Here is a 43,575-nt window from a genome sequence, read left to right on the forward strand (position 1 = left end):
ATCTACATAGACGGGGGGAGGGTGAGGCTTAGGGTGAGGGAGGTTAAGGATGAGCTGCTGAAGTGCGAGGTGATTCAGGGTGGGCTCGTGAGGGACAAGAGGTCAGTGCACGCATCGAAGCCCTTCGATATGAGGGGGCTCACTGAGGAGGACAAGGAGGCGATAAGGCTATCGGTGAGCAAGAAGGTGGATTTCATAGCCCTATCCTTCGTCAAGTCTGCGGATGATGTTCTGGAGGCTAGTAGGTTCATTGAATCCCTCACGGATGATCCACCAGCGATAATATCCAAAATAGAAACAAGAGAAGCCGTTGATAGAATAAAGGAGATACTGGAGGAATCATATGGGATAATGGTGGCGAGAGGTGATCTAGGGGTTGGAATATCGCTTCAGGAGGTCCCCACCGTTCAGAAGAAGCTGATAAGGCTCGCCAACATGCAAGCCAAGCCCGTGATAACTGCAACGGAGATGCTGGAGTCGATGGTCTCCAGCCCGGTTCCAACGAGGGCCGAGGTGACTGACGTCTATAACGCGATCCTTGACGGTAGCGATGCCGTCATGCTCTCAGCGGAGACAGCCATCGGGAAGTACCCCGTTCTGAGCGTGAGATGGATGAGGATGATATGCGAGGCAGCTGAGAGTTCCCTTGACATAAAGCTTGATTTCCCCGTCGATACGATGCCCTCCTTCATCGGAAGGGCCGCCGTAGAGGCCTCAGAGACCTTGAACTGTCCCCTCATCCTATGCTTCACTTACTCCGGCTACACGGCGAGGCACGTGGCCAGGCACAGACCTAGAGCTAGGATCATAGCCTTGAGCAGCGATCCGAGGACTAGCAGGATCTTAACGCTGACATGGGGAATCGAGATACTGGATGTGGGTCTAGATACGGAGGAGGCTATCGAGAAGGCTTTGAAGTACTGCCTGGATAATGAACTGATATCCGAGGAAGATTGCGTTGTCGTGACCTACGGCCATCCACACGGAAGGGCCAAGACCAACACTCTGAGGATACACAGGGTCAGGGAGCTGCTGGGCTTGGCTCCTAGCTAGCTTCTAAGAGGATTCAGAACAACAAGCGGGGCTCTAGCATCGATTTTTAGGGCTCATGGTGGCACCTCATTCTCCTCAGAGGGCAGGTTCGCCGAATCCAATCGGAACGATGGGCCCATCCTGGAAGGCGATCTCCCCCCTCAGGATGACCCTATCCACCCTCCACCTGAGCTCCCTACCGAGCAGGGGGCTCGTCCCAGCCCTGGTGTAGAGGTCATCAGCCCTGGGGACCCACCTCTCCCTCCTCAGGATGACCAAGTCAGCCAGGTTCCCGGGCGAGAGGGATCCCCTCCTCAGGCCCAAGTGCGAGGCCGGCTCCGAGCTGTACATGAGCAGGGCCCTGAAAGGGAGCGAGCCCTCCTCGACGCACTGAACCAGGAAGGGGGCGAAGGAGTCGAGCCATGGGATGCCGGGGGGCATTTCATCGTAGCCTCTCGACTTCTCCTCCAGGCTATGGGGCGCGTGATCCGTGACCAGGAAGTCTGCGTAACCAGCTTTAACCATCATGAGGAGCTCTCTCCTGATCTCCGGTCTTCTGATCGGCGGGTTCACCTTGAAGAGACTCCCCAGTCTTTCAGCATCCTCCGAGCTGAAGAGGAGGTGATGGGGGGTCACCTCGGCCCTCACCTCGAATCCCCTCACCCTAGCCTCCTTCACGGCCGCCAGCGTCGATGGGAGGGTTGCGTGGGCTATCCTCAGCCTGGTCCCATACCTCATGGCAAGTGAGATCACCCTGGTCACGGCGATCTCCTCAGCTATCTCGGGCCTGGCAATGGGATGTTCCATCAGGTCATGAGCCTCATCTGCCTCCATCAGGGCGATGGGGTCCTCCGCGTGCACCACTACCTCCTTACCCAGCTGAGCCGCTCTCCTGAACACCTCCCTCATGTCGTTCCCCATGTCCTCAGGGTAGACCTTCACGCCTATGACGAAGCTTTCCTCGGCCACGTATGGGTAGGCCGTGTAGAGCAAGAAATCAACGAGGCTCTCCCTCCTTGCCTCCTCCAACTTCATCGCGAGGGTCTCAGCGCTATCTATCCTGGGCGAGTTGTTAGGCATGTCTGCGACGACCGTAACACCCCCACTCAGAGCGGCTGAGGATTCGGACCTCCAATCCCCCTTGTGCCTCTGATTCAACCCCCTCATGTGTACGTGGAGGTCAACCATGCCCGGGAGTATCAGATCCACCTGCTCGCAGCCCCTCATCACCTTGGATATGCTGACTATCTCGCTGCCCTCCACCTCGATGCAGGCATCCAGAAAACCGGTGGGGAGCATCAGCTTACCGCAGAAGCATTTCATCTTATCACCTCATGCAAGTCCCTCAGGCTGATCTTTCTTCCATCGAAAACCCTCCAGTAATTCCCGAAGTCCCTGGTGGCGGCTAGTATTCTCCCATCGAAGACGGGGCCGTCCCTGCAGACCAGTATCCCGAGGGGATCCAGGGAGCAGGATCCGCATATCCCTATGGAACACCTTATCAGCCTCTCTAGGGAGACCTCAACCGCCTTTCCCCTCCAAAGGGACTCCCTCACAACCTCGACGAGCATAGGCTCGGGACCGGCCGCGTATATCCTGTCCGGCCAGTCGAAGTCGACGTGCTCCGTGATTCTTCCCCTAAGCCCCTTTGAGCCGTCCTCGGTGGCGAGTATAAGTCTATCGCTGATCGAACTGAGCAGATCATCCAAGATGACATCGCTCCCACTCCTGAAACCAGCGTAAAACCTCAGCTCGACTCTCCCAGATGCTCTCAGCCTCTCGGCCAGGAATATGAGTGGGGAGATGCCGTAGCCCCCGCCGATCAGGGAGATCCTGCCCTCCGCTGACGAGAATCCCCTTCCATAGGGCCCCCTCAGCCAGAGGAGGTCCCCCTCCCTCAGGGAGTGAAGGGCAGAGCTGACCCTGCCCACCTTAGCCACCAAGAGCCAGACCTCTTCTTCCAGCTCTCTGGCCACGCTTATCGGGATCTCTCCAACTCCCGGAACCCAAACCATGACGTACTGACCTGGAGAGGAGCCAAGATTCCCCCGCAAGACTATCTTCTTAACCTTGCCACTCAATTCCTCAGCTTCCATTACCTCCATCACTCTATATGCCTGAGAGCTGTTCAACGATCTCCTCCTCCGTCAGGTACTCACCGCAGTACTCGCAGACCATTCTGAGGGGATCTCTCGATATTAGGGTGAAGGTCGGCTTGACGGCCTCCCTAGGGGCATTAGTCACGCAGTTCGGGTTCATGCACCTCAGTATCCCGACTATCCTGCTAGGAAGCTCAACTCTCCTCTTCTCGACGACCTCATAGTTCCTGATTATGTTTATGGTCGCTCTGGGTGCGATGAGCGATATCTTATCCACCTCCTCCTTGCTCAGCTCCTTCCCCTCCACCTTGACTATGTCCTTCTTTCCCAGCTTGCGGCTCGGGACGTTCATCACGAGCGCAACAACCCCCTCCCTCTCCCCGGTTATGCCTAGGAGCTTGAGCACCCTGAGCGCCCTCCCGGCTGGTATGTGATCTATCACGCTGCCATCGGATATCCTCCTGACCACAAGCTCCTCCTTCAAGGTATCACCTCCGAAAGGAGCGCCATCCTCAGAGGGACCCCGTTGGCCGCCTGCTTGAAGTAGTAGGCGTAGGGCGTTGAATCGACCTCGATGGATATCTCATCCACCCTGGGAAGCGGATGCATTATCATCAGGGTCTCCTTGACCTCCTTGAGCAGTGATGCATCAACCCTGTAGCTGCCCTTGACCCTCTCGTACTCAGCAGGATCCGGGAACCTCTCCTTCTGCACCCTGGTCACGTAGAGCACGTCCAGCTCTGAGATGACCTCCTTGAGATCGGCGAACTCCCAAGGTATCCTCAGGGAGTCCAGCAGCTCCTGCCTCGGCCTGAGGCTCTCTGGGGATATAAGGTAGACCTTCCTCGGGGAGTAAAGGTTGAGGGCCCTGAGGAAGCTCGCGGCAGCCCTCCCGTATCTGAGATCTCCGAGAACCCCGTAAGTAAGGTTATCTATTCCCCCCCTCTCCCTCCATATGGTGTAGAGGTCTATCATCGCTTGGGTGGGGTGATTCTTCGTGCCGTCCCCCGCGTTTATAACGGGGACCTCCGCGAGCTCAGCTGCCAGCTTTGCGGCCCCCTCTATGCTGTGCCTCACCACTATTCCATCGGAGTAGGCATCTAGCATCCTTATAGTATCAGAAAAGCTCTCTCCTTTGGCCAGGGAGGTGGATTGCGCGGCCTCAAACCCTATATAACTCCCCCCAAGTCTTAAAGTGGCCGTCTCGAAGCTGAACCTGGTCCTAGTGCTCGGCTCGAAGAAGGCCATCGCTATGACCTTCCCCCTGAGCTCATCCCCCTGGAACCTGGATGAGGCCACCCTGAAGAGTCTCTCCAACTCGCTCCTCTTGAAATCGGATATGGAGATGACATCCCTACCCCTAAGGCTCATACCCCGACCTCCCTCAGGTACCTCAGGGCGTGCTCCCTATACCCATCCGGGAGGGAGTCCAGGAGCATCTCTACAATCTCCGGTAGAGTTGCTAAACTCCTCAGGATGATTCCCTCCTCCTTCAGGCTCTCAGAGGCCCCTTGCATCCTGTCAACAACGACCCAGGCTTCCTTAACATCGGCGCCCGCCTCCCTGATTACCCTGGCCGCGTGCATGATCGAGCCACCGGTGGTGGCGACGTCATCTATTATGACGTAGCTCCTCCTGTTCAAGAAGCCCTCGAGGAGGCCCTCGGTTCCGTGCTCCTTCCTCTCCCTTCTAACATATATCAGGGGTCTCCTCAAGTTTAATGAGACTGCCGTAGCCAGGGGAAGCCCTCCGACGGCCACTCCGCAAACACCGAAGTCCCCCTGTCCGATCCTCCTTGAGATCTCCTGGGCTATGAGGAGGAACTCCTCCGGGAAGGAGGGAAGCGGCCTGAGGTCCACGTATATGCTGCTCCTCCTCCCGGATGTGAGCGTGAATTCGCCGAACCTCAGCATCCCCCTGGATAGCAGGAGAACCCCCAGCTCATGCGCGTCCATGGATGACACCCCTCTGAGCCTCAACGATCCTCATCGCTTCCTCGATAGGATCCTCACTCCTGAGGATGCTCCTACCGACTATCTCGAGGTCCGCGCCCGCCTCTATCGCGGATCCCGGCTCCGCTCCCTGGGCCCCCACGCCGGGGGAGAATATCCTTACACCTGGCAGCCTCCTCCTGGCCTCCCTTATCATCTCCGGCCTGGTCGCACCAACCACGATTCCCTCAATTCCCAAGAGCTCGGCCTCCTCGAGCAGCCTGATGAAGTCCCTCCTGAAGAGCTTGGCCTCGGGATGACTCATGGCAGCTACCCCTATAAGATCCATAGCGGTCTCATAGTTCCTGTGCCCTGTGAATAGGTGCAATATTGTCGCATCAAATCCCATCCCCTCCAAGTGGCCGATTATGTGCTGGACGACCTCAGGGATGTCGGCCAGTTTGTAATCGGCTATCCAGTAGTATTCGGGGAACTCCCTCACGAGCTTCCCCACGCCATCGAACCCCATCGATAGTGTTATGGGGAAACCGACCTTCACCCCGACAGCTAGGTCCCTGAGAGCCACCAAAAGCTCCTTAACTCCCTTGGATGGGAAATCAAGTGCCAATATGAGTCTAGAATCGAGGGAAGAAATCCTCTCGGTGAGCTTGCTCCTTATCGGGACCCTTCAATCCCCTGCCGTGATCCCTATATAACTGTTGGCTCCCTCGCGCGAACTCCGGTCAGGGAGCCGATGAGCTCATCGAAAGCCGGCGTGGTGATGGTCATCTCCCTCTCCGGGCCCAGCCCAACTAGGACAGTCTTCACGTTCAACTCCCTCTCCAGAAACCTTATGTAGGCCTTCATCTCCTCGGGCAATCCCTCCCACCCCTCATCAATCACTCCCCTCCAGTCTCGGTCCTCCCAGCCCTCCAGTTCGACGTAGCCGGGCCTAGCCCTGCTCATCTCATCGACGTAGGGAGGGGCTACCCTGAGCTCCTCCCCATCCAGCTCATAGGCAACGGCTACCTTTATCCTCCTGATGCCGGAGAGCACATCCAGCTTCCTTATGGCCAGGTAGCCCACGCCGTTTATCAGGGCTGAGTACCTCAGCATGGGGATATCGAGCCAACCGACCCTCCTGGGCCTGCCGGTCGTCGTCCCGTACTCCCCTCCCCTCTCCCTTATGCGATCGGCCTCCTCACCGAAGAGCTCCGTTGGGAAGGGTCCTGCCCCCACCCTGGAAGTATAGGCCTTGCAGACCCCAAGAACGGCATCTATGACCAGGGGACTCACTCCGACGCCCGTGCAGGCCCCTCCGGCAATCGTGCTCGATGAGGTGACGAAGGGATATGTGCCATGGTCCACGTCGAGCAGGGTTCCCTGGGCCCCCTCGAATACGACCATCTTACCCCTCGCTATCGCATCGTTCACCTCTATGTGGTCGTCCCCGACGAAGGGTCCGAGGAACTCCCTCCAAACATTCGACCTGGCTAGGAGATCGCCGTAATAGCTCTCCATATCTCCTCTCAGGACATTGGCCCTCCTCAGCTCCGCCTCCTTGAGCTCAAGCACCCTCCTGAGCTTCTCAGGGAACTCGCGACTGAAGAGGTCCTTCACCCTCAGGCCCGTGACCCTGGCCATCTTATCCTGATAGGCGGGGCCGATCCCCCTCTTCGTCGTGCCCAGCGAGTCGCCCGCCAGGGAGGCGTCCAGCTCCCTGTGGTAGGGAAGCAGCAGGGTGGCCTTGAGGGACACCAGTATGTCGACCTTCTTCCCCCTCCTCCTGAGCTCCTCAACCTCCTCCATGAATACCTCGGGGTCGAATGCGACACCGGCTCCTATCACGCACCTCTTACCCCTGGCGGCGCCCGAGGGTATCAGGTGGAACTTGTACTTCGAGCCCTCCGCCACGACCGTGTGACCGGCGTTGCTTCCCCCATTGTACCTCACGACGAGATCCGCCCACCCGGCTAGGAAATCAACGACGGCGCCCTTGCTCTCGTCACCGAACTGCATGCCGACGACGACTATCGCTGGCATCCAGCATTACCTCAGCTGCGCGCCCGGTGAGAATTTAAGCGTTGCAGGGGGTTGTGAGGATACTGAAAATAAATACTAATTAGATTCGATAATTCTTTAAATTCTTTTAACAAAAAATTGAATTAACTGAAATGATTTTGGTTAAACGGATGAGAACGATCATGTTCATGACCCACTCATCGCGTTCTCCGGCCGCGCTCCCGCGATCCCATGAGCCTCACGGGTGCTAATCCTAGGCCTAGGCTAAGGAAAAACAGAGGGAGGTCATTCTAAAAGCTCAGAGATCTCTAGGACCCTGAGGTCCTCCGCTCCCATACCCTTGATGGCATCATTGATCATGGCATAGCAGAAGGGACAGGCAACCACCACGTTCTTAGCTCCGATCTCCTGGGCCTCCTTGACCCTCTCCTTCGCCATCGAGCTCTCGCCCTGGTACCAGTAGTTGGCTCCCCCAGCACCGCAGCAGAAGGTGTCCTTCCCGCTTCTCCTCATCTCCCTGTATCCCCTCAACCCCCTGAGCACCGACCTGGGCTCCTCAACTATGCCATTGTACCTCGATAGGTTGCATGGGTCATGGAAAGTCAGATCGTCGATCTGCCTCAGCTTGAGCCTGCCCTCCCCATGAAGCCTCGCCAGGAGCTCCACGTGCGAGACCACCTCCACGTCCCAGTCCCTCACGATCCTTGGATACTCCTTCCTGAAGACCGTGAGTCCATGGGGACAAACAACGAGCAGCTTCTTGACCCCTAGCTCCTTGAAGAGTTCCGAATTCGCCATGACGAACTCCTGGAACATTCCCTCCTCACCCAGCCTCCTCACGGGTTCCCCACAGCAGGTCTCCATCTCCCCGAAGGTCGCTATCCTCAGCCCAGAGCTCCTCAGGAGCTCCACCAGCCTGCTGACGATCCTCTTGCCGATCGGATCGAAGGAGTACTGGCATCCCACCCAGATGTAGTAATCAGGATCCTCATCGCTGCTCAGCCAGCTAAGCCTGCCTCTCTGCGGAACTGAGAGGGAGTTCCTGTACCTTCTGAGGCTGTTTACAAGCTCACCCATCTTCTTATCTATTCTGCCATCGAAAACAAGTCTGCGCCTCCTCTCCATCAGGAAATCTAGGGGCTTGACGTAATTGGGACAGGAGAGGGAGCAAGCGCCGCATGCCACGCAGGACCAAACAGTCTCATCCCTGAGCTCATAGTGAGCTCCCAGCAGGGATCCCCTCAGCCCTATGACCACGTCCCTAGGGGAGAGCGGTCTGCCGACCTGATTGGCTGGGCAGGAATCCGTGCATCTCCCGCACTTGACGCAAGCAGCCAATCTGTATTTCTCGTACCAGGGGAGCTCCTCCGGCCTCTCGAATCCCACCCTCAGCTCCTCCACGTTCTCAACATCCTGAAGGAGGAAGGGCTCCCTCGGGAACTCCACGCCATCCTCCTCAAGCGAGGAGGTCACCAGAGAGGTTAGGGAGTGAAGGAGATTGCTGTAGGGAAGGTAAGCTATCATGATGAAAGCCAAAATGGCGTGACTCCACCAAATAGCCTCATATAATCCTCTTAATGAGCTCCCGATCAAACCTGACAGGGAATTTCCTATGAATGAGTATATAGATGCCTCATTCGGTGAGGAGGATATTCTAGTGGCCTCCATCAAGAAGCCGGAGATCCCTATGTAGAGCAGACCGAGGAGCAGCAGCTTCCCCTCCCTCTCCCTCGTTGGGAGGAGGAGCAGAACTCCGATGAGGAAGATTAGGCCTGATAGGTCCATGATGAGCTCGAATAGGAAATAAGAGGTGTCCTTGAGGATCAAGAGACCGAAGTGTTTGAGCACATCCGTCTCCAGGAAGACGGTCACGGTTCCCAAGAACAGAAGAAGGGTGCCGAAGAAGAGGAAGATGTGTGGAAAACCTTTGAGCTTCTCTATGACCCTCCTCTGGGTGATAACGCGACTGAAACCCCTGGATAAGGAGCCGGTGTTCAGCGATCTCAGGGCCTTCCAGAGCTCGAACCTCGCGAAAACCCTGTAAATTCCATATATGAAAGCAATAGCTATAGGAACAAGTATTGCATACATTACCGCGGGGACGTATGATGGAAGCAGAGCGAAGCTCTCCCTGACCACCAACCTGCGCACCCACCCCCGCTCACTGATAAATTTTTAATATTTATCGCCGCAAAACATCGGTGGTATCTTGGAGGCTGATCTGCTGGTCGTGGGTGCGGGCGTATTCGGGCTCTCGACGGCCTATCATTACCTCCGCGAAAATCCCGGGAAGAGCGTCCTGATAGTGGATAGGATGGGGGACGTTGGTCAGGGAGCCACTGCTAAGAGCGCCGCAGCATTCAGGGCTAACCTGTTCACTTCAGCCACTAACAGGCTGCTTGCGGGTACATCCGTTGATTTCTTCCTGCATGTTCAGGAGAATGAGGGTTACGACCTGGGGATAATGAAGGTCGGCTATCTGGTCCTGAGAAGCAAGGATCAATTTGAGAAGGTGGCTGAAGTTGCTAGGATGCTCGAGAAGATGGGAGCCGTCAGGATATACAGGAGGGAGGAGCTCAAGGAGAGGCTGAAGATGAACTACGAGTTCCCGGGTGATGAGGAGGCTGAACTGCTGAACGTTAAGGAAATTGAGTACGGGATATTCGGCTACAAGTGCGGTTACATGGATGCCGATAAGCTCGCCTACTACTACAGGGACAGGATAAAGGAGATGGGGGGAAACTTCCAGTTCAACACGAAGGTGGAGAGCATAATAGTCGAGCCAGAGGTCAAGCTGGGGATCCCAAGGGAACCTAGGGCCTGGCAGAAGGTGAGGTTCCCTGGAGTGGAGACTAACAAAGGTGTCCTTAGGGCGAAGAACCTTGTCATTGCGGCTGGGGGATGGACACACCTTCTCCTAGATCCCATAGGGATAGATTGCATATCAAAACCCAAGAAGAGGCAGATATTCACGATAAGGCCCAGAACAGAGGAGCAGAGGGCTCTCCTCTACACAACAGGGTTCAACGAGGAGGGGGTGCTACCCTTCACGATACTCCCGACCGAGCACTATATAAGGGCGGATAAGAGGGATGGAACTCTCTGGCTGGCCCTCTCAGACGAGATAAGACCCTTCTCGACGGACGATGAGCCCGAGGAGTCATTCTACTATGACAACATATACCCCGTGGTCGTGAAGTACTTCCCGCAGCTCGAGGGCGCCAGGGTGGACAACATGTGGGGAGGTCTCTACATGATAAACTCGGTGGATCACAACCCTGTCGTCTTCAGGAGGTCCAACATGGTCGTGGCCACTGGCGACAGCGGCAGCGGGATAATGAAGGGGGATGCCGTGGGCAGGATAGCTGCGGCTCTTGTTCAGGGTAAGAGGGAAGCGGAGCTCTTCGGAGGGGAGAGGATACCAACGGACAGGCTGGAGGTGGTCGGTAGATCTCTGGAGCCTGAGAGCTTCGTCTTCTGATGGGGGCTCTCCATAAATTTTTACTTGAGTGGCTCGGTGCCACCGGCACGCTCGGGAAAGTTTATATTACTGGGTTGCCGGGTGCAGGGATGCGTGATGAGAAAGTCCTTACTGGTCCTGATTCCTATCATCCTGGTGGCGGCCTTGATGATGGGTCTCCTAATTTTCAGGGGGGGCCAGCCGGCTGGCAGGAGCTTTGAAGAAGCCTATTCATCGGCTAGGAAGCTCACATTCTCCGTGGGTGAGGGCTCCGTCATAACGTGGGAGGAGGAGATCAGGCTGTCCTACGGCAACACGAGCTCCCCAGTGAACAGCTCAATAGAGTCTGTGGTGATCAAGAACCTGACATGGCCGAACTTCGTGATATGCACAAAGAACGGAACCTCGGAGGGCGAATGCGGTGAGGTGTTCTTTCACATGATCGCTTTTCCGCGTGAACTGGTTGGTGTGACCTCCATAAATCTTCCCTCCCTGCTGTACGAGAACATGACCGTCCTGATGGTGAATAACGGTCTGACCGAGCTGAAAACAGCCTGGGGATCGAGCAAGGCTTTTAACTACACAAACTCGACGTCAAATTATCCGATGCAGAACGTATCGACCATAACCAAGCTTTACGTTGACCCTGAGAGTGGGTTGGTGCTGAGGGGGGACATATGCCTGATGAGGGCCGACATCTCACTGACCTTCACTTACAGCCTGACATCCAAACCGGAGCCCAGGGGTGGGTTCCAGATAGACAAGCCGGGGGAATGGGAGTGGGGCCGCCCATCTCCCGGAGCCTGAGATGACATGGTGTAGAAATTAGGGGTACGCCGGTCATTCCCATGAAAAATATTGAAAATTCTGTGGACCACTGCGGGGATATGAGCGGATAAAATTTATGAGTGACACCTCCTCGGAAGGGGGATGGGTCTGTCATCGGAGTCGAGGGATCTCCTACTTATCCCCGTGCTCATGAGCGAGGTACCGCTGAGGAGCATCGGCGATGAGGAAGCAGCTAAGATAGCGGCTGTGATAAGGAGGATGCTCCCCCCAATGGATGGGGCTAGGGTCGTGATAGTGCCGGCACTCTACTACCTGAGCGACATCCTAGGGAGGATGAAGCTGGATGAGATAGTGGTTAACTCCGCGGCCCTAGTGGAGATGATGGAGAGGAGGGGCCTTAGGTCGGATGTATACGTCCTCAACCCTTACTCGTCCAACGGCATGATCCCGGCGCCCAACAGGTTGGGAGGCGGTACTGGAGGGCTTACCTGGGCCATCATACCGATAATCGTGCTGGGCGGTGATGCCCCCCTGAGCTACGACGATGAGGAGCTCGAATACCTGTTGGATGACCTTGAGTCCCTCCTCTCGAGAGTTTACGGGACGTTGAATCTCAGGATATTCCCGCCAATTACGATTGAGAATCTTTTGGATCTAATGGACTCCGTGGAGGAGATTTATGAGGAGAGCTGGGATTCCTGGGCATCAGCCGGCTAACTCCTTCCACATGTAGAAGGATCCAGGCAACTTCCTGTAGCCCAGCCTCCTGAAGTACTCCCTAGCCCCTATCCCTGCTATCACCAGCACCTTCTTCGCTCCCATCTCCTCGGATGAGATCCTCTCGGCCTCCCTGACGAGCATCGCCCCATAGCCCCTGTGCTGCGCGTGGGGTCCGGGCGCCTCACCTATGGGGACCATCTGCCCGTAGACGTGAAGCTCCCTTATGAGGCTCGTCCTATCATCGACCTCCCACCTGTGGGCCAGGGGGGAGGGATCCCTCAGCCTCAGTATCCCCATGAGGACGTCTCTCCTATCGACCAGTGAGAGGAGGAACTCAGTACCCCCGCCAGCCTCGTACTCGAGGATCTCCATCCTAACGGAATCGTAATCAGGCTCAATTCCCTTATTGGATACTCTACCAGCCTCCCTGAACCTCATCTCCTCTATCTTGATCCCCCTCGCCATGAGGGCCTCCTCCACAAGCTGCCTCATGTTCCTCCTCCTCGGTCCGGCGATTATGAACTCCTCAGGTATGTCCCTCTGAACGTGCTGGAGTCTCATCCACCTGGGAAGCATGGGGAGGGCCCTCATCAGGTACTCCTCGAACTCCTCATCGGTCATGCCCCTGTACTCCCCTCTCTCCCACATCCTTTGGAGGGGGGTGTCCCTTATCACGAGCGTCGGGTATATCTTAAGGGCATCCGGTCTGAATGACGGGTCCTCTATGATCATCCTGAGGGCCTCGAGATCCCTATCCAGATCGCTGCCTGGAAGGCCCGGCATCAGGTGATAGCCCACCTTGTAAGCCGCGTCCCTGAGCACTCTGGTGGCCCTGCGCACCTCTCCCACGGTGTGAGCTCTCCCCACCCTGAGGAGGACGTCATCGAACGGGGATTGAACGCCCAACTCGACCCTGGTGAACCCGAGGTAGAGCATCCTGTCCACATGATCCTCCATGGCCCAATCGGGCCTGGTCTCCAGGGTCATGGCGACGCACCTGACTGAAGACACCTCGTTCAGCTCCTGGGCCTCTAAGAGGTTCCTTGATATCCTCTCAGGTCCCATGTAACTGTTCATGGAATCCAGGGCCCTCTTCACGAACCACTCCTGGTAATCGAAGGGCTGGGCGTTGAAGGTGCCACCCATTATTATGAGCTCCACCTTCGATGGATGAACGCCCGACCTGGAGAAGTCCTGGAGCCTCCGGGTCACCTGGAGGTAGGGGTCGTAGTCGAGCCTGGACCCCCTCATCACCACGGGGCTCCTCTCAACGTAGCTCTGGGGCGTTCTCCCCCCACCAGGGCAGTAGAGGCATCTTCCATGGGGGCAGGGGAAGGGCCTGGCGGCTATCGAGACCACGGCAACGCCTGATGCTATCCTGGATCTGCTCGCCCCCCTCTCCCTCAGCATAGACTCCTCACGACCGGCCCCTGAGCAGCGATAAAAAGTTCTCTGGATCAGCTGAGATCCCAAGGATCCTGCCGGGGGTGATCAGGGGGAGGAGCCGGATGAGATCCTCCTCGCTATGTCCAATAACCTTCTCTCGCTCTCTGTCTTCTCAGCCTCATAATCAGCCAGCCTCGATATGTCATCCCTCAGGAGCTTCCTCCTAGCCTCTATCTCAACCCTGAGCTCCTCTGGGTTGGGACCTCCCCTGACCCTCGTGGCTATCGCCTCCTCGAAGCTCGGGATCTCAAGTCCCAAGCTGCTCAATGCCCTCCTCAGGTCCCAGTCCGACTCCCTGAGTGCCGAGGCCAGCAGGGAATGAGCTGCTCTGTAGCTGATCCCCCTCCTCCTGCTTATCTCCTCCGCGGCGAGCTGAGCCAGTGTCTCCTCAACTCTAGCCTCCCTGAACCTGATCCTCCTCACTAGGTCTGAGAGAACCCTTAGGGACTCCTTCACGTTCCTCAGAGCTTCCAGGAAGTGCCTGTTGGTCTCCTGTAGGTCCAGATTGTAACCGCTGGGCAGTCCCTTCACTATCGAGAGCACCGTGACGAGGGATCCCATGACCTCCCCGGCCTTCGCCCTCACAACCTCCAGCGTCACGGGGTTCCTCTTCTGCGGCATTATGCTGCTCGTGGAGACGTGATCCTCCGGAAGCTCCACCAGGGCGAATCCCGGGGTGGACCACACTATTAGGTCCTCGCAAACCCTGCTAAGGGTCACCATGAGGGAGGAGAGCACGGCCAGGGTCAGTGTCTCGAAGGATCTGCTCCCAGTGGCCAGGAGGGTGTTGCCCTCCACTCCGGAGAACCCGAGCAGATCGGCGAGCCTCCCCCTATCCAGGGGGACCGAGCTGCCGGCGGCCGGCCCTGAGCCCAGGGGACAGAGGTCCACGACCTGCCTCAGGACGTGCCATATCACCCTGTAATGGTGGAAGAGCTCCTGCTCAACGTAGAGGAGGTAGTGAGAGGCCGTGGAGGGCTGGGCCGGTCGGAGGTGCGTGAACGCCGGTATCACTAGCTCCAAGTTTGAGAGGGCGGAGTCCAGCAGGGCTCCCCTAAGTCTGTTTATCTCCCAGAGGATCGCTATTAGCTCCCTCACGGCTGAGTACCGCAGGGCCGTCGCCACCTGATCGTTCCTGCTCTTCCCGTAGGCCATCCAGCCGCCCATCTCCCCAGCCCTCTCCAGTAACCAGCTCTCCAGCGCCTCGTGCACGTCCTCGAAGTCTCCGGAGAGTATCTCCTCCTCCCTGCTCAGGGCATCAAGGAGAAGGGAGATTGTGATTCTGGCCTCCTCAGGTATTAGCTTCAGCTCAAAAAGATGAATTTGATGGGCCAGGGCAGTGAGAACGGCTGCCCTAAATAGGTCCCTGTCTTCCTCAAGCGATGAGGTGAACTTAAGCAACCAGCCCTCCTGCTCCCCCAGCCCCGGTTTTCTGTACATTCCTCACAGCCCTCGATGTCACAGCATATAAACCCCAGGCCTGTATGAAGCCCCTGGCCTCCTCGTCAGTGGGGTACCATCCCTCATCGTAGCCCGCTATGCTCACGTCATACAGGGCGAGATCCGACCTCCTTCCGACCACCATCAGGCTCCCCTTGAAGAGCCTCAACCTGACCTCACCGCAGATGTGCTCGTTCATGTTTTCTATGAACTTCTGGAGGCTCTCCCTGAGGGGCTCGCTCCAGAGACCCTCGTAGACTAGGTTGGTCCACTCCCTATCGGCTAAGGACTTGAACTGAAGTTCCCTCCTCGTCAGAATCGCCTTCTCAAGGTCCTTGTGCGCCCTTATTATAGTGACCGCGGCGGGGGCCTCGTAAACCTCCCTGCTCTTGAAACCGACTATCCTGCTCTCCATGTGATCTATCCTCCCGACCCCGTGCCTTCCAGCGATGGAATTGAGCCTGACTATCAGCTCGCTCAGCCTCATCCTCTCCCCGTTTAGGGCCACAGGGAGCCCCTTATCGAACTCAATCGACAAGTACTCCGGCTCTTCTGGGGCTCTATCAGGGGGAACCGTCCACTCGAAGGCGTCCTCCGGGGGCTCGTTCCAGGGATCCTCGATTGGCCCGCCCTCTACGCTCCTACCCCAGATGTTGGAATCTATTGAGTACCTCTTGTGGCTCTCGGGGATCCTTAGACCCCTGGATCTCGCGTACTCAAGCTCCTGATGTCTGCTCGTCCTCCATATCCTCGTTGGGGCTATCACCTTGAGTCTGGGATTCAGGGACCTCACGGTCACGGCGAACCTGACCTGATCATTACCCTTGGAGGTGCAGCCGTGGGCGACGGCGTCGGCGCCCTCCCTCTCCGCCACCTCCACGAGCTTTGAGGCTATGAGGGGCCTGGAGAGCGAGCTGGATATGGGGTACTCCTCCTCATACATGGCGTTTGCGAGTATTGCCGGAGCTATGTAATCATGAGCGAACTCATCAACGAGGTTGAAGCTGTAATGACGCACGGCCCCGGCCTCATAGGCTCTCCTCTCTATCTCCTCCAGCTCGGCTCCCTGGCCGAGCTCCACCGTCAGGGTGACGACCTCAACACCGTTCTCGGAGAACCACTTTATGGCCACGGTCGTGTCAAGTCCACCGGAGTATGCGAGGACCAGCTTGGAGATACTCTCACTCAAACGAGGCATCTCCGGTAACTCATCATATCACCTGCGGCCCCCCTGAGCCTCCACTTAAAAATCTTTCGTTCGGCGATGGTGGCGCGGCTGGTCGCTCAGGCCGAGGAGCAAGTCGATGAGGATCTTGAATAGCCAGCTTGGAGCCCCGCGAACAGATAAGCTGAGCCTCATAACTCCTCATGGTCAGAGAATTCCTCGATGAGCCCATCGAGATCAGGGCCCTCAGAGGAGCTCCTGGAGCTCCCGCTCCTAATGAAGTTCCAGATGGCCCTCAATATGCTCGGGAGGGCCCTCCTCACCAGGGATTCCCTGAACCTGAGCAGGTCCCTGAGGAGGTACCTCGGCCTGAGGTAGAAGGTGAGATAAGCCTTAACGAGCATGCTCTGAATCTGATTAGCCGTCAGGTAGAGGCCCCTCATCACGGCATTCACCGTCGTGTAAAGCCTCCAGTCCAGAGTGATTAGGAGCCTGTTCCTGAGGGCGAAATCCCATAGTCTGGTCCCTGGATAGGGGGTTGCAACGGTGAACTGGGCGTAATCGAGGCCGAGCCTCTTGGAGAAGCCTATGGTCCTGTCAATGTCCTCCTCCCTCTCTATGGGGAAACCTATGACGAAGGAGCCGAGGGCCTTGAGCCCGGCTTCCGCAGCGGTCTTGACCGCTTCGACGGCCTGACTAAGCTTTATCCCCTTCCCTATGAAGTCCAGCACCCTCTGAGTGCCGGATTCTATCCCGAAGTAGATGGTGTGGGCCCCCGCCCTCCTCATCGCTTGAGCGGTCTCCCTGTCGAACGTGTTCACCCTGGAGGAGGCGCTCCAGCTGACGTCGAGGCCCTCCCTCAGGATCCCCTCGCAAACCTCCCGGGCCCTCCTCCTGTCCAAGGTGAATGTGTCATCCAGGAACTCGATCTCCCTTATCCCGAAATCCTCCCTCAGGATCCTGAGCTCCTCAATCACTCTATCAACGCTGTGGGCCCTCCAGATCTTCCCGAACTGGAGGGAGGATGAGCAGAAGATGCAGTTGAATGGGCATCCCCTGGAGGTCATAAGGACCCCATACCTCAGCTTCCTGACCCTGTAGAGGTTCCAGTCTATCAGGTCATAGGCGGGGATCGGGAGGTCATCAAGCCGGCCGACCAGGGGCCTGGGGGGGTTGTGCCTCACCCCTCCCTCGGGATCCCTGTAGGATATCCCCTTTACATCCCTGAGGGAGCTCAGATTCATATCACTTTTCTCAAGAGCCCTGAGGACTTCCCTGAACGACTCCTCCCCCTCCCCCCTGACGACCACGTCCACGTGAGGGCAGCTCCTGAGCGTGTGGTCCGGGAGGAAGGTGACGTGAGGTCCACCCAATATGATGACGGCGTTCTCATTCAGCTCCTTCGAGATCCCGGCCAAATCATAAGCATCATATATTGCTGGGGTTGTCGCTGATATGCCGACGACGTCGGGATCGAATCCCTTGAGGATGCGTCCCGAGGAGCTTATGTCGGCGTTCATCGAGGGGAAATCGAAGATGGCCACCTCATGCCCCTCCTCCCTGGCGATGGAGGCCAGGTAAGCCAAGCCCAGCGGTACCCCGTTGACCCCGAGCACCTCCTTAACCGAGGAATGCGTCGGGGGCATCACCAGGGCGACTCTCATCCATTCAGATCCCACGGACACGGATATAAACGTTGACGAAGGGCTCCGACTGGGGAATGGATCACCAGGGGTTCCCCGGGCCACGGCCCGGGGAGGAGAAAAAAGCTTTTGTAAGGATCGATGCAACATAACCCTATGGGAGGGCTTGACGAGGTAGAGGACATACTGGAGGAGGAGGGCATAGACTACAGGAGGGTGGGGGACGCCTTGATAACATACTTCAAGGGGGAGGAGCTCTCCTACATGCTCATAGTCCTTCTGGATGGCGATATGACCGTGATCGTTGGTAAGACGGATCCTCCCTTCATACCTACCGAGAAGATGGCCCGTAAGCTTCTGGAGGAGAACTTCAGGATGAACTTCGCCTCATATCATCTCGGGGAGGGCAACGAGATCATAGTGACATCCTTTCTCAAGACCAGGTGCATAAGACAATCCTTCATGAGGAACTTCTATGCAGTGATATCCTTCCTCAGGAAGTTAGGTGAGGATTATGCTTATTGAGGAAGCGAAATCCATGCTGAGGGAGGCCGGTGTCAAGCTGGCCGAGCGGGAGGGTGCCCTCATACTCATGGTGGAGGATGAGGGAAGGGAGGTGATCGTCTACATAATGGCCGAGGAGGAGAGGGGCATAGTCTACGTGATAGCCTCGGCCAATCCCCCTATATCGCTTGGGGAGAGGGCCTTGGATGCCCTGAAGGCCTCTTGGGAGATAGCCGACAGGGGGGTGCCCTGCAAGGTGTCCCTCAATGGTGATATAGTGGTCGTGGAGCACGACATAGACTCCTGCCACTTCACCAAGGAGTCCCTTCTGGAGAGCATATACTTCGCGGCTGAGAGCATGCTCTACCTCATGAAGAGGCTCAGCGAGGCATCGGAGGGGGATGCCGATTTATGAGCCTACGGGACCGGGCCCCTGAGGCGATCCCCCGGAGGATCGGGCATCTACCCTCCTTTTAAGTTTGGAGCCGCAGGGGCTGGCTGGAGTTTGAGGGGCCATGTGGTGAAAGAGAGATGGAGGAGCTCGTGGAGGCCGCGCTAGCCGGCCTATCCCAATCCAGCAAGAGGAAGTACAGGCTCGTGTTCCTCTCATTCCTGAGCATGGTTCCCCTGAGCGAAGCCAAGCCGATTCACGTGAGGATATGGGCTTCCAGGAGGGAGTCAACCATCTCCAGGAAGACGCTGAAGCAGCAGCTTTACATGCTCTCCAGGCTCTTCAAGGTCGCCGGAAGGAAGGATCTGAGCGAGGAGGCCAGGGCCCTGGCCAAGGAGATAAGATCTCCTGCCCCCCCTCCCAAGGTGGACGAGTCACTGATCAGGACGTACAGTGAGGTGGAGAGCCTGCTGGAGGACGCGAAACCCCTCGTCAGGGCTGCCATAATGATGCTCGCTGAGACAGGGATGAGGGTGGGGGAGCTCGTATCCCTGAGGTGGGATGACCTGGACTTGGGCAATAAGAGGGCCCTGGTGAGGGGAAAGGGGGATAAAAGCCGCTTCGTCTACTTCACCGAGAGGACGGAGTCGCTGCTCAGGAATCTGGAGAGGAGGGATGAGAGGGTCTTCCCGGTGAGCGATAGGACGATCAGAAGGTGGGTGGCCAGGCTCCTCAAGACGCATCCACATGCCGTCAGGCATGCATTTGCGGTCTGGTTCCTCTCCAAGGGCGGGAGCCCCAGGGTGCTGCAGCACATACTCGGCCACAGTAACCTGCGAACAACCGAGGTGTACCTCGACATATCGCAGAGCCTCATCGAGAGGGAGTACAGGCTCGTGGTCCAGGGGGATCGAGGATCCTGAGGCATCCTCGGATGGCTCCATCAAAATGTATTTAGCTTGAGGGATCATGCTGGAGTGATGATAGAGGTGAGGAGATTCTACCTCCTGCTCCACCCAAGGCCGGCTTACGTCATAGGCAGCGGCAGGCTGGGGGAGAGGGTCAACTTCATGGCGGCGAGCTGGGTCAGCCCCGTCGGGGAGGAACCGCCCTCACTCATGGTGGCCATAGGGAAGGAAGCTCTCACCTTGGAGCTGATCGAGAGGTACGGCGATTTCTCAGTGAACGTGGTCCCATCATCCATGCTGGATAAGCTTTACCTCGTCGGAAGCAGGAGCGGGAGGGAGGAGAATAAGTCATCGATCTTCGATCACGTCAAGGGCCGGGAGGTGGATGCACCCGTCATCAGGGAAGCCATAGGAGTCCTGGAGTGCAGGCTAAAGGGGGAGCTGGAACTAGGTGATGTGAAGCTGGTCCTGGGGGAGGTGGTCTCGGCGAGGGCCGACGGCAGGTTCTTCAGCGAGAGGACCGGGTGGAACTTCAGGGAGATCAACATACCGCTCCACAATTGGGGCAAGGGCTTCTTCCAGGTGGGGAGCTACCTGAGGGTCAAGTGATCCCTGGGATCATCTCCCGGCCCCTTTAGCCTGGATGAACTGGGGGCGTTGACGATCATCGAGTCAAGTTAATATAGCGGCTGAAGAGGCCAGGGGTGGACCGGAATTGAGGCGAGTCGCTCTAATGCTGGGCCTCATGATGGTATCCACGCTCACGCTTCATGCCATCGACTTCGAAGCGGATGTCTACGGAGGGGGAAGCTTCAGCCTATCCGATCTCAGGGGTAAGGTTGTTATAATATTGGTCGCTCAGACGACCTGCCCTCACTGCAAGGACTTCCTTCCGGCTCTATCGAGCGCATGGAAATCCGATCAGGAGCTACTGAGCGGGAATTACGTCCTGGCCGTGGTGATGCTCGATCCGATTCACCCGCTCTCGAGCACGGGCTGGGCCGAGGACAAGAGGGCCTTCGATGCCGCATCCCCTCCCAGGGGATGGCTGCTGCTACCCGAGGCCTGGCATGCGATAGACAGGTTCGGCATAAGGTACACCGCGTCAGTGGTGATAATAGACCAGCGGGGGAATTTGGTTGAGGTGGTGGATCCTCAGCGTCATCCTAGGATAGAGGAGATGGTCTCCTACACGATAGCTAAGGTGAAGGAGGTGGGCTCCAGGACACCCGTCCTCAAGCTGGAGTTCCGAGCACCCAGGGTTGCTGTGGTTGGCGAGGCCCTGGAGGTTAGAGGTGAGGTGCAGCCACCCTCGGTTGAGGTCAACATCAGCATAAGGAGACCGGATGGAAGTGAGATGATCCTTAGGCCGAGGTTGATCGGGAACGGCGAATTCTCGCTCATGTTCACACCGGATTCAGAGGGAATCTGGCTGCTGAGGGCCAACGCAGGCTCTGAGGTGAGGGAACTGAGGGTGACGGTGATACCGAACAAGCCCAGGGGCATAGAGAGCTATGAGGTGCTTTACGGCACCCACGATGAGAGGGCCGGTAAGATGATAAGCGAGAGGGCCAGGAGGGCGGGGAGCCTGCCTAACGATAACGTGGTCCTCCTAGGGGGTCCCAAGGCGAACAGCCTCGTCTTGGAGTTCAACTCCATAGCTGGCGTGTCCATGTTCCTGAGGGGCAGCGAGGCCAAGCTCTACGTGAAGTCGAAGGAGTACGATCTAAAGATCTCGTTCGGCAGGGAGGATTACGCGGTCGTTTACTGGCTTAGATGGGAGGGCAGGTTCGTGGTGGTGGGCGAGGGCTTCACCAGATTCGGAACCCTGGCGGCTTCGATCTTCATGAGGGCTAACCAGTTTGAGGATCAGCTATACCTGCTCCACTGGGTGGATTCCAACGGGGACGGTGACGTGGAACTGGGTGAGGTGGAGGTCATCGCTAGGCTGGAGAGGATTTGATCAGGGGATCCTGCTCAAAAGACTGGAGATCCTCATGCCGTAAGTCAGGATCAGATCGCTCACGAAGGTCACATGGGTGTTGGGCCTGTAGACCCTAACCTCCTTCCCCCTCATGCTGTCCCTCTCCGCGGTCAGCAGGCAGCCCCTCGTCATCCCCGGTATCACGTACCTCCAGAGGTAGGCCTTATCGATGCCCGTGACCAGGGACAGCTCCGTGAGGGTGAGCCCCTCCCTCAGCCCCCTGCTCGATAGGGATCTCTGCAGCCTCGCCCTCTGGGCGCTGGGTAACCCGATCAGGTCGGAGAGGAGGGAGGCCATCTGCCTATCTGACAGGTTGGGAATCCTGTCAATCGCCTCCTTGATGCAAAGGGCTCTCAGGACCTTCATCTCAGCGGGCGACAGGTCCGGAGTATGGAGGAGCTCCGCTTTGGATATGGGAGGGGATATGCCCAGTGAGGAGAGCGCCATGAAGGCCTTCATAATCTCAGGGATATGTTCGATTCCGCACAGGAAGAGGAGGGCCCTAGCGAAGGACTCATACCTCCTTCCAAGCCCCAGCTCCTCCGATAGCCTCTCGTATGCAGATGAGATCCCCACCCCGACCAAGGAGGGGTCCGACCATATCGCTGGATTAGCGTAAAATAGGATCCTGGACGCGAGCCCCTCCTCGATCACCAACTTAGGGTTCTGGAATGAGAAGATGCTGATCATTGAGATGTCCATGGGTATTATCGTCTCCGCAGAGGGGTTCCCCAGTGAGAGCTCCTTCCAACTTAGGGAGAGCCTCATTCCATCTGGCGTCAGGGAGAGCGTGGCCAGACTCTCATCAGGGGGCTCCTCCCTAAGCTCCACGCAGAACCCCAGGCTGTAGGTCCTCAGACTTTCGGAGAAATTCGCCAGTAAGATCCACTGTTTGCCGATCCTCCTCTCTATGATTGAGTTTAGATGGCGGAGGGGTTCCAGCTCCCAGAGCTCCTGAGCAGGATCGCACCTGGAGATGAGCACGTACTTCAGAGCGACCCCTCGGATGGGGGGGCGTCCCCATATATAAATGATACGACATTTTTTTCAGTTAAATCCATATACCAGCAAAAATGGATTTTATTGGTTCTCTCCTAAAAATTGAGGTAGATTCAGCCTATCGGGGGACCAGGCGGGAAGAAAGGTCCATCCATCTCACGATCACCTCTTTCATACCTTCTCTCTTATTGCCGTTGCCAGATATTGTAGCATGCTCAGAGCTTATTTTAGTTCATAGATATCTTTGGCTAGCTCAATTGCATCCTAGGAAGATCGTAACTACCTATTTTTCTGAGAAAACGCTTATATATCCTTTAACTCACCAATCATCGTGCCATCTCCCGAAACTGAAAAAACTGACGAGCTGACTAGGAAATTCCTGAGGGAAGTTGAGGACATCAGATTCCTCCTGAATGAGAACCCAGTAAGGAGTATTCCCAGTAGGATAGTTCTGGGTGAGGTTCATACCTCCAAATGCCCTAGAAATCACGTTATTGAGGATAGGGGGATTCTCATAATCGATAGAAGGCTCAGTGAGGAGGAGATAGATGCTATAATAAGGAGGGAGGCTTTCATCAGGTTTTTACCGGAGGCAGATTTCCCCCAGCTATATGACATAGCTTGGTACTACGCTGGGAACCTGGCCCTCTGGTCGAGATGTCCGTCAGAGATCAGGCTAAGGACGCTACCTGCCTACAGGGCCCCGGATGACTTCCTCCCAATAGAACCCGGAAGCTCGCCCTCAGTCATCAAGGGCATCGTGAAGCTCCTCCTTAGGCGCTGGAGGCTGGAGGGGAGGATAAGCGCAAGGACCTTCCTGAGGATATTCCTGGCGGTTAGGGGATATCCCTCGATCCGCATGAGCAAAAGGGAGGCGAGGACGCTCAACTCGCTGCTGCAGGTGCTCCAGGATGGAGGGGAATCGAAGATAGAGAGGCTTGCCGTGAAGAGCAAGCAGTCCCCTGCCTCCGTCTCCAGGGCGATAAGGGTGCTGGTGAGCAAGGGCGTGATAGTGGGTCCCTACGTGCTCTATCCCTCCAACTTGGGATTGTCCACCTATATAATGGAGATCGAGGATCCTGAGGATGAGGAGCTAGCTTTCCTGGACGAATTTCCCTTCACATACTCCGCTCTCGTGACCTCAAGTGATACTTACTATGTTAACTTACTCGTCCCCCAGCACCTGGAGGGAGCTCTTGAGGGGCTGAGCGGTGATGGGATGAGGCTGGGTAAGAGGGTCGCCCTCAGCTTCGACCTGCTCCCGGCCCAGCACATCGCCCCCGAGCTCATAATGGAGAGGATGCTGGAAGGGTATGAATCGGCTGGAGACACCCCTCTGAGCATACTAGAACTCTCCAGACCCAGGAAACCATCCATCAGGCTTGATGATAAGGACATGGTTGCCCTTAAGGAGGTAGAGGAGAGGGGTAGGGTGTCCAGGGATCACATGAGGGGCATGGGGATACCTAACCCGGCCGAGAGGTTCGCTAAGTACAGGAGGGCGGGCATAGTGGTGAAGGGTTACTTCCCAACGGGCTTAGGTTTGGGGGAGGGAGTCATCATGAGAATTGATGTGCCGTTCAAGGACTTCCTGAGGGTGAAGAGGGCCATCTCGAGCGTCTCATCCGTGGCGCTCTTTTTCACCGAGGGTGAGCTGCGCGGGGTGACGGGGGTGGCTTTCCTGAGCGGGGGAATGGTGGGGCCGTTCATGAGGGCTTTGAGCACTTTCCTCGGTGACAGGATCGAGAGGTTGGAGCTGGCCTCCTCCTTGGGGCCCTCCAGCTGGCAGGTCCCCGTTGAGCTCTGGAACGTTGAGGAGCAGAGGTTTGAGATGGATGTTGAGGGATTCAAGAGGGCTTTCTCGAGGAGACTGAGGCGCTAGTTCGATCAGGCATTTCCAAGCCATCCATCAGGCCGTATCTCGATCCCATCCACTTCCCGAATATCCTGGTGACCTCCTCAACGATCCTCCTCTCGGACTCCCGGCTGGTTCCACCTATGTGGGGGGTCATTATCACGTTGTCGAAACCCAGGAGCCTCTCGAAGACGGGGTCACCGAAGGGCGGCTCCCTAGGGAAAACGTCAAGGCCAAGGCCCCCCAGCTTACCGGAGTCCAGGGCCTCAACAGCGGCCTCCAGATCCAGGAGCTCCCCCCTGCCCACGTTTATCAGGATGGCTCCATCCTTCATGAGGGAGATCTCCCTCCTCCCGATGAGCCCCCTCGTCTCCTCGGTCAGGGGTGAGGCCAGGACCACGACATCGCTCTCCCTCAGCAGTCTCTCGAGTTCCCTCCCACCAGCCCTGTACTTATCGTAGTAGTCAACGCTCATCCCTATCCCTCTGAGGAGCTCGGCGATCTCGCTTCCTACGATCCCCATAGATATTATCCCGGCCCTCTTGCCCGCCAGCTCGAAGCACCTCACCCTCCCCTTTGCCCAGGAGCGATCCCTCATCAACCTGTCCGAGAGGCATATCCCCCTGCTGAGGCTCAATATCATCCCCAAAGCGAGTTCTGCGACGGCTCTTGCTCTCACTGGGACCCTCTCAACTATGATGGCCCTCCTCCTCGCTTCATCCGTATCTATGTGATCGAGACCGTGCGTCGCCGTCACTATCAGCTTGAGCATGGGGGCTCTTGAGAGCTCCTCACTCCCTAGCCTCTTATCGGTCCTTATGACGAGAGCAGTGGCATCCTCAAGCCTGTTCCAATTCCTGCTGACCTCTCCATAGGCCTCAAGCTCATGATCCAGCTCCTTGGGTAGGCTCTCAGCTACCAATATGAGCTCCTCCTTGGGCCAGTCCACGCTGATCCTGTCCCCGGGGAGGTACTGGTTGACTCCCCTCATCCCTGTGCTCACGTCCGATATTATCGCCAGCCTGTCCTTCATCACGAGGCTGAACCTCATGGCCGCGTTCACCGCAGAGCCGAAGTCTTCGTGGGGGTTTCCGAGCTCGGAGAGATATCCGTGCCTGAAGATGGGGTGGGACGCTATTGTTATGCTCGCTCTGGTCAGGGAGGAGGCCGTTGGCGCCAGGCCCCATCCCACGGCTGCCAAGGTCCACCTGTCAGCGTAGCAGTCCACCCAGTCGAGCCTAGCGAGTGGCCTCGCGAGCTCGTAGAATTCCTCCTCCCTCAGGCCGAGGAGAATGTTTCTGAGTCTCTCAAGGCACGGACCCCAGAAGTAGGAGCAGTCAACACCAAAGGAGATCACCTTGGAGGCCCGAAAAGCTGACACCTCCTAGGAAAGCCTCATCCAACCTCACAACCAAGAGGCCTCCCATGCCGAGCACCCGGACGTCCGGGGATCCAACTACTTAAGGATTTCGCTCAGCGCCGCCGGAGGATAAACTTATATATAGCATCGACGCCGATGGAGCGGAGCGGTATGAGCGTTAACTGACTCCAGATCCTCGGGAGAGCCGGGAGAGAGGTCAAGTATCCTAGGATCATGCTTCTCATCCTGAGTTACCTTCTAGCCATGATACTGGTCCCCGGCCTAAGGATACCGGAGCTGATCGCGAGGCTGGGCCACCTCGGGATGGTGATGCTAGGGCTGCTGTACGTTTACTCCTTCACCGCAGGTATCGCCACATTGACCTTGCTCACAATGGCCGGGGGACAGGATCCAATCCTGAGAGTAGCTATGGCCGGGTTCGGCGCCCTCATAGGGGATCTCATCCTCTCCTACCTCATGAGGGAGGAGATTAATGGTGAGATATCCGAGCTAGCGAGGGAGAGGATCGTCCAAATGATCCTGGGCATTTTGCCCCCCAGATTCAAGGGCGAGACCCTCAAAATATCGCTCGCCTGCCTGCTCATAGCATCCCCCCTTCCCACGGAGCTGGGGGCCGCGCTCCTGGCATCAGTGAGGAGGTTGCGGGTGAGGGAGATGGTCCTCATCATGTGCCTCCTGCACACGGCGGGGCTCTCCTCGATCCTCCTGCTGGGGACCCTCTAGTGCGATCATCGCTCAGGAGCGATCTGTATGTGTAGTAATGCCACAGGGCGTTGTATTGAGCTTGACTCTCTATGGAACAAGGTCTTCTGGAGTTTAGGTGTGAGAGAGCTTCCTCTGGTGTCATCCCCTTGGAGATCAGGTAGCTAGCGAGCACGGTCCCCGTCCTACCGCAGCCGGCGAGACAGTGGACGAGCACCCTCCTCCCGGCATCCACCCTCTCCCTGATGATGTCCACTATCCTCGCTAGGACCTCGATGGGAGGGGCCTCGAACTCCTCCACCGGGAAGAGGAGGTGCTCCACCCCGAGCTCCGCGAGCCTCCTCCTCACATCACGTCCCGGCTCGACCAGCGAGATCACAACAGTTATACCGTTCGCCGCCAGCCAGTCGACCTCCTCCTCGGAGCTTATCAAAGATGAGCCGGCGACTTGCTGATCTATGAATGAGAAGTTCCTGGGTCTCCTCACGATCCCGACCTCATCGGATGCAGGCGAGCGGCAGATACCTCTCCGAGACCCCCTTGATCCTCTTGAGCTCCCTCCTCAGGCTGATTATCTCGCTGGAATCCGCCTCCAAGAAGCCTATGTCGACGCAGCAGCCCTCGGAGTGATGATGGCTCCTGGACACTATGCAGCTGCTGTACTTCTCCAGCACCTTGGATGCCCCCTCCGGGGTCCTCGAGATGACTATAAGGACTCCCCTGCACCTATGAGGCCTGAGGAGGTGGGACCTCTCATCTATCGCCTCCCTTATGAGCTCCTCTATGATGGACGACCTGCTGACCATAAGCTCCCTGGATAGGGAATCCAGCTTCTCGAGCAGCTCGCTTGGGATGGAGACGCCGAACCTCCTCCTCATCTTCCCCCCCTTCCGAGCATGGAGATCAGATAAACGGAGAACATAGTCAAACCGATGCAGCCAGATGGTGATAGACCGGTTAGGAGTCCCAGGATCAGGCCGGCGAGCCCTCCCAAGAGGGAGATAGTGAAAGAGAAGAGGATGAATTCCCTCAGGCTCCTCGCCAGTGAGGCGGCCGTTATGGCAGGGAGCATGATCATCACATGCTCCAGCACGAAGCCGACGATCCTAAGGAGTCCTACTGTTGCGATTGCCAGGGATATGGCGGCTAAGGCATCATAAAAAGCCACTTTAACTCCGGATATCCTTGCGAAGTCCCTATCCGCCCCTATCAGTGCTTGCTTCCTCAGGACGGGCAGGTTGATCCCGAGGATCGCGAGGGATATGAGGGCAGCGTAGCTGACGTCATCCCAGGTCACCAGGAGCGGGTCACCGACTAAGTAGGACCAGAGGCTTTCCCTCAATGGGAAGCCCGTTATCACGTAGTAGAGGGAGAGCGCGGTGAGCGAGACCGTGAGGGATAGGAAGGCTGCAGTGGCTACATCGGGCCTCACGCCCTTGGATACCATGTAGAAGACTGAGGATACCATCGCGATGCTGAGGATGAGGGAGCCCATCTGGTGAGGGATGCTGAGGATTCTGTCCAAGATTATAGCTAGGATGGCCGAGAGCAGGGCCGAATGGGGGAGGGAACCGGCCAGGAAGAGGAGCCTCCTGGATAGAACCAGGGGGCTGACCACGCCGAAGGCCATGGAGGAGAGGGATATAACGACCAACCACCTGAAGTCTAAGATGAGCTCAAACGGCATGGTAATCCACCACATGGAGGCACCTCTCTACGAGCAAGACGTTTCCACCGTAGACTCGTTTCATCACATCCTCTCTGAGGACCTCCTCTGGAGGTCCCATGGCGACTATCCCCCTGTTCAGGGCAACCAAGGCCTTCGCCCTATTTATGAACAGTGTGGGATCGTGGCTGCTCACCAGTAAGAGCTTTCTCTCTGAGAGTTCGAAGATGATCCTGATGAGATTCTCCCTTCCGGTTGGGTCCATTGCCGTCAGCGGCTCGTCCATTATCAATATCGGGGGGTCTCGGATGAGCGCCCTCGCCAGCATGACCCTCTGCTTCTGTCCCCCGCTCAGCTGCTGGAAAGGCCTCTCCATGATCTCCGAGAGACCAAGATCCCTGACAAGGGATTCGATGGATGCTTTCCCCTCGTCCCCCACCTCACGCCCGGCGGACCCTCCCCTGAGGATCGCAGCGGACTCCAAGAGCTCCCTGACGCTCAAGGGAAAGGGTGGGCTAAGAATCCCCAGCTGAGGGACGTATCCGGCGAATCTGCCAGCTCTCTCAGGGCTTCCTGTGACCTCCACACCGTTCATGTAAACCCTGCCCTTGACCTCGATCAGACCGAGCAAAGCCCTGAAGAGAGTGGTCTTCCCGGCTCCATTGGGTCCTATCACCAGGAAAAGCCCTGGACCGATGAACTCGAAGCTCTCTCCTCTGAACACGATCTCCTCTCCGTAGCTGACCGATAGATCCTCAGCTCGTATCGACTGCATCGTGCACATTTCCATGAACATATTTATAAAGATGTGCACAGCAGGCAAGGGCTCGATGAGCAGAGCAGTCCCGGCGTTCCTAATACTCCTGCTGGTGATGGGCTCATCCCCCATAAGCGCCGGTGGAGGTGGTGTGAGGATAGTGGTCACCTTCAGCAATCTGGTGCATGACATTAGGCTCATAGCATGCGCTGATGACGAGGTTGACTACCTGGTCCCCCCGGGTCTGGATCCTCACGACTACGAGCTGAGGCCCGGGGATATCGAGAAGCTGAGGAGGGCCGATCTCATAGTCTCTACGGCCCACACTCCCTTCGAGGTCTCGGTGAGGAAGATGGTCTCTGAGGGGAGTGTGAGGGCGAGGCTGATGGAGATACCATCGGTTAAGGGGATCAGGATATACGAGAACCCATCGACGGGCCAGCCTAACTATCACATGCCCATCTACGATCCCCTCAATTACCTGGCGTTCATGAGGGAGCTCAGGGATGTGCTGAAGGAGCTGAACCCGTCCCGCTCCGAGACCTATGATAGGAATTACCTGGAAGTGGAGGAGAGGATTAGGAGTATGATGGCGGAGGCCCACAGGATGAACGCAACGGCTCTAGCCTCGACTCCGATGGCGCAGTACGCTTTGGAGTGGCTCGGCGTGAGGGTGAGGTTCCTGTTGATGAAGGATGAGGGCCTTCCTGTTACCCCCTCGGAGCTCTCTGAGATCTATAGAGCTGCCAGGAGCGGGGAGATAGACTTGGTGGTCACTGTAGGTGATGAGAGAACCCAAGCGAACCTGAAGGCCATTGAGATATCCGAGGAGTTCGGGATAAGGAGGGTGAACATCCCCTCCCCCTTGGAGGGGAGCAGCATCCCGGATAAGCTGGATAGGATCGTCAGATCGCTAGGGGAGGGAATAGAGAGGGGGAAGTCTACCCAGGGGGACAGCATGGTGCTGGTGCTGATACCCGTGGCTCTAGCGCTGCTGGTGGTCTACCTCCTCAGGAGGAGGATCAAATGATGCATTAAGCTTATCTTCTCCCCTCGGGTCTCCTGGGGAGGCTCATGAGCGAGTGGGCGCGCAGGGCTCACCACTACCTTAACGTCACCGGCAGGCTCAGGGGCTTCAGGAACCTGAGCGAGGGTCAGAGGTATGAGGTGATAAGGGAGGGCATTCTGGAGTTCATGAGGGACAACCCGATCGGTGAGGATGAGGCCGAGGAAGCCCTAGAGTGGTTCCTGGCGAGGAGGAAGATTCACGAGGCCAGGGTGTTCGCGAAGGTCATGGGGCTGAGGATTGGGAGGAGGCGTGTCTGACCTAGAGGGATGATGTCACGATGAGGATCTACAAAATACTCAGGAGTTACGCGCCAAAGGTTATCAGGGTCAACTTGAATTTGGGAATGGGATTGAATGCGATGCTGCTGGCTGACCTGCACGTCCACGGGTGGGGGAGGAGGGAGGAGACAATCAGGGAGCTCGTGGTCGATCTATCTAAGGAGGCTGATGTCGTCTTCGTGCTGGGGGACTCATATGATGAGAGAACCAGGGACTTGGAGCCGCTGATAGAGATCCTTGAAGGGATAGATGGGCCCAAGTTCGGGGTGCTCGGCAATCACGAGCACTGGGCGAGTCCCAGGATACCGCTGGAGGTTGGGGTGAAGGCGCTCGAGAGGGCCGGTGTGAGGTTGCTCCTGAACGAGGCCACCGAGGAGATGGGGCTCAGGATCGGGGGGCTAGACTGGTACACAGAGGATGAGCAGGCCTCGGAGGCATTGGAGAGGCTCGGGGATCTTGATTTGCTTCTCTCTCACACCCCTGATGTGATAGAGCTCCGACCCAGAGCTAAGATCGTGGTGGCCGGTCACACGCACGGTGGCCAGGTCTGCCTACCCGTGATAGGTCCCCTCTGGACCCCCAGCAGGTACGGGACCAGGTACGCGAGCGGGCTCTTCAATGTGGGGGGAAGCTACCTCTACGTGAGCAGGGGCCTGGGTGAGAAGAACCCCCTGAGGCTGAACTGTCCGAGGGAGCTCACTCTCATGAGCATCTGATGACTCATCGAACCCGCAAGGATGCGAGCTTAGAGGCTCTGATGGGGCGATCTCATTCCGAGGGAACAACTTATATTATTATCAGCCGAATGTGAGCGTGAATTAAGATGGTCTCAGTGATAATATGCGCCGGCGGGGTCGCATCTAGAATGGGAAGATACTCAAGTGGGATACCCAAGACTCTCTTCGAGCTGGAGCCCGGAGTCACGATCCTGGATCACATAGTGGAGAGGATCAGGAAGTTAAGGCCTGAGAGGATCTTGATAGTCACTAGGCCTGAGTTCAAGGAGTTGATTGAGGGGAGAATTGGCAAGGAGGCCGAGATTATACTGACGGATCTGGAGGATTTCGGAAACCTGTACACGGTCTCCCTGGCCCTGGATAGGGTGGGTGATGACTTCCTGATAGTAATGTCCGACCACATATTCGAGCAATCCATCCTGGAGGAGCTGATCGATCACTGGAGCGATAGGGCCTTCACAGTATGCTTGGACAGGAGTCCGTCCAGATCCGAGACCATAGAAGGGCTGAAGCTCCTGCTGAGGGAGGGAGATGTCGTCCTGACCGGCAAGGAGGTCCCCCCGCACTACGGCATAGATACGGGCCTCATAATGTGCAGGGGGAGGGCCAAGGATTACATAAGGGCCACCGTGAGGGAGAAGGGGCCCCAGGCTAGGATAGCTGATGCTCTCAACATGGCCGCCTCATCGGGCGATGTTGATTACGTGAACGTCACCGGGAAGGTTTGGAAGGATGTGGACACTCCGGAGGATCTAGAGAGGGCCAGAAAGCTCTACTGGGAGATCCTGAGGAGGGAGCTCGTCAAGCCCGAGGACGGGCTCGTGTCCAGGTATCTGAACAGGCCCATATCCACCAGGATATCTTTGATGCTCTACAGGAGGAGGATCTGGGTAAATCCAACGATCATATCATCGCTCTCCTCCATCCTTTGCCTGATAGCAGCCTTTCTCCTGGCCGAGGGGAGCCTCCTCCTGGGTGGACTGCTGGCGCAGGTCGCATCGCTACTGGACGGCGTCGACGGGGAGGTGGCCAGGCTATTCAAGAGGTCATCGAAACTAGGTGGCTTCCTCGATTCCCTCATGGACAGGGTCTCCGATGTAGCCCTCGTCGCTGGACTGACCCTCTCACTTGACCTGGGGCGATCCGCCCTTCTGCTCCCGATACTGGCCTCGGCCAACAGCGTACTGGTGAGCTACGTCACCTCGGGCCTGGCGGGAGCTGGTGTGAGGATCCGCATGCTCAGGTCGATACCCGCGACCAGGGACGTCAGGATATTCATCATATTCTTAGCATGCTCCCTCTCACAACCCTGGCTGGCCCTCTGGTACCTCTCCACGGTTCCCCTGATCTACCTGGCCGCATCAGTCTACCTGGCATACAGGGATCTCAGGGAGCCAAGGAGCCTCAGGATGCCGGAGAGAAGGAAACCGCTTCCCGAGCTCTCAATGGAGAGGGGTGAGCTGAGCGTCATTTTGAGGGAGATATTATCGAACCTCTTCAGGATGATTGTAGCTCTGCTGCTTGTGAGGATCCTCTCCCCCGTGATCTCCGACGTCACCCTCATATCTAGTGAGGACCTCCTGATAAGGGGAGAGCTGCTCCTAACCTCCCTGGACTTCCTGATAACGATATACTTCGGTTACAGGATACTGGTGCCCCTCAAGGGGCTCTTCGACATGGCCTCCGATAGGTTCGCTGAGAGGATAGGTGTGACCAGGACGACGCTGGGAAGGATCGTAACGGATCTCATTTACATGACGATAGGCTCCATCCTCTGGGTCTACTTGCCTAGGATAGCGATGCAATTGCTCGGAGAGTGGATATCCAGGCTGATATACCTGGGATTGGCCGTTCTCCTCATGATAACTGCCTACGATCTCATGAAAACCCTTTACAGGACTTTCGGGGATCTCTACTCGAGGCTGATCGAGGGACTGACTAAGAGGATAGGAGGGGCCGGGTGATCACCAGATCACCCTAGTTATCCTTATCCTCCCGCTCTCCTCCTCCAGCATCATCCAATCTTGCAGGCTCATCCTCCAGTCAGCAGCTCCGGCGTTCTCCCTCACCTGCGACGGTGTCTTGGCCCCCGGTATCACGATCACCCTGTCGCTGGCCATCAGCAACCAGTTGAGCGCCACCTGAGAGGGGCTCTTCCCGTACCTCGTCCCGACGTCGGTTAGGAGCTTCACCAGCTCGTAGATCTTCGTGAAGTTCTCCGGGTGGAAGAGGGCGGACCCCTCCCTGACGTCGGAGAACTTGGGGAGGTTCTCCGGAGTGTATTTGCCAGTGAGGGCTCCCTTGGCGAGGGGAGACCATGCCAGCACGCTTAGATTGCTTGCCTCAGCGTAAGGGATTATCTCCTTCTCAGCATCCCTCTCAACCAGGTTGTACTTCACCTGAACGCTCACTATGTCCTCGGTGGAGAGGCAGGACCAGGCGGATTCTATGAGCTCTGGCGGGAAGTCGCTGAGCCCTATCATCCTTATCGCTCCGAGGTGCACGAGCTCCTCAAGGGCGCGCATGTACTCGCATGTGGGGAAGTTGTCCCAGCAGGGGGGCCAGTGGACCTGCATCAAATCTATGTAACTCGTGTTGAGCCTCTCGAGGCATCTCCTTGTTGCCTTGAAGACGTCGTGCCTCGATAGGAACTCACCAGGTATCTTGGTCGCCACTATGACTTCCTCCCTTATCCCAAGCTCCCTCATCGCCTCTCCCAGGAACCTCTCGCTCATCCCCCTCCCGTAAACGGCGGCAGTATCGAACAGGTTGATCCCGACCTCTAAGGCAGCCTCGACTATGGATCTAGCCGTCTGGTAGTCCGTCACCCCCCAGGACTCGCTGAACTGCCACGTGCCCAGGCCGACGGAGGAGACCTTGACGTCCGAGCCGCCCAAGTACCTGAACTCCATGGGCCTTCGCGGATCCCCCAGCTTATAACCGTTTCAGACGGGGAAACCAAAAAACTTATTACCTGGTACTCGGCCTAGCGACCGAGCTGAAATGGACGGAGTGGAACAGATAGGGATCAACTGGGATAGGTTCGCCCGAGAGGTCGAGGAGGACCCACTCAGGCTCCTGGGCCTGGGCGTCGGCAGGATGAAGAGGGTGATCCTGAGGCATCTGGAACCCCTCGCCAAGTTCCTCGGGATGAAGGCCATAACCTTCGAGTGGGGGAAGTGGTACGCCAGGATGGAGAGGATAGATTTGGATGAAGAGGAGCCAGAATTGAGCGTGATAAATGATAAGGAGCTTTACGTCTCCCTAGAGGATGAAAACGGATGCAGCATAGTTGTCCTAGCAGTCAGGGAGGACGACTCGGGTGATGTGGATGTCTTCAGCAGGTCATCCGGGGAGATACTCGAGATAGTCTTCAGCGGTCGTATCTGCGAGAATCAAGATGTCCCCTGGGATGATGAGTTCTGGTAATATTTGAGAGCGACCTCAGCTGGGTAAAACTCTGTCATGTTTCCCTTCCTCCTCTCCTTAACTAGGCCCCTCCTCTCGAGGACGCTCAGGTGCCACCTGAGCGATCCGAGGCTCATCCCCAGATCCCTAGCGATCTGCCTCATGTGAGCCCCGGGATTGGCCCTCAGGTACTCCATTATCATGTCCCTGGGGGGCTCCAGATCGACGTTCTCGAGGGATTCCATGACCCTGAGGAGGCAGTCCTCATCACGGCACTCCACATCGGTGACGAGGACGTACCTCCCAGATGCCTGGGAGATGAATCCGGCTATTATCCCCCTTACGAAGCTACATCCGGCCTTCCTTCCGTGTTTCTCAGTGCACCTCACCCGGAGCAGCGTGCCTCCGGGCTCATCGGAAACAACATGGATGCTCTCAGCAAGTCCCATGTAACTCAGCACCTCCGACAGGACGCTCCAAGGATCACCCTCGCGGATCTCCCTCCCAACCTTCTCACCCAGCTTAAGGCCGAACATGTATATCAGGAGCTCACCCTCCTGCGAGGACGACTCGATCACCCTCATGAGTACGGAGCAGGTCTTCCCGATGAACTCAGATGGGGATGATCCGAGTATCCCCTCCAGAAGAGCGAACACCCTGCCTCCCGAGGTCCCCTCCAACACGACACCCCCGGACTCATCGCGCTCGCGATATTATTCTAGACGATTGTTCAGCAATAGTTATAAAACAATAGTTGTACAATGAACCGGGTATATTATGCCCGGTCCAGGCAGGTTGTTCAGATACGCCTCGCTGATTCACCTGATAATAGCCTCTATAATCACGCTTCTGATAGCCTACGAGCCCCTAGAGATCCCGAGGATAATAGCGGGCGGTAGCGCGGGGATGTGGTTCACCATGGGTTACCTGATGTACCTGATAGCGGGGCCTGTGGGGAACCTCTACTTCTCCTCAGTGTATGGAGATGTGGACTCGAAGATCGGGCTCCTGTCCTTCCTGCTCTACAACGCCGGCGTCCTGGTGGCATGTCTCTCCTTGATGTACGGGGGCTACCATGCTGGCTGGATGATGCACGTCTACCCGGTGCACACTCAGGGGGCCAGATCCCGACGCAGCAGATCCACCTATGGCTGGTCAACTTCGTCCTCCCAGCCGGCGTGGGAACGATCCTAGCCGGGCTCGGTGCCCTGACGGGGGCCCTAGACGCCCTGAGGATTAGGAGGTGAGGCGTTAGCTCGCCCAGAGGGACGATCAACTCCCTCCTTTTTTCCGACCCGGGGCATATAGGCCGGTGCCCCCAAGCGGAAACCTGAGCGCGTTCAGGAGAGAAGCGGTCCACGGAAGCTGTCACGGAAGCCTCACCTCACAGCATCCCAGGCTAGGACGGTGGCCACTTTCCGATGGGATCCAGGCATGGCATGTGGGCATCCCAGACACCACGACCTGAATGCGCGCGAGGATTGATCTTTAGTGACTCTGCGGACTCACCTTTAGTGAGAGTTCACATCAGCGCATGCCTCACGCGAGTAACCGCCAATGAATGGAATCCACTCTCATATGATCCCGGGGGTCGGCTGAGCACCTCAGGCTGGTTCGCCGGACCATCGACTCGGGCAGCATGCGATCATGAACTTATACGGAAGATATCCCTCCGGACCCCGGGTGAGGGTGATGACCGACCTGAGGCCGGAGGTCATTGAGGCTCTGCTGGAATTTCAGAGGAGTGAGATAACGGAGCATAACATCTACCTGAGCCTGGCCCGGAGGTTAAGTGGAGAGAACAGGAAGGTACTTGAGGGAATAGCCGAGGACGAGCTCAGGCATTACTCAATCTTGAGGAAGTACACTGAAAGGGAGGTGAAACCGGACGGCAAGAGGATCCTCCTCTACTCGGCGCTGGCCAGGATATTCGGCGTGACTTTCGCGATCAAGCTGATGGAGAGGGGAGAGGAGCTCGCTCAGGAGGAATATGGAAGGCTGATGAATGATATTCAGGAAGTTGCGACGATCCTTCAGGAGGAGGAGAGGCATGAGGACAAACTAATCGAGCTCCTGAGGGAGGAGAGGGTTGAGTACGTGGGATCCATCGTACTGGGACTCAACGATGCCCTTGTGGAGCTAACTGGAGCTCTGGCTGGCCTGACATTGGCCCTGCAGAACACCAGGCTCATAGGCATGGCCGGCCTCGTCATGGGGGTGGCGGCCAGTCTCTCCATGGCCGCCTCCGAGTACCTCTCCAGGAGATCGGAGAGGATGGGAAACCCGTTGAGGGGAGCACTCTACACGGGAGTCACCTACGTGATGACGGTGGCCCTCCTGGTATCCCCATTCATGACTCCCTTGGATCCTTACATGGCCCTGGCATCGATGCTAGGGATAGCTGTAACAATCATAGGAATCTTCTCCTTCTTCGTGTCGGTCGTCAAGGATCAGCCCTTCGCTAGGATTTTCCTGGAGATGCTGGCCATAAGCTTCGGCGTCGCCTTGGTATCCTTCGCGGTGGGATGGATCGTCAGGGTGGCATTCGGGGTGGAAGTCTGATGGGAATGCGACTTGTGAGGGCTCAGCTGTCATCTCATGCTCTCGAAGACGATCCTGTTCCTGATCCTTCCGACGCCCCAAACCTCCACCTCAACAATGTCTCCGTGCCTCAGGAGCTTGGGAGGGTTTGAGAAGGCCCCAACTCCGGCGGGAGTTCCCGTCGCGATGATGTCACCGGCCTCGATGGTCATCCCCCTGCTGAGCGTGACCAATATCTCCCAGGGTTTGAATATCATCTCCTTAGAGCTGGCCCTCTGCCTGAGCTCACCATTCACCCAGGTTGAAACGCCCAGCTCCTCAAAATCCACGCTCAAATCGATCCAAGGTCCTATCGGAGCGAAGCCATCCAGGCTCTTCCCCCTCACCCATTGCTTATCCCTCCTCTGGAGATCCCTCGCTGTGACATCGTTGAAGGCCAGGTAGCCGAGTATCGATGATCTGGCCTCCCCCTCGCTCAGCCTCCTGCCCCCCCTCCTGACGATGAAGGCTATCTCCCCCTCGTAGTCCACCTCCGAGGTGTAGTCATCGGGCACCATCACGTCAGAGAAGGGATCGTTCAGCGAGGTCCTGGGTTTCATGAATATCACGGGCTCCTTCGGAGGCTCGCTACCCGTCTCGGCAGCGTGTTCAGCGTAGTTCCTCCCCAAGCAAATTATCTTCGGTGGATCAGAGATAGGTCTGATTACCTCAACCTCCTCTAGCCTCAGGGTCCCCTCGAAGGTCCCATTCCCCAAGCCGATGACATCCTCCACCAATCCGGTTTTTATGAGGTCATCTAATGTAGGTGGAAGCCTCTTTCCGAGCCTCCTCGATAGCTCGGATGATGGTACGATCTCATCGTCCAGGAGGATACCGTAATCCCTCACCCCTCCGTGAACGAAGCTCAGCAGCCTCATGCGGATCCGGGAGAATCACTGGCCGGTGCTTATAAACGAGCATTCCGCCGATGCCATCGCGCATCAACAGTCTTGAAATTATATTTCCAAAAATCTGGATAAGAGGAAACAATTTAACAATATGCTGGGGGTCCGAAGGAACGAGCTTCAGAGGAAGGACCTCAGGATCTCCAATACCCTCTGGCCCACCTCCCTGGTCCCGAGGGAACCTCCTACGTCAGGGGTGACGAACCCCAGCTCACAGGCCCTTCTCACGGCATCCTCAATCAACCTAGCCCCCCTTCCGTATCCCAACCAATCTAGCATCATCGAGGCCGAGAGCATGGTCGCCATGGGGTTGGCCAGGTTCCTCCCGGCCAGTTCGGGAGCGGTCCCGTGGACCGGCTCGAATATCGCCCTCCCCTCGCCCAGGTTAGCGCTAGGGTACATGCCCAGCCCCCCTATGAAGGCCGCCGCCAGGTCCGAGAGTATGTCACCGAACATGTTGGTAGTTATTATCACGTCAAAGGGCCTGTCAGTGGCTATCCTCATGGCCGCACTGTCAACGTACATCTCCCTGTACTCGAATCCCTCCTCCGAGGCCACCTGTGAGCAAACCCTCCTGAAGAGCCTGCATCCCTCCAGCACATTGGCCTTGTGAACAACGTAAACCCTCTCCTTCCCCCTCCTCCTCGCGTACTCGTAGCCGAACCTGCATATGCGCTCACTCCCCCGTTTAGTTATCACCCTGAGATCCACGGCAGCATCATCGCCGCTCCACCCGGACATTATGTAGAGGTCCTCAGTGTTCTCCCTGACTATCGTGAGATCGAACCCGGGAACGGCCTTTGGCACGGGATAGGACCTGGCCGGCCTGAGATTAGCGTAAAGATCAAGTTTCTGCCTCAGGGGAAGTATAACCTCCCTCGCGGTCTCCCCTATGGCCACCATGAGGGTGGCATCCGCCTTCAAAACTCCCTGAAAAGTCTCATCCGGCAGTGCGACTCCTATCTTCCTCTTGGTCTCATCACCGGCCTCGTAGAACCTGAGATCCATCGGGATGTTCAGGTGGTCAGCCACAACCTCCAGCAGGGGGACCACAGCATCCATTACCTCCGGACCGACACCGTCTCCCGGGATCAAGGCTATCCTCGGCATCATCTCATCCCCTTGAGATAGGGGATCAATCCCCCAGCCTTGATCATATCAAGCATGAAATCCGGCAGCTTCCTCCCCTTCAGGGTTATCCCCCTCTCCGGCAGCCGCACGACCCCCTCCTCCAGGGAGGCCTCGACGAGATCGCCGTCCTCTATCACCCATGCCTCCGGGAGCTCCAGCAGGGGGAGACCGAGGTTTATAGCATTCCTGAAGAATATCCTGGCGAAGCTCTCAGCTATAACCAGCTCGACTCCAGAGTACTTCAACGCTAGGACGGCCTGCTCCCTGCTGGATCCACAGCCGAAGTTTCTCCCCGCAACCACTATTCTCCTCTCCCTCACCTTCTCCCGGAAGAGGGGATCCAGGTCCTCCATGGCGTGGGCCCTCAGGACTTCCGCGTCGGAGCCGTGCTTCAGGTACCTGGCTGGTATTATGACATCAGTATCTACATTGTCTCCGTACCTCATGACCCTGCCCCTGATGATCAACGGATCACCTCCCTTGGATCCGTGATCCTACCGGTGATCGCTGATGCTGCCACAGTGGCGGCGCTCGCCAGGTAGACCTTAGAGCTCGCATGCCCCATCCTCCCCCTGAAGTTCCTGTTGGATGTCGACACGGCCACCTCACCCTCCGCTAAAACCCCAAGGTGAGCTCCCAGGCAGGGGCCGCAAGTTGGGGGACCTATGACGGCCCCGCTCTCCACTAGGGTCTCCAATACTCCACTCCTCAGGGCCTCAAAGTATATCCTCCGGCTCCCGGGTATGACTATGAGCCTCACCCCATCCCTCACCCTCCTTCCCCTCAGTATCCTAGCAGCCGCCATCAGGTCGCTCATCCTCCCGCCCGTGCAGGAGCCTATGAAGGCCTGATCTATCTCTTCCTGAACCTCTGAAGCCGGTTTAACGTTCGCCGGAGAGTAGGGTAAGGCGACCAGGGGCTCTAGGGAGCCGGCATCGAGATCGATCTCATCGGAGTGACTACCAGGATCAGAGTACTCCGGTCTCATCGGCCTTCTAGCCCTGCCGCTCAGGTAGGAGAAGGTGATCTCATCCGGAGGTATAATGGCCGTCTTCGCCCCCGCCTCGACCGACATGTTCGTGAGGACGAACCTCTCATCCATGGGCATTCCCTCAACCACATCCCCGCTGAACTCCAAGGCCTTGTAATTCGCCCCCTCGACCCCTATCATCGATATGACCTTCAGCACCAGGTCCTTCGCGAACACGAGCTCCGGGAGGGACCCATTAACCCTGATGAGCGTGGTCTCCGGAACCCTGAACCAGAGCCTGCCCGTCGAGAGGGCCGCTGCCATCTCGGTGGCCCCTATGCCGACCGCGAACGCCCCCAACGCGCCTGACGTCGGTGTGTGGGAATCTGTGCCTACCACGATGTCCCCTGGGACAACGTGCCCCTCCTCCGGGAGCAGTATGTGGCATATCCCGCTGCCCACCTCGTAGTGACTGGATATTCCCTCCCTCCTGCAGAACTCCCTGAGCCTCTTGCTCAGGTTGGCTGACTCTATGTCCTTCGCCGGCACGAAGTGATCCTGGATTGCCACCACCCTCTCCGGATACCTGACCCTCCCGCCGAGCTCCCTCAGGGCGTCCTCCACCAGGGCGCCCATGGGATCGTGTATCATGAACACATCTATCTCGGCCTCCACTATATCCCCCGCGGAGGCCTCCCTGCCGGAGGCCCTACTCAGTATCTTCTCCACGGCCGTCCTCACCGCTCATCACCTTGTTCAAGGCATCCACCAGGGCATCAAGGCTAGCCCTGACTATGTCCTCGCTTATTCCGTAACCCTCAGATGAGACTTCACCAGCCTCCAACTTGACGTAGACCTCTCCCCTCGCGTCGGTGCCCCTGCTGGTGGCGTTCAGCTTGAACCTGGTCAGCCTGAATTGAGGGATCCCCTGAATTGACCTGAGGGCGTTTGAAAGGGCATCCACCGGTCCCACGCCCCAACCGTGATTCCTGATGTCCCTTCCCCTGAACCTCACCCTGATGAATGCTGAGGGCGTCACCCCGCTCCCCGTGACCACGAGCCACTCGCTGACCTCGAGGATCCTGGCGCCCTCCCTCTCACCGATGACGTCAGCGACTATCCTTCCGAATTCCCTCTCCGTAACTTTCATGCCCATGTCCCCAAGCTCCTTGACCCTCCTAACGACCTCATCCACTTCCTCCTTCCTGGCCGCGTACCCAAGCCTCCTGATGGCCTCCTCAACAGCGTGCCTCCCGGTGTGCTTCCCGAGCACTATCCTCCTCCTCATTCCGACGCTCTCGGGCGAGAGAGGCTCGTATGTTCCGGGGTGCTCCAGGACCCCGTGGACGTGGATCCCAGACTCGTGGGAGAAAGCGTTGTCCCCGACGATCGGATGGTTAGGCGGGACCTGTATTCCCGTCAGCTTCTCAACTAGTTCGGAGACCTGCCTCAGCTTGGTCGTATCAACGGATGTTCTGACACCGTAGAGATAGTGCAAAGAGGCCACGAACTGCTCCAGGGAGGCGTTACCAGCTCTCTCACCTATCCCGTTAACTGTGACGTGGGCCTGCTGGGCTCCAGCCTCTATCGCGGCTAGAGAGTTCGCGACGGCCAGCCCGAAGTCGTTGTGGCAGTGCACGCTCACGGGCACGCGCAGCTCCCTGACGACCTCGGAGATGAGGTACCTCATGGAGGCTGGGGTCATCACCCCCACCGTGTCGGGGATGTCCACCCTGTCCGCCCCGGCCTCCTCCACGGCCTTGAGGACATCTATCAGGAAATCTAGCTCCGTCCTGGTCGCGTCCTCGGCGGAGAACTCCACCTTAACCCCCCTGGATTTGGCGTACTCCACGGCCTCGACTGCCTTACTCAGCACCTCCTCCTTGGTCATCCTCAGCTTGTACTCCCTGTGGAGCGGGGATGTCGCTATGAAGATGTGAACTGAATCGACGCCTGAGTCGATCGCGAGATCTATGTCCTTGAAGTTTGATCTGGCGAGCGCGCAGACCTCCGCCCTGCTTATGGAGGAGATCTCGGCCAAGACCTTAGCTATCTCCCTGACGGACCTGGCCTCACCCTCTGATGTGATCGGGAATCCCGCCTCTATGACGTCCACACCGAGCTCGTTCAGGGCGATGGCTATCTCCACCTTCTCCTCTGGTGTCAATGAGACGCCTGGTGTCTGCTCGCCATCCCTCAGGGTGGTGTCGAAGACCCTGACCCTCTCGGGGAGGTTGAGATCCCCCCTGAGGACCGAGTTGAGCCCCGAGATGTGAGCTACGCTAGTTCCAAGGTACCACCTCGGCCCGAGGGATGAAGCAGTTAAAAAATTTTCGTACGATCTCAGCTGGACCCTCGGGAGCTGTCAATAAACGTACGTCTCCTCCTTCCTCTCCTCAGGTATCGTGGCGGCTCTCAGGGTCTTCTTGACCTCCTCGAAGTACTTCAGTATCTCATCCGTGAGGCTCGGCTTGACCCTGCTGAGCGCGATCTCGAAGTGCCTTGCCTCAACCTTATCAGCCTCAAGGTCCTCCCTCAGGGCCGCCATCGCAGCCTCCCTCACAAGGGCGGCGAGATCGGCTCCGCTGTACCTCTCAGTCATGAGGGCTATCCTCCTCAGGTCCACTTCCTTGGATAAGGGGACCCTCTTCGTGAGTACCCTGAGTATCTGGTATCTGGATTGGGCATCCGGCGGGCCGACGTAGACGAGCCTCTCCAGCCTGCCCGGTCTCAGTATGGCTGGATCTATGAGGTCCGGCCTGTTTGTGGCCCCTATCACGACGACATCCCTCAGGGGATGTATTCCATCTATCTCGGTCAGCATCTGGCTCACAACCCTCTCGCTGACCCCCGAATCGGCGTGAATTCCCCTCCTAGGGAAGAGGGAGTCTATCTCATCTATGAATATTATCGCTGGGGCCACCTGCCTGGCCTTCCTGAATATCATCCTGACCGCCTTCTCGCTCTCCCCAACCCACTTGCTGAGCAGCTCAGGTCCCTTCACGCTTATGAAGTTCGCCTCGCTCTCGTTGGCTACCGCCTTGGCTATGAGCGTCTTGCCGCAGCCGGGAGGGCCGTAGAGGAGGACCCCCCTCGGTGGCTCTATGCCCATCCTCCTGAAGGCATCCGGGTTCTTGAGCGGGAGCTCCACAACCTCCCTGAGCTCCCTCTTGACCTCCTCAAGCCCTCCAACATCTTCCCAGGTGACGTTGGGTATCTCTATCGATATCTCCCTCAGGGCCGATGGCTGGACTATCTTCAGGGCCTCCATGAAGTCATCGTTCGTCACCCTCAGCTCCTCCAGGACCTCTAGGGGTATGCTCTCGGCTTCTAAGTCTATCTTGGGCAGGACCCTCCTCAGGGCCGCCATCGCAGCCTCCCTCACCAGTGCGGCTAGATCCGCCCCAACGAAGCCGTGAGTTATGTCAGCCAGCCTGTCAAGGTCCACGTCATCTGAGAGGGGCATGTTCCTCGTGTGTATCATAAGTATCTCCTTCCTCCCCTCCCTGTCAGGCACCCCTATCTCTATCTCCCTGTCGAACCTCCCCGGCCTCCTCAGCGCCGGATCTATGGCCTCGGGCCTGTTCGTTGCCCCTATCACTA

General features: G+C 57.3%; 44 protein-coding genes. 18 read left to right on the plus strand and 26 right to left on the minus strand.

Annotated elements, in window-relative coordinates; translation table 11 throughout:
* The coding region (gene pyk, locus BA066_00995; protein RDD54061.1) for a pyruvate kinase at positions 1-1,053 on the plus strand (1,053 nt) is incomplete at its 5' end.
* Between the two features lie 75 nt (positions 1,054-1,128).
* Here pyk and BA066_01000 read toward each other — a convergent pair.
* From BA066_01000 to BA066_01035, 8 genes are all read right to left on the minus strand, one after another.
* Positions 1,129-2,355: a hypothetical protein gene (locus BA066_01000; protein ID RDD54062.1), complete on the minus strand. Its 1,227-nt coding sequence runs from the start codon at positions 2,353-2,355 to the stop codon at positions 1,129-1,131.
* Entirely contained in the window at positions 2,352-3,140 is a 789-nt protein-coding gene (locus tag BA066_01005; GenBank protein ID RDD54063.1) for a dihydroorotate dehydrogenase electron transfer subunit, read from the minus strand. The genes BA066_01000 and BA066_01005 overlap by 4 nt, the downstream gene beginning before the upstream one ends.
* Position 3,141: 1 nt before the next feature.
* Positions 3,142-3,615 carry an aspartate carbamoyltransferase regulatory subunit gene (locus BA066_01010; protein RDD54064.1) on the minus strand — a complete coding sequence of 158 codons (474 nt, stop codon included), beginning with the start codon at positions 3,613-3,615 and terminating at the stop codon, positions 3,142-3,144.
* Positions 3,612-4,502, minus strand: coding sequence for an aspartate carbamoyltransferase (gene pyrB / locus BA066_01015; protein ID RDD54065.1), 891 nt, complete (start codon positions 4,500-4,502; stop codon positions 3,612-3,614). Before pyrB ends, BA066_01010 begins: the two co-directional genes overlap by 4 nt.
* Positions 4,499-5,086 (minus strand): orotate phosphoribosyltransferase, encoded by a 588-nt coding sequence (locus BA066_01020; GenBank protein RDD54066.1) that lies wholly within the window; start codon positions 5,084-5,086, stop codon positions 4,499-4,501. The genes pyrB and BA066_01020 overlap by 4 nt, the downstream gene beginning before the upstream one ends.
* A complete protein-coding gene (locus tag BA066_01025) occupies positions 5,073-5,741 on the minus strand; it encodes an orotidine-5'-phosphate decarboxylase (GenBank protein RDD54067.1) in 669 nt (222 codons plus the stop codon). Before BA066_01025 ends, BA066_01020 begins: the two co-directional genes overlap by 14 nt.
* A gap of 29 nt (positions 5,742-5,770) precedes the next feature.
* Positions 5,771-7,105 carry an adenylosuccinate synthase gene (locus tag BA066_01030; protein ID RDD54068.1) on the minus strand — a complete coding sequence of 445 codons (1,335 nt, stop codon included), beginning with the start codon at positions 7,103-7,105 and terminating at the stop codon, positions 5,771-5,773.
* 264 nt (positions 7,106-7,369) lie between these two features.
* The gene (locus tag BA066_01035) at positions 7,370-9,226 is read right to left on the minus strand and encodes a (Fe-S)-binding protein (protein RDD54069.1); all 1,857 of its coding nucleotides are present in this window, start codon (positions 9,224-9,226) and stop codon (positions 7,370-7,372) included.
* A 55-nt stretch (positions 9,227-9,281) separates the two neighbouring features.
* Between BA066_01035 and BA066_01040 the strand changes: the two genes are divergently transcribed.
* The 3 genes from BA066_01040 to BA066_01050 all read left to right on the plus strand — a co-directional run bounded on the left by BA066_01040 (position 9,282) and on the right by BA066_01050 (position 12,050).
* On the plus strand, positions 9,282-10,565 hold the full coding sequence (locus BA066_01040; GenBank protein ID RDD54070.1) for an FAD-binding oxidoreductase: 1,284 nt from the start codon (positions 9,282-9,284) through the stop codon (positions 10,563-10,565).
* 96 nt (positions 10,566-10,661) lie between these two features.
* On the plus strand, positions 10,662-11,351 hold the full coding sequence (locus tag BA066_01045) for a hypothetical protein (GenBank protein RDD54071.1): 690 nt from the start codon (positions 10,662-10,664) through the stop codon (positions 11,349-11,351).
* Positions 11,352-11,474: 123 nt separating this feature from the next.
* Complete coding sequence (locus BA066_01050) at positions 11,475-12,050, plus strand: hypothetical protein (GenBank protein ID RDD54072.1); 576 nt, start codon at positions 11,475-11,477, stop codon at positions 12,048-12,050.
* Here BA066_01050 and BA066_01055 read toward each other — a convergent pair.
* The 4 genes from BA066_01055 to BA066_01070 all read right to left on the minus strand — a co-directional run bounded on the left by BA066_01055 (position 12,039) and on the right by BA066_01070 (position 17,768).
* On the minus strand, positions 12,039-13,463 hold the full coding sequence (locus tag BA066_01055; GenBank protein ID RDD54073.1) for a tRNA uridine(34) 5-carboxymethylaminomethyl modification radical SAM/GNAT enzyme Elp3: 1,425 nt from the start codon (positions 13,461-13,463) through the stop codon (positions 12,039-12,041). The two genes, BA066_01050 and BA066_01055, sit on opposite strands and share 12 nt — an antisense overlap.
* A gap of 81 nt (positions 13,464-13,544) precedes the next feature.
* Positions 13,545-14,939, minus strand: a complete 1,395-nt coding sequence (gene argH / locus BA066_01060) for an argininosuccinate lyase (GenBank protein ID RDD54074.1) — start codon at positions 14,937-14,939, stop codon at positions 13,545-13,547.
* Complete coding sequence (locus BA066_01065; GenBank protein RDD54075.1) at positions 14,893-16,128, minus strand: argininosuccinate synthase; 1,236 nt, start codon at positions 16,126-16,128, stop codon at positions 14,893-14,895. The genes argH and BA066_01065 overlap by 47 nt, the downstream gene beginning before the upstream one ends.
* 167 nt (positions 16,129-16,295) lie before the next feature.
* Positions 16,296-17,768, minus strand: coding sequence for a radical SAM protein (locus tag BA066_01070; GenBank protein ID RDD54076.1), 1,473 nt, complete (start codon positions 17,766-17,768; stop codon positions 16,296-16,298).
* Positions 17,769-17,903: 135 nt separating this feature from the next.
* Here BA066_01070 and BA066_01075 point away from each other — a divergent pair, with 135 nt between their 5' ends.
* From BA066_01075 to BA066_01095, 5 genes are all read left to right on the plus strand, one after another.
* The gene (locus BA066_01075; GenBank protein ID RDD54077.1) at positions 17,904-18,272 is read left to right on the plus strand and encodes a hypothetical protein; all 369 of its coding nucleotides are present in this window, start codon (positions 17,904-17,906) and stop codon (positions 18,270-18,272) included.
* Positions 18,262-18,666: a hypothetical protein gene (locus BA066_01080; protein ID RDD54078.1), complete on the plus strand. Its 405-nt coding sequence runs from the start codon at positions 18,262-18,264 to the stop codon at positions 18,664-18,666. Before BA066_01075 ends, BA066_01080 begins: the two co-directional genes overlap by 11 nt.
* A 116-nt stretch (positions 18,667-18,782) precedes the next feature.
* Positions 18,783-19,565 (plus strand): hypothetical protein, encoded by a 783-nt coding sequence (locus BA066_01085; GenBank protein ID RDD54079.1) that lies wholly within the window; start codon positions 18,783-18,785, stop codon positions 19,563-19,565.
* Between the two features lie 57 nt (positions 19,566-19,622).
* Positions 19,623-20,159 (plus strand): flavin reductase family protein, encoded by a 537-nt coding sequence (locus tag BA066_01090; GenBank protein ID RDD54101.1) that lies wholly within the window; start codon positions 19,623-19,625, stop codon positions 20,157-20,159.
* 106 nt (positions 20,160-20,265) lie between these two features.
* Entirely contained in the window at positions 20,266-21,513 is a 1,248-nt protein-coding gene (locus BA066_01095; protein ID RDD54080.1) for a hypothetical protein, read from the plus strand.
* Here BA066_01095 and BA066_01100 read toward each other — a convergent pair whose 3' ends face one another.
* Positions 21,514-22,518: a hypothetical protein gene (locus tag BA066_01100; protein ID RDD54081.1), complete on the minus strand. Its 1,005-nt coding sequence runs from the start codon at positions 22,516-22,518 to the stop codon at positions 21,514-21,516.
* Between the two features lie 346 nt (positions 22,519-22,864).
* Between BA066_01100 and BA066_01105 the strand changes: the two genes are divergently transcribed.
* On the plus strand, positions 22,865-24,415 hold the full coding sequence (locus BA066_01105) for a hypothetical protein (protein RDD54082.1): 1,551 nt from the start codon (positions 22,865-22,867) through the stop codon (positions 24,413-24,415).
* Here BA066_01105 and BA066_01110 read toward each other — a convergent pair.
* Positions 24,381-25,745, minus strand: a complete 1,365-nt coding sequence (locus BA066_01110) for a hypothetical protein (protein ID RDD54083.1) — start codon at positions 25,743-25,745, stop codon at positions 24,381-24,383. The two genes, BA066_01105 and BA066_01110, sit on opposite strands and share 35 nt — an antisense overlap.
* 267 nt (positions 25,746-26,012) lie before the next feature.
* Here BA066_01110 and BA066_01115 point away from each other — a divergent pair, with 267 nt between their 5' ends.
* The gene (locus BA066_01115) at positions 26,013-26,492 is read left to right on the plus strand and encodes a hypothetical protein (protein ID RDD54084.1); all 480 of its coding nucleotides are present in this window, start codon (positions 26,013-26,015) and stop codon (positions 26,490-26,492) included.
* Here the strand turns inward: BA066_01115 and BA066_01120 are convergent.
* From BA066_01120 to BA066_01135, 4 genes are read right to left on the minus strand one after another with little or no spacing between them, the layout of a single operon-like run.
* Entirely contained in the window at positions 26,434-26,994 is a 561-nt protein-coding gene (locus BA066_01120) for a hypothetical protein (protein RDD54085.1), read from the minus strand. The two genes, BA066_01115 and BA066_01120, sit on opposite strands and share 59 nt — an antisense overlap.
* Positions 26,969-27,349, minus strand: a complete 381-nt coding sequence (locus tag BA066_01125) for a ribbon-helix-helix domain-containing protein (protein ID RDD54086.1) — start codon at positions 27,347-27,349, stop codon at positions 26,969-26,971. Before BA066_01125 ends, BA066_01120 begins: the two co-directional genes overlap by 26 nt.
* Positions 27,346-28,173: a metal ABC transporter permease gene (locus tag BA066_01130; protein ID RDD54087.1), complete on the minus strand. Its 828-nt coding sequence runs from the start codon at positions 28,171-28,173 to the stop codon at positions 27,346-27,348. Before BA066_01130 ends, BA066_01125 begins: the two co-directional genes overlap by 4 nt.
* Positions 28,148-29,095, minus strand: coding sequence for a metal ABC transporter ATP-binding protein (locus BA066_01135; GenBank protein RDD54088.1), 948 nt, complete (start codon positions 29,093-29,095; stop codon positions 28,148-28,150). The genes BA066_01130 and BA066_01135 overlap by 26 nt, the downstream gene beginning before the upstream one ends.
* Between BA066_01135 and BA066_01140 the strand changes: the two genes are divergently transcribed.
* The 4 genes from BA066_01140 to BA066_01155 all read left to right on the plus strand — a co-directional run bounded on the left by BA066_01140 (position 28,926) and on the right by BA066_01155 (position 32,942).
* Complete coding sequence (locus BA066_01140; protein ID RDD54089.1) at positions 28,926-29,924, plus strand: hypothetical protein; 999 nt, start codon at positions 28,926-28,928, stop codon at positions 29,922-29,924. The genes BA066_01135 and BA066_01140 overlap by 170 nt on opposite strands.
* Positions 29,925-29,968: 44 nt before the next feature.
* Positions 29,969-30,220 carry a hypothetical protein gene (locus BA066_01145; GenBank protein ID RDD54090.1) on the plus strand — a complete coding sequence of 84 codons (252 nt, stop codon included), beginning with the start codon at positions 29,969-29,971 and terminating at the stop codon, positions 30,218-30,220.
* Positions 30,221-30,240: 20 nt separating this feature from the next.
* On the plus strand, positions 30,241-30,957 hold the full coding sequence (locus tag BA066_01150) for a metallophosphoesterase (GenBank protein RDD54091.1): 717 nt from the start codon (positions 30,241-30,243) through the stop codon (positions 30,955-30,957).
* 107 nt (positions 30,958-31,064) lie between these two features.
* Positions 31,065-32,942: a hypothetical protein gene (locus tag BA066_01155; protein RDD54092.1), complete on the plus strand. Its 1,878-nt coding sequence runs from the start codon at positions 31,065-31,067 to the stop codon at positions 32,940-32,942.
* Here BA066_01155 and BA066_01160 read toward each other — a convergent pair whose 3' ends face one another.
* Positions 32,943-33,890, minus strand: a complete 948-nt coding sequence (locus BA066_01160; protein RDD54093.1) for an aldo/keto reductase — start codon at positions 33,888-33,890, stop codon at positions 32,943-32,945.
* A gap of 91 nt (positions 33,891-33,981) precedes the next feature.
* On the opposite strand from BA066_01160, the gene BA066_01165 reads away from it, so the two are divergent.
* The gene (locus BA066_01165; GenBank protein RDD54094.1) at positions 33,982-34,407 is read left to right on the plus strand and encodes a hypothetical protein; all 426 of its coding nucleotides are present in this window, start codon (positions 33,982-33,984) and stop codon (positions 34,405-34,407) included.
* Here the strand turns inward: BA066_01165 and BA066_01170 are convergent.
* Positions 34,374-34,589: a winged helix-turn-helix transcriptional regulator gene (locus BA066_01170; protein ID RDD54102.1), complete on the minus strand. Its 216-nt coding sequence runs from the start codon at positions 34,587-34,589 to the stop codon at positions 34,374-34,376. The genes BA066_01165 and BA066_01170 overlap by 34 nt on opposite strands.
* 574 nt (positions 34,590-35,163) lie before the next feature.
* On the opposite strand from BA066_01170, the gene BA066_01175 reads away from it, so the two are divergent.
* Both BA066_01175 and BA066_01180 read left to right on the plus strand, forming a co-directional pair.
* The gene (locus BA066_01175; GenBank protein RDD54095.1) at positions 35,164-35,580 is read left to right on the plus strand and encodes a hypothetical protein; all 417 of its coding nucleotides are present in this window, start codon (positions 35,164-35,166) and stop codon (positions 35,578-35,580) included.
* A gap of 498 nt (positions 35,581-36,078) precedes the next feature.
* A complete protein-coding gene (locus BA066_01180; protein ID RDD54103.1) occupies positions 36,079-36,948 on the plus strand; it encodes a rubrerythrin family protein in 870 nt (289 codons plus the stop codon).
* 29 nt (positions 36,949-36,977) lie between these two features.
* On the opposite strand, the gene BA066_01185 is transcribed toward BA066_01180, so the two are convergent.
* The 6 genes from BA066_01185 to BA066_01210 all read right to left on the minus strand — a co-directional run.
* Positions 36,978-37,844: an FAA hydrolase family protein gene (locus BA066_01185; GenBank protein ID RDD54096.1), complete on the minus strand. Its 867-nt coding sequence runs from the start codon at positions 37,842-37,844 to the stop codon at positions 36,978-36,980.
* Positions 37,845-37,991: 147 nt separating this feature from the next.
* Complete coding sequence (locus tag BA066_01190; GenBank protein ID RDD54097.1) at positions 37,992-38,981, minus strand: isocitrate/isopropylmalate dehydrogenase family protein; 990 nt, start codon at positions 38,979-38,981, stop codon at positions 37,992-37,994.
* Entirely contained in the window at positions 38,981-39,448 is a 468-nt protein-coding gene (gene leuD / locus BA066_01195; GenBank protein RDD54104.1) for a 3-isopropylmalate dehydratase small subunit, read from the minus strand. Before leuD ends, BA066_01190 begins: the two co-directional genes overlap by 1 nt.
* A 17-nt stretch (positions 39,449-39,465) precedes the next feature.
* Positions 39,466-40,713: a 3-isopropylmalate dehydratase large subunit gene (locus BA066_01200; protein RDD54098.1), complete on the minus strand. Its 1,248-nt coding sequence runs from the start codon at positions 40,711-40,713 to the stop codon at positions 39,466-39,468.
* Positions 40,682-42,244, minus strand: coding sequence for a 2-isopropylmalate synthase (locus tag BA066_01205; protein ID RDD54099.1), 1,563 nt, complete (start codon positions 42,242-42,244; stop codon positions 40,682-40,684). Before BA066_01205 ends, BA066_01200 begins: the two co-directional genes overlap by 32 nt.
* A gap of 93 nt (positions 42,245-42,337) precedes the next feature.
* On the minus strand, positions 42,338-43,575 hold a 1,238-nt coding region (locus BA066_01210; protein ID RDD54100.1), incomplete at its 5' end, for an AAA family ATPase.

The organism is Candidatus Korarchaeota archaeon NZ13-K, assembly GCA_003344655.1.
In the GTDB taxonomy this organism is placed as follows: Archaea; Korarchaeota; Korarchaeia; order Korarchaeales; family Korarchaeaceae; genus Korarchaeum.

Bases quoted from the DNA above. Each gene is read 5' to 3' on its own strand.
- BA066_01000 (RDD54062.1), bottom strand. From the start codon at position 2,355: ATGAAATGCTTCTGCGGTAAGCTGATGCTCCCCACCGGTTTTCTGGAT.
- pyrB (RDD54065.1), bottom strand. From the start codon at position 4,502: ATGAGCCTTAGGGGTAGGGATGTCATCTCCATATCCGATTTCAAGAGG.
- BA066_01020 (RDD54066.1), bottom strand. From the start codon at position 5,086: ATGGACGCGCATGAGCTGGGGGTTCTCCTGCTATCCAGGGGGATGCTG.
- BA066_01030 (RDD54068.1), bottom strand. From the start codon at position 7,105: ATGCCAGCGATAGTCGTCGTCGGCATGCAGTTCGGTGACGAGAGCAAG.
- BA066_01045 (RDD54071.1), top strand. From the start codon at position 10,662: ATGAGAAAGTCCTTACTGGTCCTGATTCCTATCATCCTGGTGGCGGCC.
- BA066_01050 (RDD54072.1), top strand. From the start codon at position 11,475: ATGGGTCTGTCATCGGAGTCGAGGGATCTCCTACTTATCCCCGTGCTC.
- BA066_01055 (RDD54073.1), bottom strand. From the start codon at position 13,463: ATGCTGAGGGAGAGGGGGGCGAGCAGATCCAGGATAGCATCAGGCGTT.
- argH (RDD54074.1), bottom strand. From the start codon at position 14,939: ATGTACAGAAAACCGGGGCTGGGGGAGCAGGAGGGCTGGTTGCTTAAG.
- BA066_01070 (RDD54076.1), bottom strand. From the start codon at position 17,768: ATGAGAGTCGCCCTGGTGATGCCCCCGACGCATTCCTCGGTTAAGGAG.
- BA066_01075 (RDD54077.1), top strand. From the start codon at position 17,904: ATGGGAGGGCTTGACGAGGTAGAGGACATACTGGAGGAGGAGGGCATA.
- BA066_01080 (RDD54078.1), top strand. From the start codon at position 18,262: ATGCTTATTGAGGAAGCGAAATCCATGCTGAGGGAGGCCGGTGTCAAG.
- BA066_01085 (RDD54079.1), top strand. From the start codon at position 18,783: ATGGAGGAGCTCGTGGAGGCCGCGCTAGCCGGCCTATCCCAATCCAGC.
- BA066_01090 (RDD54101.1), top strand. From the start codon at position 19,623: ATGATAGAGGTGAGGAGATTCTACCTCCTGCTCCACCCAAGGCCGGCT.
- BA066_01115 (RDD54084.1), top strand. From the start codon at position 26,013: ATGATACTGGTCCCCGGCCTAAGGATACCGGAGCTGATCGCGAGGCTG.
- BA066_01125 (RDD54086.1), bottom strand. From the start codon at position 27,349: ATGAGGAGGAGGTTCGGCGTCTCCATCCCAAGCGAGCTGCTCGAGAAG.
- BA066_01130 (RDD54087.1), bottom strand. From the start codon at position 28,173: ATGTGGTGGATTACCATGCCGTTTGAGCTCATCTTAGACTTCAGGTGG.
- BA066_01140 (RDD54089.1), top strand. From the start codon at position 28,926: ATGAACATATTTATAAAGATGTGCACAGCAGGCAAGGGCTCGATGAGC.
- BA066_01135 (RDD54088.1), bottom strand. From the start codon at position 29,095: ATGAGCCTAATGTCATGCACCAGATTGCTGAAGGTGACCACTATCCTC.
- BA066_01145 (RDD54090.1), top strand. From the start codon at position 29,969: ATGAGCGAGTGGGCGCGCAGGGCTCACCACTACCTTAACGTCACCGGC.
- BA066_01150 (RDD54091.1), top strand. From the start codon at position 30,241: ATGAGGATCTACAAAATACTCAGGAGTTACGCGCCAAAGGTTATCAGG.
- BA066_01155 (RDD54092.1), top strand. From the start codon at position 31,065: ATGGTCTCAGTGATAATATGCGCCGGCGGGGTCGCATCTAGAATGGGA.
- BA066_01160 (RDD54093.1), bottom strand. From the start codon at position 33,890: ATGGAGTTCAGGTACTTGGGCGGCTCGGACGTCAAGGTCTCCTCCGTC.
- BA066_01165 (RDD54094.1), top strand. From the start codon at position 33,982: ATGGACGGAGTGGAACAGATAGGGATCAACTGGGATAGGTTCGCCCGA.
- BA066_01170 (RDD54102.1), bottom strand. From the start codon at position 34,589: ATGATAATGGAGTACCTGAGGGCCAATCCCGGGGCTCACATGAGGCAG.
- BA066_01175 (RDD54095.1), top strand. From the start codon at position 35,164: ATGCCCGGTCCAGGCAGGTTGTTCAGATACGCCTCGCTGATTCACCTG.
- BA066_01180 (RDD54103.1), top strand. From the start codon at position 36,079: ATGACCGACCTGAGGCCGGAGGTCATTGAGGCTCTGCTGGAATTTCAG.
- BA066_01185 (RDD54096.1), bottom strand. From the start codon at position 37,844: ATGAGGCTGCTGAGCTTCGTTCACGGAGGGGTGAGGGATTACGGTATC.
- BA066_01190 (RDD54097.1), bottom strand. From the start codon at position 38,981: ATGCCGAGGATAGCCTTGATCCCGGGAGACGGTGTCGGTCCGGAGGTA.
- leuD (RDD54104.1), bottom strand. From the start codon at position 39,448: ATGAGGTACGGAGACAATGTAGATACTGATGTCATAATACCAGCCAGG.